General features: G+C 72.6%; 54 protein-coding genes, 1 pseudogene and 1 riboswitch (1 of these 56 only partly in view). Of the genes and pseudogenes, 27 read left to right on the top strand and 28 right to left on the bottom strand.

The annotated features are described in order from the left end of the window. Positions 1-197: the 5' end (the start) of an FHA domain-containing protein gene (locus ACFXKG_RS12795; protein ID WP_384836489.1), read on the bottom strand. The gene continues 2,404 nt to the left of window position 1, outside the view; only the first 197 of its 2,601 coding nucleotides appear in the window; its start codon is at positions 195-197; the stop codon falls past the left edge of the window. A gap of 513 nt (positions 198-710) precedes the next feature. Here ACFXKG_RS12795 and serB point away from each other — a divergent pair. Then, the gene (gene serB, locus ACFXKG_RS12790; RefSeq protein WP_384836486.1) at positions 711-1,985 is read left to right on the top strand and encodes a phosphoserine phosphatase SerB; all 1,275 of its coding nucleotides are present in this window, start codon (positions 711-713) and stop codon (positions 1,983-1,985) included. Between the two features lie 236 nt (positions 1,986-2,221). On the opposite strand, the gene ACFXKG_RS12785 is transcribed toward serB, so the two are convergent. The 4 genes from ACFXKG_RS12785 to ACFXKG_RS12770 form a co-directional block, all read right to left on the bottom strand. Continuing rightward, the gene (locus ACFXKG_RS12785; RefSeq protein ID WP_384836483.1) at positions 2,222-2,740 is read right to left on the bottom strand and encodes a SixA phosphatase family protein; all 519 of its coding nucleotides are present in this window, start codon (positions 2,738-2,740) and stop codon (positions 2,222-2,224) included. A 93-nt stretch (positions 2,741-2,833) separates the two neighbouring features. Beyond that, entirely contained in the window at positions 2,834-3,043 is a 210-nt protein-coding gene (locus tag ACFXKG_RS12780; RefSeq protein WP_384836480.1) for a hypothetical protein, read from the bottom strand. A 198-nt stretch (positions 3,044-3,241) separates the two neighbouring features. Beyond that, positions 3,242-3,358, bottom strand: a complete 117-nt coding sequence (locus ACFXKG_RS12775; RefSeq protein ID WP_267899034.1) for an SGM_5486 family transporter-associated protein — start codon at positions 3,356-3,358, stop codon at positions 3,242-3,244. Between the two features lie 4 nt (positions 3,359-3,362). Continuing rightward, positions 3,363-4,685 carry a CynX/NimT family MFS transporter gene (locus tag ACFXKG_RS12770; RefSeq protein WP_384836477.1) on the bottom strand — a complete coding sequence of 441 codons (1,323 nt, stop codon included), beginning with the start codon at positions 4,683-4,685 and terminating at the stop codon, positions 3,363-3,365. Between the two features lie 111 nt (positions 4,686-4,796). Here ACFXKG_RS12770 and ACFXKG_RS12765 point away from each other — a divergent pair, with 111 nt between their 5' ends. After that, on the top strand, positions 4,797-5,477 hold the full coding sequence (locus ACFXKG_RS12765; protein ID WP_384836474.1) for a FadR/GntR family transcriptional regulator: 681 nt from the start codon (positions 4,797-4,799) through the stop codon (positions 5,475-5,477). On the opposite strand, the gene ACFXKG_RS12760 is transcribed toward ACFXKG_RS12765, so the two are convergent. The 4 genes from ACFXKG_RS12760 to ACFXKG_RS12745 form a co-directional block, all read right to left on the bottom strand. Next, positions 5,458-5,826 carry a hypothetical protein gene (locus tag ACFXKG_RS12760; protein ID WP_384836471.1) on the bottom strand — a complete coding sequence of 123 codons (369 nt, stop codon included), beginning with the start codon at positions 5,824-5,826 and terminating at the stop codon, positions 5,458-5,460. The genes ACFXKG_RS12765 and ACFXKG_RS12760 overlap by 20 nt on opposite strands. Before the next feature lie 166 nt (positions 5,827-5,992). Next, positions 5,993-6,763: an enoyl-ACP reductase FabI gene (gene fabI, locus ACFXKG_RS12755; RefSeq protein WP_384836468.1), complete on the bottom strand. Its 771-nt coding sequence runs from the start codon at positions 6,761-6,763 to the stop codon at positions 5,993-5,995. Between the two features lie 4 nt (positions 6,764-6,767). After that, entirely contained in the window at positions 6,768-7,487 is a 720-nt protein-coding gene (fabG, locus tag ACFXKG_RS12750; protein WP_365818582.1) for a 3-oxoacyl-[acyl-carrier-protein] reductase, read from the bottom strand. A gap of 155 nt (positions 7,488-7,642) precedes the next feature. After that, the gene (locus ACFXKG_RS12745) at positions 7,643-7,921 is read right to left on the bottom strand and encodes a hypothetical protein (protein WP_384836465.1); all 279 of its coding nucleotides are present in this window, start codon (positions 7,919-7,921) and stop codon (positions 7,643-7,645) included. Between the two features lie 387 nt (positions 7,922-8,308). Between ACFXKG_RS12745 and ACFXKG_RS12740 the strand changes: the two genes are divergently transcribed. The 3 genes from ACFXKG_RS12740 to tyrS all read left to right on the top strand — a co-directional run bounded on the left by ACFXKG_RS12740 (position 8,309) and on the right by tyrS (position 12,779). Next, positions 8,309-9,832, top strand: coding sequence for a TldD/PmbA family protein (locus ACFXKG_RS12740; RefSeq protein ID WP_384836462.1), 1,524 nt, complete (start codon positions 8,309-8,311; stop codon positions 9,830-9,832). Positions 9,833-10,031: 199 nt separating this feature from the next. Beyond that, positions 10,032-11,435 (top strand): metallopeptidase TldD-related protein, encoded by a 1,404-nt coding sequence (locus ACFXKG_RS12735; protein WP_384836459.1) that lies wholly within the window; start codon positions 10,032-10,034, stop codon positions 11,433-11,435. Between the two features lie 75 nt (positions 11,436-11,510). Next, complete coding sequence (tyrS, locus tag ACFXKG_RS12730) at positions 11,511-12,779, top strand: tyrosine--tRNA ligase (protein ID WP_384836456.1); 1,269 nt, start codon at positions 11,511-11,513, stop codon at positions 12,777-12,779. A gap of 184 nt (positions 12,780-12,963) precedes the next feature. Here tyrS and ACFXKG_RS12725 read toward each other — a convergent pair whose 3' ends face one another. Beyond that, positions 12,964-13,263, bottom strand: coding sequence for a GlsB/YeaQ/YmgE family stress response membrane protein (locus ACFXKG_RS12725; protein WP_384836453.1), 300 nt, complete (start codon positions 13,261-13,263; stop codon positions 12,964-12,966). A 235-nt stretch (positions 13,264-13,498) separates the two neighbouring features. Between ACFXKG_RS12725 and ACFXKG_RS12720 the strand changes: the two genes are divergently transcribed. Both ACFXKG_RS12720 and ACFXKG_RS12715 read left to right on the top strand, forming a co-directional pair. Next, a complete protein-coding gene (locus tag ACFXKG_RS12720) occupies positions 13,499-13,885 on the top strand; it encodes a DUF3099 domain-containing protein (protein WP_384836450.1) in 387 nt (128 codons plus the stop codon). A gap of 257 nt (positions 13,886-14,142) precedes the next feature. Next, entirely contained in the window at positions 14,143-14,415 is a 273-nt protein-coding gene (locus ACFXKG_RS12715) for a hypothetical protein (protein ID WP_384836447.1), read from the top strand. Here the strand turns inward: ACFXKG_RS12715 and moaA are convergent. The 3 genes from moaA to ACFXKG_RS12700 form a co-directional block, all read right to left on the bottom strand. After that, positions 14,398-15,387, bottom strand: a complete 990-nt coding sequence (gene moaA / locus ACFXKG_RS12710) for a GTP 3',8-cyclase MoaA (protein WP_384836444.1) — start codon at positions 15,385-15,387, stop codon at positions 14,398-14,400. The genes ACFXKG_RS12715 and moaA overlap by 18 nt on opposite strands. A 195-nt stretch (positions 15,388-15,582) precedes the next feature. Then, the gene (locus ACFXKG_RS12705; RefSeq protein ID WP_384836441.1) at positions 15,583-17,235 is read right to left on the bottom strand and encodes a cation acetate symporter; all 1,653 of its coding nucleotides are present in this window, start codon (positions 17,233-17,235) and stop codon (positions 15,583-15,585) included. Next, positions 17,232-17,675, bottom strand: coding sequence for a DUF485 domain-containing protein (locus ACFXKG_RS12700; protein WP_384836438.1), 444 nt, complete (start codon positions 17,673-17,675; stop codon positions 17,232-17,234). Before ACFXKG_RS12700 ends, ACFXKG_RS12705 begins: the two co-directional genes overlap by 4 nt. A 264-nt stretch (positions 17,676-17,939) precedes the next feature. Between ACFXKG_RS12700 and ACFXKG_RS12695 the strand changes: the two genes are divergently transcribed. Both ACFXKG_RS12695 and ACFXKG_RS12690 read left to right on the top strand, forming a co-directional pair. Next, complete coding sequence (locus ACFXKG_RS12695; RefSeq protein WP_384836435.1) at positions 17,940-19,520, top strand: S8 family serine peptidase; 1,581 nt, start codon at positions 17,940-17,942, stop codon at positions 19,518-19,520. A gap of 89 nt (positions 19,521-19,609) precedes the next feature. Beyond that, positions 19,610-22,669, top strand: coding sequence for an NACHT domain-containing protein (locus ACFXKG_RS12690; protein WP_384836432.1), 3,060 nt, complete (start codon positions 19,610-19,612; stop codon positions 22,667-22,669). 10 nt (positions 22,670-22,679) lie between these two features. On the opposite strand, the gene ACFXKG_RS12685 is transcribed toward ACFXKG_RS12690, so the two are convergent. Then, complete coding sequence (locus ACFXKG_RS12685) at positions 22,680-23,429, bottom strand: VIT family protein (RefSeq protein ID WP_384836429.1); 750 nt, start codon at positions 23,427-23,429, stop codon at positions 22,680-22,682. A 117-nt stretch (positions 23,430-23,546) separates the two neighbouring features. Here ACFXKG_RS12685 and ACFXKG_RS12680 point away from each other — a divergent pair, with 117 nt between their 5' ends. From ACFXKG_RS12680 to ACFXKG_RS12660, 5 genes are all read left to right on the top strand, one after another. Beyond that, entirely contained in the window at positions 23,547-24,662 is a 1,116-nt protein-coding gene (locus ACFXKG_RS12680; protein ID WP_384836426.1) for a DEDDh family exonuclease, read from the top strand. 76 nt (positions 24,663-24,738) lie between these two features. Then, entirely contained in the window at positions 24,739-24,972 is a 234-nt protein-coding gene (locus ACFXKG_RS12675; protein WP_384836423.1) for a hypothetical protein, read from the top strand. Between the two features lie 113 nt (positions 24,973-25,085). Beyond that, positions 25,086-25,895 (top strand): SURF1 family protein, encoded by an 810-nt coding sequence (locus ACFXKG_RS12670; protein WP_384836421.1) that lies wholly within the window; start codon positions 25,086-25,088, stop codon positions 25,893-25,895. Positions 25,896-25,958: 63 nt separating this feature from the next. Next, positions 25,959-27,824 carry a glycoside hydrolase family 15 protein gene (locus ACFXKG_RS12665; protein ID WP_384836418.1) on the top strand — a complete coding sequence of 622 codons (1,866 nt, stop codon included), beginning with the start codon at positions 25,959-25,961 and terminating at the stop codon, positions 27,822-27,824. A gap of 5 nt (positions 27,825-27,829) precedes the next feature. Continuing rightward, complete coding sequence (locus ACFXKG_RS12660; RefSeq protein ID WP_384836415.1) at positions 27,830-28,585, top strand: SDR family oxidoreductase; 756 nt, start codon at positions 27,830-27,832, stop codon at positions 28,583-28,585. 101 nt (positions 28,586-28,686) lie between these two features. Here the strand turns inward: ACFXKG_RS12660 and amaP are convergent, their stop codons facing one another. From amaP to ACFXKG_RS12635, 5 genes are read right to left on the bottom strand one after another with little or no spacing between them, the layout of a single operon-like run. Beyond that, positions 28,687-29,265: an alkaline shock response membrane anchor protein AmaP gene (amaP, locus tag ACFXKG_RS12655; RefSeq protein WP_384836412.1), complete on the bottom strand. Its 579-nt coding sequence runs from the start codon at positions 29,263-29,265 to the stop codon at positions 28,687-28,689. 4 nt (positions 29,266-29,269) lie between these two features. After that, positions 29,270-30,052 (bottom strand): DUF6286 domain-containing protein, encoded by a 783-nt coding sequence (locus ACFXKG_RS12650; protein WP_384836410.1) that lies wholly within the window; start codon positions 30,050-30,052, stop codon positions 29,270-29,272. Next, complete coding sequence (locus tag ACFXKG_RS12645) at positions 30,049-30,396, bottom strand: hypothetical protein (protein ID WP_384836407.1); 348 nt, start codon at positions 30,394-30,396, stop codon at positions 30,049-30,051. Before ACFXKG_RS12645 ends, ACFXKG_RS12650 begins: the two co-directional genes overlap by 4 nt. 21 nt (positions 30,397-30,417) lie before the next feature. Further along, on the bottom strand, positions 30,418-30,609 hold the full coding sequence (locus ACFXKG_RS12640; RefSeq protein ID WP_382889502.1) for a hypothetical protein: 192 nt from the start codon (positions 30,607-30,609) through the stop codon (positions 30,418-30,420). A 35-nt stretch (positions 30,610-30,644) separates the two neighbouring features. After that, positions 30,645-31,112, bottom strand: a complete 468-nt coding sequence (locus ACFXKG_RS12635) for an Asp23/Gls24 family envelope stress response protein (protein WP_382889500.1) — start codon at positions 31,110-31,112, stop codon at positions 30,645-30,647. Between the two features lie 93 nt (positions 31,113-31,205). On the opposite strand from ACFXKG_RS12635, the gene ACFXKG_RS12630 reads away from it, so the two are divergent. Further along, positions 31,206-31,991, top strand: coding sequence for a nucleopolyhedrovirus P10 family protein (locus tag ACFXKG_RS12630; RefSeq protein ID WP_384836402.1), 786 nt, complete (start codon positions 31,206-31,208; stop codon positions 31,989-31,991). Between the two features lie 8 nt (positions 31,992-31,999). Here the strand turns inward: ACFXKG_RS12630 and ACFXKG_RS12625 are convergent, their stop codons facing one another. The 3 genes from ACFXKG_RS12625 to ACFXKG_RS12615 all read right to left on the bottom strand — a co-directional run bounded on the left by ACFXKG_RS12625 (position 32,000) and on the right by ACFXKG_RS12615 (position 35,133). After that, positions 32,000-32,791, bottom strand: coding sequence for an enoyl-CoA hydratase/isomerase family protein (locus ACFXKG_RS12625; protein WP_384836399.1), 792 nt, complete (start codon positions 32,789-32,791; stop codon positions 32,000-32,002). 131 nt (positions 32,792-32,922) lie between these two features. Further along, a complete protein-coding gene (locus ACFXKG_RS12620; RefSeq protein ID WP_006123601.1) occupies positions 32,923-33,144 on the bottom strand; it encodes a helix-turn-helix domain-containing protein in 222 nt (73 codons plus the stop codon). Between the two features lie 390 nt (positions 33,145-33,534). Then, complete coding sequence (locus ACFXKG_RS12615; RefSeq protein ID WP_384836397.1) at positions 33,535-35,133, bottom strand: ABC-F family ATP-binding cassette domain-containing protein; 1,599 nt, start codon at positions 35,131-35,133, stop codon at positions 33,535-33,537. Positions 35,134-35,379: 246 nt separating this feature from the next. On the opposite strand from ACFXKG_RS12615, the gene ACFXKG_RS12610 reads away from it, so the two are divergent. Next, complete coding sequence (locus tag ACFXKG_RS12610) at positions 35,380-36,291, top strand: neutral zinc metallopeptidase (protein ID WP_384836394.1); 912 nt, start codon at positions 35,380-35,382, stop codon at positions 36,289-36,291. 90 nt (positions 36,292-36,381) lie between these two features. Here ACFXKG_RS12610 and ACFXKG_RS12605 read toward each other — a convergent pair whose 3' ends face one another. The 3 genes from ACFXKG_RS12605 to ACFXKG_RS12595 all read right to left on the bottom strand — a co-directional run bounded on the left by ACFXKG_RS12605 (position 36,382) and on the right by ACFXKG_RS12595 (position 40,111). Continuing rightward, positions 36,382-37,791 carry a hypothetical protein gene (locus tag ACFXKG_RS12605; protein WP_384836391.1) on the bottom strand — a complete coding sequence of 470 codons (1,410 nt, stop codon included), beginning with the start codon at positions 37,789-37,791 and terminating at the stop codon, positions 36,382-36,384. A gap of 376 nt (positions 37,792-38,167) precedes the next feature. Beyond that, positions 38,168-39,295 carry an alpha/beta hydrolase gene (locus ACFXKG_RS12600; RefSeq protein ID WP_384836388.1) on the bottom strand — a complete coding sequence of 376 codons (1,128 nt, stop codon included), beginning with the start codon at positions 39,293-39,295 and terminating at the stop codon, positions 38,168-38,170. A 114-nt stretch (positions 39,296-39,409) separates the two neighbouring features. Continuing rightward, a complete protein-coding gene (locus ACFXKG_RS12595; RefSeq protein ID WP_384836549.1) occupies positions 39,410-40,111 on the bottom strand; it encodes a class II aldolase/adducin family protein in 702 nt (233 codons plus the stop codon). A gap of 194 nt (positions 40,112-40,305) precedes the next feature. Between ACFXKG_RS12595 and ACFXKG_RS12590 the strand changes: the two genes are divergently transcribed. The 7 genes from ACFXKG_RS12590 to ACFXKG_RS12560 all read left to right on the top strand — a co-directional run bounded on the left by ACFXKG_RS12590 (position 40,306) and on the right by ACFXKG_RS12560 (position 49,073). Then, on the top strand, positions 40,306-41,613 hold the full coding sequence (locus ACFXKG_RS12590) for an anion permease (protein ID WP_384836385.1): 1,308 nt from the start codon (positions 40,306-40,308) through the stop codon (positions 41,611-41,613). Positions 41,614-41,707: 94 nt separating this feature from the next. After that, the gene (locus ACFXKG_RS12585) at positions 41,708-41,971 is read left to right on the top strand and encodes a hypothetical protein (protein WP_384836382.1); all 264 of its coding nucleotides are present in this window, start codon (positions 41,708-41,710) and stop codon (positions 41,969-41,971) included. 137 nt (positions 41,972-42,108) lie between these two features. Next, a riboswitch (cobalamin riboswitch) is annotated at positions 42,109-42,229 on the top strand. 36 nt (positions 42,230-42,265) lie between these two features. Next, the gene (locus ACFXKG_RS12580; RefSeq protein WP_384836379.1) at positions 42,266-43,279 is read left to right on the top strand and encodes a cobalamin biosynthesis protein; all 1,014 of its coding nucleotides are present in this window, start codon (positions 42,266-42,268) and stop codon (positions 43,277-43,279) included. Then, the gene (locus tag ACFXKG_RS12575; protein ID WP_384836376.1) at positions 43,276-44,832 is read left to right on the top strand and encodes a cobyric acid synthase; all 1,557 of its coding nucleotides are present in this window, start codon (positions 43,276-43,278) and stop codon (positions 44,830-44,832) included. Before ACFXKG_RS12580 ends, ACFXKG_RS12575 begins: the two co-directional genes overlap by 4 nt. Before the next feature lie 100 nt (positions 44,833-44,932). After that, a complete protein-coding gene (locus ACFXKG_RS12570; RefSeq protein ID WP_384836373.1) occupies positions 44,933-47,059 on the top strand; it encodes a putative cobaltochelatase in 2,127 nt (708 codons plus the stop codon). Further along, positions 47,059-47,658, top strand: a complete 600-nt coding sequence (cobO, locus tag ACFXKG_RS12565; protein WP_382889479.1) for a cob(I)yrinic acid a,c-diamide adenosyltransferase — start codon at positions 47,059-47,061, stop codon at positions 47,656-47,658. Before ACFXKG_RS12570 ends, cobO begins: the two co-directional genes overlap by 1 nt. Then, entirely contained in the window at positions 47,652-49,073 is a 1,422-nt protein-coding gene (locus tag ACFXKG_RS12560; protein ID WP_384836368.1) for a cobyrinate a,c-diamide synthase, read from the top strand. The genes cobO and ACFXKG_RS12560 overlap by 7 nt, the downstream gene beginning before the upstream one ends. Before the next feature lie 59 nt (positions 49,074-49,132). Here the strand turns inward: ACFXKG_RS12560 and ACFXKG_RS12555 are convergent, their stop codons facing one another. Then, on the bottom strand, positions 49,133-49,957 hold the full coding sequence (locus ACFXKG_RS12555; protein ID WP_384836365.1) for a ZIP family metal transporter: 825 nt from the start codon (positions 49,955-49,957) through the stop codon (positions 49,133-49,135). Between the two features lie 69 nt (positions 49,958-50,026). On the opposite strand from ACFXKG_RS12555, the gene ACFXKG_RS12550 reads away from it, so the two are divergent. Both ACFXKG_RS12550 and cobC read left to right on the top strand, forming a co-directional pair. Further along, positions 50,027-50,422 (top strand): cobalamin biosynthesis protein, encoded by a 396-nt coding sequence (locus ACFXKG_RS12550; protein WP_384836363.1) that lies wholly within the window; start codon positions 50,027-50,029, stop codon positions 50,420-50,422. A 236-nt stretch (positions 50,423-50,658) separates the two neighbouring features. Continuing rightward, a complete protein-coding gene (cobC, locus tag ACFXKG_RS12545; protein WP_384836360.1) occupies positions 50,659-51,720 on the top strand; it encodes an Rv2231c family pyridoxal phosphate-dependent protein CobC in 1,062 nt (353 codons plus the stop codon). A 52-nt stretch (positions 51,721-51,772) separates the two neighbouring features. Here cobC and ACFXKG_RS12540 read toward each other — a convergent pair whose 3' ends face one another. Together ACFXKG_RS12540 and ACFXKG_RS12535 are read right to left on the bottom strand one after the other, a co-directional pair. Beyond that, positions 51,773-53,050 carry an MDR family MFS transporter gene (locus tag ACFXKG_RS12540; protein WP_384836357.1) on the bottom strand — a complete coding sequence of 426 codons (1,278 nt, stop codon included), beginning with the start codon at positions 53,048-53,050 and terminating at the stop codon, positions 51,773-51,775. A 309-nt stretch (positions 53,051-53,359) separates the two neighbouring features. After that, the gene (locus tag ACFXKG_RS12535; protein ID WP_384836354.1) at positions 53,360-53,935 is read right to left on the bottom strand and encodes a TetR/AcrR family transcriptional regulator; all 576 of its coding nucleotides are present in this window, start codon (positions 53,933-53,935) and stop codon (positions 53,360-53,362) included. 6 nt (positions 53,936-53,941) lie between these two features. On the opposite strand from ACFXKG_RS12535, the pseudogene ACFXKG_RS12530 reads away from it, so the two are divergent. Both ACFXKG_RS12530 and ACFXKG_RS12525 read left to right on the top strand, forming a co-directional pair. Continuing rightward, positions 53,942-54,070, top strand: a pseudogene (locus ACFXKG_RS12530) (SDR family oxidoreductase); the annotation flags it as partial. A 265-nt stretch (positions 54,071-54,335) separates the two neighbouring features. Beyond that, positions 54,336-55,232 carry a GNAT family N-acetyltransferase gene (locus ACFXKG_RS12525; protein ID WP_384836351.1) on the top strand — a complete coding sequence of 299 codons (897 nt, stop codon included), beginning with the start codon at positions 54,336-54,338 and terminating at the stop codon, positions 55,230-55,232. Positions 55,233-55,459 lie beyond the last annotated feature (227 nt).

Genomic DNA, 55,459 nt, shown 5'->3' with positions numbered 1-55,459 from the left:
CCGTTGGTGCTGCCGTGGTCCTCAATGACCCAGCCACGGCCTCCCCAGCTGATGGTGGCGTGACGCCACGAGACCCTGGCGTCGTCGATCACGACGTCGCCCTGTGGATCGCGGCCGAGGGTGTACGACCTGGATGGATCGAGCGTCCAGGTCCTTCCGTTCAATTCCAGTACGAGTTCCGGCACTCCATGCCCCACTTGTTGTCCCCCGAGTTTCCCCCATCGCAGGGAGTCTAGGGATGGCGAACATCGGGGGGAACTATTTCAGGCTCGCTCCTGACTTTGAAAGTCGGGCCGTGTGCAATACCGGCACAAGCGTGTAACAGGCCCACAAGGGAGGCCTGTCGGCGGAGAACAAAGACCTATGGAAAGCAACAAGGCCGACAAACCACGGCTCCGGCCGGGGAGCCGGGAGGGATGTCCGGGGCCGCCCCGGAGCGCACCGGACGGCATCGGACCGGTTGGGGACGATATAAACCATCGCTTTCTCGCCAATCGGTGAACGGCCCGGGGGCCGTAGCGGAGTCAGGTAATCCGGTACGTCGGGTACTTCCCGCGTACCGGAGGGTGCGCGGGAGGCGCCAGGGAGTGACCCGGAGGCCAGGGGCGCACCGTATCCGCTGGTCATCCCCGCCCTCGCCGGATGATCGCTGTCCGGTACGCGGGACGGTTGGCCGGTTTCCGCGCCCCGCCCGATACGGTGGAACCACCATGAGCGCAACTCAGTCCCGTCTGAACTCCGACGTCCCGACCCTCCTCGTCAAGATCTTCGGAAAAGACCGCCCGGGGATCACCGCCGGGCTCTTCGACACCCTCGCCGCCTTCTCCGTCGACGTGATCGACATCGAGCAGGTCGTCACCCGTGGCCGTATCGTCCTGTGCGCACTCGTCACCGCGCCGACCGCGGCCGGTGCCGGCGAGGGCGAGCTGCGGGCCACCGTGCACAGTTGGACCGAATCCCTCAAACTACAGGCCGAGATCATCTCCGGTACGGGCGACAACCGCCCGCGCGGCAGCGGCCGTTCGCATGTCACCGTCCTCGGCAACCCGCTGACCGCCGAGTCGACGGCGGCCATAGCCGCCAGCATCACCGCGACCGGCGGCAACATCGACCGGATCTTCCGGCTCGCGAAGTACCCGGTCACGGCGGTCGAGTTCGCCGTGTCCGGGGTGGAGACCGAACCGCTGCGGACCGCGCTCGCCACCGAGGCGGCCGGGATCGGGGTGGATGTCGCCGTCGTCTCGGCCGGGCTGCACCGCCGGGCCCAGCGGCTGGTGGTGATGGATGTGGACTCGACCCTGATCCAGGACGAGGTCATCGAGCTGTTCGCGGCGCACGCAGGCTGCGAGGCCGAGGTCGCCGCGGTGACCGCGAGGGCCATGCTCGGGGAGCTGGACTTCGAGGAGTCCCTGCACGCCCGGGTCGCCCTGCTCGCCGGGCTGGACGCGTCGGTGGTGGAGAAGGTACGGGCCGAGGTACGGCTCACCCCCGGCGCCCGCACCCTGGTCCGTACGCTCAAGCGGCTCGGCTACCAGGTGGGGGTGGTCTCCGGCGGATTCACCCAGGTCACCGACGCTCTCCAGGGACAGCTCGGGCTGGATTTCGCCGCCGCCAACACTCTGGAGATCGTGGACGGGAAGCTCACGGGACGGGTCGTGGGGGAGATCGTCGACCGGGAGGGCAAGGCCCGGCTGCTGCGCAGGTTCGCGTCCGAGGCCGGGGTGCCGCTGGCACAGACGGTCGCCATCGGGGACGGCGCGAACGACCTGGACATGCTGAACGCGGCAGGACTGGGCGTGGCCTTCAACGCCAAGCCGGTGGTCCGCGAGGCCGCGCACACGGCGGTGAACGTACCGTTCCTGGACACCGTGCTGTATCTGCTCGGCATCACCCGTGAGGAGGTCGAGATCGCGGACTGCGAGGACGGCCTCGACGAACCGGCCATACCCGTCGAGCCCGGTCCGCGGAACGGCCGGACCGACTGAGCCGACGGCCGCACGAGGCCGGACAAGGTGAAGCCGGACAAGGTGAAGGGGGAGGGCCCCGGCGCGGAGTCGGCGTACGCGCCGACCGCCGTACCGGGCCCTCCCCCTTCACCGCGTACAGCCCGGCCCGCGTACGGCCTGGCCGGCTTACGGCCTGGCCGCGCACGGCCCGCTCCGGCCCGCGTACGCCCGCCCCCGCGCCGTACGGCCGGATTCGGTCGCGCATCAGTCACGCATCAGTCGCGCGGCGTCCAGAACTCGGTGAGCGTCGCCACGCCGTGCTCGACCGACTTCCAGGTGCCGTCGAAGGTGAGGACCGCGAAGGCCGCGGTGGGGAACGCGCTCCTGTTCATCCGGGTGAGCGCGTCGCCCTCCGTCCGGCCCGCGAGCGCGTCGGCGAGGGCGTGCGTGCCGGGGTTGTGCCCGACGAGGAGGAGGTCGCGCACCTCGTCGGGGGTTTCGTTGACCACTGCGATCAACTCACCGAGGGCGGCGTCGTACAGCCGGTCCTCGTAGACGGTCCTGGGGCGCTGCGGCAGCTCCGCCACGGCGAGCTTCCAGGTCTCTCGCGTTCTGGCCGCGGTCGAGCAGAGGGCCAGATCGAAGGCGATACCCGTCGCGGCCAGCCTGCGGCCGGCGATGGGCGCATCCGCACGGCCCCGGTCGGCGAGCGGCCTTTCGTGGTCGGCCACGTCCGGCCAGTCGGCCTTCGCGTGCCGGAGGAGGACGATCCTGCGGGGTGTTTCGACGCTCATGCTTCCCAGCTTCGCATGAAATGAGCCAGCGGGCGCAGGGTGTTGACGTGCTCACCCGGCACGGGTGAACACCGCCGTCACCGCTGACCGGTACTACCGGGCCAGCGTCAGATGCAGCTGTTCCAGGATCCGGCCGACCGTGGGGTCGGCGGGCACGGCGTGCGCCTGGCCTGGATCCGCCACCAGCAGGAACAGGACCACGAAGGCTATGGAGGGCAGGGCAACCGACCACCACGGCAGCCGGGTTTCGACGTCGCCGGAGGGAAGCGGGGAGTGGGACCGGGAGTGAGTACGGGCCGGCATGGCCGCCTCCGGAAGTCGGTGATTCGGGTCGGTGATCCGTGATGCCTCCACGCTACGGATCGGCGGGCCCGGCTCCCATCCGGTGACCCACCCACTTGACCCTGACCCACGCCCCCTAGGGGATGGGGGGACAACCCCACCCCGGCCGGCCCACGAGCACGGCCCACGAGCAAGGGGCAAGGGCGGACGGGGCGGCTGTCAGGGGCTGGCGATGGTCGCAACGATGCTGATGATCACCATGATGCCGATGATCGTGCCGAAGACGAGCAGCAGTTTCCGCTGCCCGTTCTGGGGGTTCGGGTCAAGGACTGGCATGCGCTCAGTCTCGCATCCGCGTCTCGTCCTCGATCGTCCGGTCCCGCCCCGCGATGACGCCCATCACCATCTGCGGCACGAGGAACCCCGCCATCAGCGCGATCGGCAGCCCCCAGCCACCGGAGTGCTGGTACAGGACGCCCACCAGTACGGGGCCCGGGATGGAGATCAGATAGCCGGTGCTCTGGGCGAAGGCCGAGAGGCGCGCGACACCGGCGCCCGTCCTGGACCGCAGGCCGATCATGGTGAGGGCCAGCGGGAAGGAGCAGTTCGAGATGCCCAGCAGCACGGCCCACAGCCACGCTCCCCCGGCCGGCGCGAAATACAGCCCGGCGAAGGCGGTCAGCCCGCAGAGCCCCAGGGCCACGACGATCGGCCCCTGGCTGCTCATCCGGGTCGCCACCCGCGGGATCACGAAGGCCAGCGGCACGCCCATCGCCATGATCACGGCGAGCAGCAGCCCCGCCGTGCCCGCCGGAACCCCGGCGTCCCGGAAGACCTGCGGCATCCACCCCATGGTGATGTACGCGCCGGTGGCCTGGAGGCCGAAGAACCAGGCCATGGCCCAGGCCGTACGGCTGCGCCCGAGCCGGAGACCGGACACGCCACCGCCGCCGCCCGGAGCCACCGGGGCGGTGCCGGCCGGAGCCGCGTCCCCGCCCGGGGCGCGGTCGCGCGCCAGGACGGTCCACGGCAGAACGGCCGCGGCGGCGAGCACCGCCCAGACGCCCAGTCCCGTACGCCAACTGCCGCCCAGCGCCTCGGTCATCGGGACCGTCACGGCGGTCGCCGTCCCGGCGCCGAGCGCCAGCGCCATGGAGTACAGGCCGGTCATGGTGCCGACGCGGTCCGGGAAGTGGCGCTTGACGAGCACCGGCATCAGCACATTGCTGACGGCGATCCCCATGAGCGCGAAGGCGCTGGCGGCGAGGAAGCCGGCCGTACCGCCGGCGAACGGCCGGAGCGCCACTCCGGCCGTGACCGCCGCCATCCCCACGAGCACGACGGCGCCGGGGCCGAAGCGGCGCGCCAGCCGGGGCGCCGCGAAGCCGAAGGCGGCGAAGCAGAGCGGCGGTACGGAGGTGAGGACCCCCGCGAGGGTGCCGCTCATGTGCAGCCCGTCCCGCACCTCTTCCAGGAGGGCGCCGAGGCTGGTGATGGCGGGGCGGAGGTTGAGGGCGGCGAGGACGAGCCCGGCCACGAGAAGCCGCGTGCGCCATTTCGAGGGCCCGACCGGGAGCGGCGGCGCGGTCATGGTCACGCCTGCGGCTGCTGCCGGTATGCGCTCGGTCTGCGGACGGAGAGAGGTGTGCGACTCGTCAGGCATGAGCCCATCATAGAATCATGGGATGATTGACTGTCCACTCGCGGGACGCCGCTCGTCTGCGGGAGACTGCCCGCCTGCGGGACGCTGTCCCTCTTCGAGACCAGGAGCACCATGGCACTGACCTCTCCCCGGCGCTCCGCGCTCTCCGATCAGGTGATCGCCGAGCTGCGGAATCAGATCACGTCGGGCGCGTGGCCGGTGGGCTCACGCATCCCCACCGAGCCCGAGCTGGTCGAGCAGCTCGGCGTGGCGCGCAACACCGTCCGCGAGGCGGTCCGCGCCCTCGCGCACAACGGGCTGCTGGACATCCGGCAGGGCTCGGGCACGTATGTCGTCGCGACCAGCGAGCTGGCCGGGGTGATGCACCGCCGGTTCGCCGACGCGGATCCCCTGCACGTCGCGGAGCTGCGCTCCACGCTGGAGTCCTCGGCCGCGCGGCTGGCCGCCCGGCGCCGTACCGAACGCGATCTGGGGCAGCTCGACGCGCTCCTCGCGCGGCGCGAGGAGGCGTGGGCCGCGGGAGACGCGGAGCGGTTCGTGGCGGCGGACGCGACCCTGCACCTCGCGGTCGTCGCGGCCTCGCACAACGAGGTGCTGACGGCGCTCTACGCGGATCTGGGTCATCTCCTGCGCGACTGGCTCCGCGACGGCGTGGGCCGGGAGCTGCGCCCCGAGAACCACATGGACCACGCGCGGCTGGTGGCGGCGATCCGCGCCGGCGACGCGGAGACGGCGGCGGCCGAGGCGGCGAGCTACACCGAGCACTGCGTGGTCACGGGCGTTCGTGGCTGACCCGTACGGAACGGATCTCCTTCCAGCACCGGTCGGCGAGCCGGACGTATCCGGCGGCCCCGATGTCCACGGGCGCGCCGACGGCGTCGATGTCCCACCAGCGCGCGCAGTCCACGTGCAGCCGGACCCGGTCCGTCTCGGGGTACGGGTTGTGGCAGTACGCGAGGGCGTGGGAGCCCTGGATCTCCGTACGGCAGGTGGCGTGGAACCGGTCGGCGCCCGGGCGGTCCTGCCCCGGGCGCCCGGCGGCCACCGTGAACGCCGAGGCGACCAGCACGGCTGCTGAGAGAACGGCCGCCCGGCGACGGTGACGGGAGAGGCGGGCGGCAGGGGAACGGCAGGGACGCATACGGGCACCTCCTCCCCCACCGCACGGCGCGTTGCGCCCAGTGTGCGGCGAAGCGGCGCTCTTTTCGACTCGGGGAGCCGGGGAGAAGCGCGGAAGCCGCGTGCCGTCCCCGGGACGGGACGGAACACGCGGCTCCCCAGTACTGCCGAGACGTATCAGCCCCTGGTCAGGCACCCATCATGTGCACGCCGCCGTCGACGTGGACGATCTCGCCGGTGGTCTTCGGGAAGAAGTCCGACAGCAGGCCGACGATGCCACGCCCGGCCGGCTCCGGGTCCGAGAGGTCCCAGCCGATCGGGGCCCGGTGGTTCCAGACGTCCGCGAGCGATTCGAAGCCCGGGATCGACTTGGCCGCCATCGACTTGAGGGGACCGGCCGAGATCAGGTTGCAGCGGATGTTCTGTGCGCCCAGGTCACGCGCGAGGTAGCGGTTGGTGGACTCCAGGGCCGCCTTGGCGACGCCCATCCAGTCGTACTTGGGCCAGGCGACCTGCGCGTCGAAGGTGAGGCCGACGACCGAGCCGCCGCGCCCCATCAGCGGCAGGCAGGCCGTCGTCAGCGACTTCAGGGAGTACGCCGAGACGTGCACCGCCGTGGAGACGTCCTCCCAGCTTCCCTCCAGGAAGTTGAAGGCGCCCTGCGGGCCGAAGGCGATCGAGTGCACGACACCGTCGAGCCCGGCCCCCTCGCCCTGGTGCTCACGGATCTTGTCGGCCAGCCCGTCCAGGTGCTCCTGGTTGGTGACGTCCAGCTCGATGACCGGGGCGGGCTTGGGCAGCCGCTTGGCGATGCGCTCGACGAGCGAGAGCCGGCCGAAGCCGGTGAGGATGACGTCCGCGCCCTCCTCCTGCGCCACCTTGGCGGCCTGGAAGGCGATGGAGGACTCCGTGAGGACCCCCGTCACGAGAATGCGCTTGCCGGCGAGGATTCCACTCATGTGATCAGTGACCCATGCCCAATCCGCCGTCAACGGGAATGACGGCTCCAGTGATGTACGAGGCGTCGTCGGAGGCGAGGAACCGCACCGTCGCGGCGATCTCCTCCGGCTGCGCGTAACGGCCGAGCGGCACCTGCGAGACGATGCCCGCGCGCTGCTCGTCGGTGAGTACCTGCGTCATGTCGGTGTCGACGAAGCCGGGTGCGACGACATTGAAGGTGATGTTCCGCGAGCCCAGCTCACGGGCGAGGGAACGGGCGAACCCGACCAGACCGGCCTTGGACGCGGCGTAGTTCGCCTGCCCCGCCGAACCGAGCAGCCCGACCACGGACGAGATCAGCACGACCCGGCCCTTCTTGGCCCGCAGCATCGCGCGGTTGGCGCGCTTGACGACGCGGAAGGTGCCGGTGAGGTTGGTGTCGAGCACGGACGCGAAGTCCTCCTCGGACATCCGCATCAGCAACTGGTCCTTGGTGATACCGGCGTTGGCCACCAGCACCTCCACGGGGCCGTGCTTCTCCTCGATCTCCTTGTATGCCTGCTCCACCTGCTCGCTGTCGGTGATGTCGCAGCGGACCGCCAGGCAGCCCAGCTCCGTGAGGACCTGCGGCGGCTCGCCGGAGCGGTAGGTGATGGCGACCTTGTCGCCGTTGTCGGCGAAGGCACGGGCGATGGCGAGGCCGATGCCCCGGTTTCCTCCGGTGACGAGAACCGAGCGGCTCAACGGATCAGCCTTTCCTCAGGGGGTCTGCTACCCCTGAAAACCTATAGGTCCCACCCGTTCCACGAGGACTCGGCCCCTGACAGCGCCTCGGGGTACTCCCTGTCGGATCCCTACAGAAACGCGCGGACCGATCGCCGCAGGGCCCCGCCGCGGGCTCACTCCCCGCCGTACAGCCGGTCAAGATCCACGAGCACGGCCTCTCCACGCTTCTCGGCGGCCCGCAGCTCGGGGGTGAACCCCGCTCCGCCGGAGCAGACGATCCGGACCTGGGACACATCCGTGCCGCGCCCGGCCAGCAGATCCCGGATCCCACGCAGCCGTTCGAGATGCCCCACTTCCATGACCTGGCCCCACTTGCATTCGCCGAGTGCCAGCAGCACCCCGTTGTCCTGACCGACGGCGCCCCGGACCACGACATCGACTTCGTACGACACTCGGTTCGCCGGATCCGGGACAGTGCCGTACGACACGTCGATCGGCAGCCCTCCGAACGTCTCGGGCGCCGCGAAATGCGCGGCCCAGTCCCGGCAGAGCTGCTCAGCTCATGCCGCTGGACTGCACGGCGCATCCCGGTGTCCAAGATCCTTACCCTTCCGCGACCGAGTCCGCCCGCCTCCGCGTCGGCCCAGGCTGCGGGCCACGCCACGCGCACTCACCATGCCCACCATCCGGTTGGCGGTGCCCCTTCGGCACGTACCACACCCCGAGCCACAAGCGGCCGAGGTGCCGTAATGGGCCTTCGGACCGGCTGCCGCGCATGATTCACTGCGGACGCATGGAAGGTGCGACAACCAGAGCGTGATCAGAAGGGAAGGCAGCACGTGCCCCACGAGGTAGATCAGTCGTTCCTGGCGCTGCCGCTGCGGGCGCTCGCCGACGCCGCGCTCGCGCGGGCGCGGGCGCTCGGCGCGCAGCACGCGGATTTCCGGTTCGAGCGGGTGCGCGGCGCGGCCTGGCGGTTGCGGGACGGGAAGCCCGCCGGGTCCTCCGACACCACCGATCTCGGGTACGCGGTCCGGGTGGTGCACGGCGGGGCCTGGGGCTTCGCGTCCGGGGTGGATCTGACGATGGACGCGGCGGCGCGGGTCGCCGGGCAGGCCGTGGCGATGGCCAAGCTGTCGGCGAAGGTGATCGCCGCCGCGGGGTCCGACGAGCGGGTGGAGCTGGCCGAGGAGCCGGTGCACGCCGAGAAGACCTGGGTGTCGGCGTACGAGATCGATCCGTTCACCGTCCCCGACGAGGAGAAGAGCGGGCTGCTCACCGAGTGGAGCGAGCGGCTGCTGCGGGCGGAGGGCGTGGCGCATGTGGACGCCTCGCTGCTCACGGTCCACGAGAACAAGTTCTACGCGGACACGGCGGGCACCGTCACCACCCAGCAGCGGGTACGGCTGCATCCGCAGCTCACGGCGGTCGCGGTCGACGGCAAGAGCGGCGAGTTCGACTCGATGCGCACGATCGCGCCGCCCGTCGGCCGGGGCTGGGAGTACCTGACCGGGACCGGCTGGGACTGGGACGCGGAGCTGGAGCGCATCCCGGAGCTGCTCGCGGAGAAGATGCGGGCGCCGAGCGTCGAGGCCGGAACGTACGACCTGGTCGTCGACCCGTCCAACCTGTGGCTGACGATCCACGAGTCGATCGGCCACGCCACCGAGCTGGACCGGGCGCTGGGGTACGAGGCGGCGTACGCGGGGACGTCGTTCGCCACGTTCGACCAGCTCGGGACGTTGGCGTACGGCTCCTCGGTGATGAATGTGACGGGCGACCGCACCGCCGAGCACGGGCTCGCCACGATCGGGTACGACGACGAGGGCGTCGAGGCGCAGTCGTGGGACCTGGTCAAGGAGGGCACGCTCGTCGGCTACCAGCTCGACCGCCGGATCGCGCAGCTCACCGGCCTCGGCCGGTCGAACGGCTGCGCGTACGCGGACTCGCCGGGGCATGTGCCCGTGCAGCGCATGGCGAACGTGTCGCTGCGGCCGGATCCGGGCGGGCTCGCCACGGAGGATCTGATCGGCGGGGTGGAGCGCGGGATCTATGTGGTCGGCGACCGGTCGTGGTCGATCGACATGCAGCGCTACAACTTCCAGTTCACGGGGCAGCGGTTCTTCCGGATCGAGAACGGCAAACTGGCGGGCCAGCTCCGCGATGTCGCCTACCAGGCGACCACCACGGACTTCTGGGGCTCGATGGAAGCGGTCGGCGGACCGCAGACCTATGTCCTGGGCGGCGCCTTCAACTGCGGCAAGGCACAGCCCGGCCAGGTGGCGGCGGTCTCCCACGGCTGCCCGTCGGCGCTCTTCCGCGGCGTCAACATCCTCAACACGACGCAGGAGGCGGGGAGGTGACCGCGGCGATCACCCGGCCGGGGGTCCGGGGGTCGTCCCCCGGGACAGCACAGTCTCAACACGACGCAGGAGGCGGGCCGATGACCACAACGACCGCGACGACCCCGATCGGCCGGGGGTCCGGCCCGCGGCGGAGCCGCCTGCAAGCACAGTGTCCCCCGGGACAGCACAGTCTCAACACGACGCAGGAGGCGGGCCGATGACTTCCCCGACCAGCCGTATCAGCGCGCCGCACGAGATCGTCGAGCGCGCCCTCGAACTGTCCACCGCCGACGGCTGTGTGGTCATCGCCGACGAGCAGTCCTCCGCCAACCTCCGCTGGGCGGGCAACGCGCTGACGACCAACGGGGTCACCCGGGGCCGTACGCTCACCGTCATCGCGACCGTGGACGGGGCGCGGGGCACCGCCTCCGGGGTCGTGTCGCGCTCCGCCGTCACCGCCGACGACCTGGAGCCGCTGGTGCGGGCCGCCGAGGCCGCCGCGCGGGGGGCCGGGCCCGCCGAGGACGCGCAGCCGCTGGTGGGGGCGGAGCAGGTGTCGGGGGACTTCACGGACGCGCCCGCCGAGACGACCTCCGCCGTCTTCGCGGAGTTCGCGCCCGCGCTCGGCGAGTCCTTCGCCCGGGCCCGGGCCGGCGGCCGGGAACTGTACGGTTTCGCCAACCACGAGCTGACCTCCACGTATCTCGGTACGTCGACGGGCGTACGGCTGCGCCACGACCAGCCGAGCGGCACGCTGGAGCTGAACGCGAAGTCGCCCGACCGCTCGCGCTCCGCCTGGGCCGGGCGGGCCACCCGCGACTTCACGGACGTGGATCCCGCCGCCCTCGACGCCGAACTGGCGCGGCGCCTCGCCTGGGCCGAGCGCAAGGTGGAGCTGCCCGCCGGGCGGTACGAGACGCTGCTGCCTCCGACCGCCGTGGCCGATCTGCTGATCTACCAGCTCTGGTCGTCGGCGGCCCGGGACGCGGCGGAGGGCCGTACGGTCTTCTCCCGGCCCGGCGGCGGCACCCGCGTCGGGGAGAAGCTGTCGGAGCTGCCGCTCACGCTGCGCAGCGACCCGGGCGAGCCCGGTCTGGAGTCCGCGCCGTTCGTGATCGCGCACGCCTCCGGCGACGACGCCTCCGTCTTCGACAACGGGCTGCCCCTCGCCCCCACGGAGTGGGTACGCGGCGGCACCCTGGACCGTCTCGTCACCACCCGGCACAGCGCCGCCCTGACCGGGCTCCCGGTCGCGCCCGGCATCGGCAATCTGATCCTGGACGGCGGGGGCGCGCGCTCGCTGGACGAGATGGTGGCGAACACCTCGCGCGGGCTGCTGCTGACCTGCCTCTGGTACATCCGCGAGGTCGATCCGGCGACCCTGCTGCTCACGGGTCTGACCAGGGACGGCGTCTATCTGGTCGAGAACGGTGAGGTCGTCGGCGAGGTGAACAACTTCCGCTTCAACGAGTCGCCCGTCGACCTGCTGTCCCGGGCCTCGGAGGCCGGCCGTACGGAGAAGACGCTGCCGCGCGAGTGGGGCGACTGGTTCACCCGTGCCGCGATGCCCGCCCTTCGCGTCCCCGATTTCAACATGAGCTCGGTCAGCCAGGGTGTATGACCGCCATAGACTGGTGATTCGGCGCGGCATCATCCGCGCTGTCCGAGTGTGCACCATCCGAGGAGAGAAACGACCGTGACGGACATCGTCGACGACCTGAAGTGGCGCGGGCTCTTCGCCCAGTCCACCGACGAGGACGCCTTGCGCAAGGCGCTCGCGGACGGTCCGGTCACGTTCTATTGCGGCTTCGACCCCACCGCGCCCAGCCTGCACGTGGGTCATCTCGTGCAGGTGCTGACCGTACGCAGGCTCCAGCGGGCCGGGCACCGGCCGCTGGCGCTGGTGGGCGGGGCCACCGGGCAGATCGGGGACCCGCGGCCGACCGCCGAGCGCACGCTGAACGACCCGGAGACGGTGGCGGGCTGGGTGGAGCGGCTGCGGTCGCAGATCGAGCCGTTCCTCTCCTTCGAGGGCCCGAACGCGGCGACCATGGTCAACAATCTGGACTGGACCGCGGGCCTGTCCGCGATCGAGTTCCTGCGGGACATCGGGAAGCACTTCCGCGTCAACAGGATGCTGACGAAGGACTCGATCGCGCGGCGGCTGGAGTCCGACGAGGGCATCAGCTACACCGAGTTCAGCTACCAGCTGCTCCAGTCCATGGACTTCCTGGAGCTGTACCGCCGGTACGGCTGCGTCCTTCAGCAGGGCGGCAGCGACCAGTGGGGCAATCTCACGGCCGGCCTGGACCTGATCCACCGCCTGGAGCCGGGCGCCGAGGTGCACGCGCTGGCGACGCCGCTGATGACGAAGGCGGACGGCACCAAGTTCGGCAAGACGGAGGGCGGCGCGGTCTGGCTCGACCCGGAGATGACGACGCCGTACGCGTTCTACCAGTTCTGGCTGAACGTGGACGACCGCGACGTCTCCGCGTACAGCCGCATCCTCAGCTTCCGCGACCGCGCGGAGCTGGAGGAGCTGGAGCGGGCCACGGCGGAGCGTCCGCAGGCGCGCGCCGCGCAGCGGGCGCTGGCGGAGGAGCTGACGACGCTGGTGCACGGCGCGGAGCAGTGCGCGGCGGTCATCTCGGCCTCCCGGGCGCTCTTCGGCCAGGGCGAGCTGACGGAGCTGGACGAGGCGACGCTGGGCGCGGCGCTCTCCGAGGTGCCGCGCGCCGAGGTCACGGAGCTGGCGTCGGTGGTGGACCTGCTCGCCGCAGTGGGTCTGGCGCCGAGCAAGTCGGCGGCGCGGCGGACCGTCAAGGAGGGTGGGGCGTACGTGAACAACGTGAAGGTCGCGGACGGTGAGGCGGTCCCGGACCGCACGGAACTGCTGCACGGCCGGTGGCTGGTGCTCCGCCGCGGGAAGAAGAACCTGGCCGCGATCGAGGTCACGGCGGGCTGAGCCGAACCGGCGCGCGTCACGACAGCGCCGGAGTACGACACAGCACCGCGGCCGGGGGAGGCGGGCCACCGCCTTCGCCCCCGGCCGCGGTGCTGTCGTACTCCCTGCCCGGGTGGGTCCTGCTCCGGGACGGGTGTCGTTCCGGGGCGGGTCCTGCTCCGGGGTGGGTGCCGTTCCGGGGCCGTCAGATTCGCTCCCGGGTGCCGGTGGCGCCCGTGCCCTTGCTGCCGCGGATCGCCTGCCAGAGCTTGGTGACCAGTGCGACCACGATGACGGCCCCGATGAGCTGGAGCACGTGCCGGGTCCAGTCGACGCCCTTGGTGTCGGCCACCCCGAGCCAGCCGGCGACGGCGTTGCCGAGCACGCTGCCCAGGATCCCGCAGAGGATCGTCAGCCACAGCGGGATGTTCTGCTTGCCCGGGATGATCGCCTTGGCGATCAGGCCGAGCACCAGGCCCACGACGATGACCCACAACCAACTCATGGTCGCCTCCTCACGCGGCGCGATGTGCGCATGAGGGCCAGTCTGTGGCGATCGCCCATACGACGCATGTCGGACGCGGCCGTACGGGACGTGACGAGCGGCGTCGGCCGGACCGACGAGGGGCGTCGGTCACGCTGAAGGGTGACCCCCTCTCGTAGCCGCCGGGCGCCGGGCGTACCGTGAGGGGTACTCCGGTCCGGGGAGTCCGGCGGCGGGAATCGGGTGGTGGTACGTGATGCGGAAGCAGAGCGGCACGGAGGTCTTCCAGATCACCGGGGCCCGTACGGGACTGGCCGAGGATGTACGTGGCCGGCAGCGCCGGTATGTGATCTCGATGTCGGTACGGACGCTCTCGGTGATCGCCACGGTGGCCCTGTGGAACGTGCAAAGGCCTGTCGCGATCGTGACGCTCGCCCTGGGGGTGCTGCTGCCCTATGTGGCGGTGGTGATCGCCAACGCGGGCCGGGAGAACTCCCCCGCGCTGCCCGCCACGTTCGTGGGCACGCCGACCCTGCCCCCGATGATCGCGGCGCCGCCCGCGTCCGGCACGGCGCAAGCGGGGGCCGGGAGCACCGGCCGGGAGTACCGTGAGGGGCCGTCACCGACACGTGAACCGACGTGACGAGAGGCGGCGGACACCGGCGGGAGCGGACTCACCACGTCCGCCTGAGGCAGGCGCAGCCTCAAGAAAAGCTCAGATCAATCGTGAAGTTCCGGTGCACGGCACCCCATTGCGCGTGACATACTTTGCAGGCGCTCCGCATCCCCCGTCGGAGCGACGGACCGACGCCGGGCAGCTCCCCCCGTGGCTGCTCGGCGTCGCCTTTTCCAGGGTCGATCACGACCGGGGGCATGACCGCGACGCCCTAGGGTGGGTGGGTGAACTTCCCCCTCTTCCCCGCTCCTGACTCCCCTGACGACAGTGCGGCTCCGGTCTGCTCCGCGAAGGGCTGCCGGGACGCCGCCGTCTGGGTCCTCGCCTGGAACAACCCCAAGCTGCACACGCCGGAGCGCCGCAAGACGTGGCTGGCGTGCGACGCGCACCGGGAACACCTTTCGTCGTTCCTGGGGGTGCGCGGATTCCTCAAGGAGGTCGTGACCCTGGAGGAGTGGGAAAATCGCGGGGAGCACGATTCAGCCTCCGATGGCTGACATGGGCCGGTCCGGCTGGAGAAACGCGGGATCGTCCAGACCGGAACCGGCCTTCTTTCCCCACATCGCCAGCTTCCAGAGCGTCGCGATCTCCTCGTCGGGGGCGCCCGAGCGCAGCGCGGCCCGCAGGTCGGTCTCCTCCCGGGCGAACAGGCACGTACGCACCTGGCCGTCGGCCGTCAGCCGGGTGCGGTCGCAGGCGCGGCAGAAGGGACGGGTGACGGAGGCGATCACCCCCACGCGGTGCGGGCCGCCGTCCACGAGCCAGCGCTCGGCGGGCGCCGAGCCCCGGGTGCTCCCGCTCTCCTCGGTCAGCGTGAAGCGGGTCCGCAGCGAGGCCAGGATGTCACCGGCCGTGACCATGCTGTCGCGCTTCCAGCCGTGCTGCGCGTCGAGGGGCATCTGCTCGATGAACCGCAGCTCGTAGCCGTGTTCGACCGCCCAGGCCAGCAGGTCGGGGGCCTCGTCCTCGTTGACCCCCGGCATCAGGACCGTGTTGACCTTGACGGGGGTCAGCCCCGCGTCACGGGCCGCGCGCAGTCCGTCGAGGACGTCCCGGTGCCGGTCACGGCGGGTGAGGGCCTTGAAGGCGTCGGGCCGCAGGGTGTCGAGGGAGACGTTGACGCGGTCCAGCCCGGCGGCCTTGAGCGCGGCCGCCGTACGCGATAGCCCGATGCCGTTGGTGGTCAGCGACATCCTGGGGCGCGGCTCCAGCGCCGCGCACCGCTCCACGATGCCGACGAGCCCCGGCCTGAGCAGCGGCTCACCGCCGGTGAAGCGGATCTCCTCGATGCCCAGACGTGTCACGGCCAGCCCGATCAGCCGGACGATCTCGTCATCGGTCAGCAGCTCGGATTTCGTGAGCCACTGGAGACCCTCCTCCGGCATGCAGTAGGTGCACCGCAGATTGCACTTGTCCGTGAGCGAGACACGAAGATCCGTGGCAACCCGGCCGTAGGTGTCGATGAGCACGCTGGCCCCTCCCGGTGACGTCTGGTGGTGGGTGTGGCTCCCCGGTGACCGGCCAGTGACCGGCCGGTGATCGGATCCGGCTCCTTCGAGCCTACGTCAGACCTCCAACAGGGTTGTCAGGGCTGACAGCAGCGGGGCCGCGTCGCGGGATTCCACGACGCGGCCCCGGAGAAGGACTCGTTCACCCGCCCAAGGTCAGTGCGCCGCCGTACCGGTGAGGGACTTGACCTCCAGTTCGGCGTACTTGCCGCTGTCCGGCTCCTCCTTGGAGAGTACGGTGCCCAGCCAGCCCAGCAGGAAGCCCAGCGGGATGGAGATCAGCCCCGGGTTCTCCAGCGGGAAGAAGTGGAAGTCGACGTCCGGGAACATCGACGTGGGCTTGCCCGAGACGACCGGCGAGAAGAGCACCAGCAGGACGGACGAGGACAGACCGCCGTAGATGGACCACAGGGCGCCCTGGGTGGTGAACCTCTTCCAGAACAGGCTGTACAGGATCGTCGGCAGGTTGGCCGAGGCGGCGACGGCGAAGGCGAGCGCGACCAGTCCGGCCACGTTCAGATCGCGGGCCATGGCACCGAGTCCGATGGAGACGACACCGATGGCGACGGTCGCCCAGCGGGCCGCGCGGACCTCCTCCTGCTCGGTCGCCTCACCCTTGCGGATCACATTGGCGTAGATGTCGTGGGCGAACGACGAGGACGAGGCGAGCGTCAGCCCGGCGACCACCGCGAGGATGGTGGCGAAGGCGACCGCCGAGATCACGGCCAGCAGGATCGCGCCGCCCGTCGACCCGGCGCCGCCGCCGATCTCCAGGGCCGCCAGGGGAGCCGCCGTGTTGCCCGCCTTGTTGGAGGCGATGATGTCGTCCGGCTTGAGGAGCGCGGCGGCGCCGAAGCCGAGGACGATCGTCATCAGGTAGAAGGCGCCGATGATGCCGATGGCCCAGATGACCGACTTGCGGGCCGCCTGCGCGGTCGGCACGGTGTAGAAGCGGATCAGGATGTGCGGCAGCCCCGCCGTACCGAGGACCAGGGCGATCCCCAGCGAGATGAAGTCCAGCTTCGAGGTGGCCGTCGCACCGTACTTGAGACCGGGCTCCAGGAAGGCCGCGCCCTTTCCGCTGTTGCTCGCCGCCGTGCCCAGCAGGTCGGAGAGGTTGAAGTGGAACTTCCACAGGATCAGGAGCGTGATCAGCAGGGTTCCCGCGATGAGCAGGACGGCCTTGACCATCTGCACCCAGGTGGTACCCTTCATGCCGCCGATCGTGACGTACACGATCATCAGCAGGCCGACCAGCGCGACGATGGCGATCTTCCCCGCGTCGCTGGTGATGCCGAGCAGCAGGGAGACCAGCACGCCCGCGCCGGCCATCTGCGCCAGCAGGTAGAAGATCGACACGACGATGGTGGAGGTGCCCGCGGCGGTACGGACCGGGCGCTGGCGCATGCGGTACGCGAGGACGTCGCCCATCGTGTACCGGCCGGAGTTGCGCAGCGGTTCGGCGACGAGCAGCAGCGCGACCAGCCAGGCGACGAGGAAGCCGATGGAGTAGAGGAAGCCGTCGTACCCGAAGAGCGCGATGGCCCCGGCGATCCCGAGGAACGACGCGGCGGACATGTAGTCACCGGAGACGGCGAGGCCGTTCTGGAAGCCGGTGAACTGCCGCCCGCCCGCGTAGAAGTCCGAGGCGTCCTTGGTCTGGCGGCCGGCCCAGACGGTGATGATCAGGGTCGCCACGACGAAGAGCCCGAAGAGCGTGATGATCAGCGGCCGGTGCTCGCTGGCGTCGCCGGCGGCGGCGAGCTGCACCGGGGCCGACTGGCCGAGGAGAGTGACGGGGTGGCTCATGCGTCCGCCTCCATGCGGGACTTGATGGCCTCGGCCTGCGGGTCGAGCTTCCGCGCCGCGTGCCGCGAGTAGACCCAGGCGATGAGGAAGGTGGTGGCGAACTGCGCGAGGCCGAGGACCAGCGCGACGTTGATGTTGCCGAAGACCTTGGTGCCCATGAAGCCGCCCGCGTAATTGGACAGCAGGACGTACAGCAGGTACCAGGCGATGAAGGCGACGGTCAGCGGGAAGGCGAAGGAGCGGTACGTACGGCGCAGTTCGCCGAACTCCTCGCTCTGCTGCACCGCGACGTACTGGGCCGTCGTGGGCTGGGCCGTCGTGGACCCGTCCGCCGGGATCCGGTCCTGCGGAGCCCCGTCCTTCGGGGCCCCCTCGGGTGTGGGCGGGGCGGTGCTGGTGTCCGTACCGCCCTCGGGCGGCGGCGGTGTGTCGGAAGCCACGGACTCTCCTCGTGACGCGGGTGCGGTGGGGTGGTTCATGGGGACGGGAGACCTCACAGGGAACGCGTAGGTACTGGTCCCCCTGACAACGGCACGGGAGGCGCGGCGAAGCGGTTCAACACCGGCCTTTTTCTTCCGGTTCTTCCGGAAAGGATTCGGGAAGTGATTGATGAGCGCGGCTGGTCAGCGATAACTTCACTGGTCATGTACCCGTCCAGGCGTAGCCCGCGCCCGGACGGCTCTCACGGATGATGTGGAGAACCCATGGCTCATCTGGGATCCAGACGGCGGCGCGTCCTCGCGCTGCCCGCAGGTCTGGCCCTCACCGTCACGCTCGGCTTCCTGCCGGCGGGTACGGCCACGGCCGCGGTCACGGCCCCGGAAGGCGGCCCGTCCGCCCCGGTCGTGACGGACGGGCCGAAGCTCTCGTACGTGGTCAACACCCGCGGCGGGCGCTCCACGGCCCGGTCGGTCGAGAAGGCGATCGGCAAGGCCGGCGGCACGGTGGTGACGACCTACGACCGCATCGGGGTCATCGTCGCCACCTCGCAGAACCCCGACTTCGCCCGGACCGTCCGCAAGGTCAGGGGCGTCGACTCGGCCGGCGCGACGCGTACCTCGCCGCTGCCCTCGCAGTCCACGACGGACCTCGGGGCGCCCCGGGCGGTGACGGCCGAGGAGATCGCGGCGGCGACCGCCAAGGCCGAGCGCGCCAACAAGCAGGCGGGCGGGGCGTCGGGCCGGGCACTGGCCCAGGACCCGCTGGAGCCCTTGCAGTGGGACCTGCCCGCCATCAAGGCGGACAAGGCCCACGAGAAGACCCTCGGCAGCAAAAACGTCACTGTGGCGGTCATCGACACGGGTGTGGACGACACGCACCCGGACATAGCCCCGAACTTCGACCGCGCCGCCTCGGTCAACTGCGTGAGCGGCAAGCCCGACACGACGGACGGCGCCTGGCGGCCGACCGCCGAGGAGAGCCCGCACGGCACCCATGTGGCGGGGGAGATAGCCGGGGCGAAGAACGGCGTCGGGATCACCGGTGTCGCGCCGGGCGTGAAGGTCGCCGGCATCAAGGCGTCCACCCCGGCCGGGTACTTCTTCACCGAGGCCGTCGTGTGCAGCTTCGTCTGGGCCGCCGAGCACGGCGTGGACGTGACGAACAACAGCTACTACACCGACCCGTGGTACTTCAACTGCACGAGCGACCCGGACCAGAAGGCCCTGGTCGACTCGATCACCCGGGCCACCCGGTACGCGGAGAGCAAGGGCACGGTCAACGTGGCCGCGGCGGGCAACGAGAACTACGACCTCGCGGCCGACTCGATCACCGACCCGAGCAGCCCGAACGACTCGACGCCGGGCGAGCGGGTCATCGACCCGTCCGAGTGCTTCGACATACCGACCCAGCTGCCCGGCGTGGTGACGGTCGCGTCCACCGGCGCCAAGAACCTGAAGTCCTCGTTCTCCAACCACGGTCTGGGCGTCATCGACGTCGCGGCCCCGGGCGGCGACTCCACCCGCTACCAGACCCCGGCCCCGCCGGCCACCAGCGGTCTGATCCTCGGCCCGCTGCCGGGCGGCGGCTGGGGCTACATGGCCGGTACGTCGATGGCCTCCCCGCACGCCGCGGGCGTGGCGGCCCTGCTGAAGTCGACGCACCCGCACGCCCCCGCGTGGGCGATCAAGGCGCTGCTGAAGGCGCAGGCGGACGACGTCGCCTGCCCGGAGGCGTACGACATCGACGGTGACGGCCGGATCGACGCCGTCTGCGAGGGCGGCAAGCGCTACAACAGCTTCTACGGGGCGGGCCTGGTAGACGCCCTGGCCGCCGTCAGCAAGTAGCGGCGCACAGCACCGGGCGCGGGCGAACGCGCCCCCGGCCTCCCCCGACGACCGTACGATCATGCGTACCGGCGTCGGGGGAGGCTGCTGTGTCAGGTCCGGAAGTGCTACTGATCCGTCTCGCGGGTACGGTCGCGGGCGCGATCGCCAAGTCCCTGCTGACCCCACGGCCGGGCGCGGCCCTGGTCGGCGACCCGGTCCGCCCGCTCCCTCGTCCGATGGGCCAGGACGCCCCGCGCCGGCTGGCAAGAGTCCTGGCCGGACGCCTCTCCGACGCGTACGCCGCCCTCCCCGAGCACGAGCGGCGAGCGGCGGCCGACTCCGTACAGGACACCTTCGCGGCGGCGGGCGCCCTCGACGCGGAGCTGCTCTTCTCGCTGGACCTGGACCCGGCCCGGCTGACCACCCGGCTGCGGGCCCCGGCGGCGGGTCTGAGCGAGCGAGCACTCGGGCTGTACGACGAACTGCTCGGGCTGTGCTGTGCGCATGTGGTGGAGCAGCTCACGGCGCACCCCTCGTTCCCGGCCCGGGCGGCGGTGGAACAGACCCGGGCGGCGGGGCGCACACGGGAGCTGGTGGAGGACGTACGGGACCGGCTGGGCCCGCGCCCCGGAACGGCCGCGCTGGAGTTCGAGAGGCGGTACGCGGAGTACGTGGCGGCCACTCAGAGCCGGCTGGAGCTGTACGGGCTGACGCTGGGCAGGTCGGCGAGGGAATGGCCGCTGGACACGGCGTACATCAGCCTCGCGGTGACCGCCGAGGACCGCACCTACAACCGAACCGCGTTCCGGGCGGACGACTTCAACGTGGTGGCGGCCGTCGACCGGGGCCCGGTCAAGGCCGAGCAAGCGCTCAAGGGCGCGCAGCGGGTGGTGCTGCGTGGCCCGGCCGGCTCCGGCAAGAGCACGCTGGTCCAGTGGCTGGCGCTCAACGCGGCCCGGCGCACCTTCCCTGTCGAGCTCGCCGCCTGGAATGTGTGCGTGCCCTTCGTGCTGCGGCTGCGCGCGTTCACGACCTCCGACGAACTGCCGCTGCCCGCACGCTTTCTGCGGGCGACCGGGGTGCCGTTGTACGGCTCGGAACCGGCCGGGTGGACAGAGGACCTGCTGACGAGCGGCCGGGCGCTGGTGCTGGTGGACGGGGTGGACGAGGTGCCGATGCGGCTGCGCGCCCGTACGGAGACCTGGCTGAAGTCCCTGATAGTGGCTTTCCCTCAGGCCCGGTACGTGGTGACGACCCGGCCGTCCGCCGTCCCGGAGGACTGGCTCACGGGCCACGGCTTCACGGCACACTCGCTCTTGCCGATGGAGCGCAGCGACATTCGCGCGTTCGTCGCGCACTGGCATGAAGCGGCCCGTCAGGGGCGCCCGCCGGATGCGGCGATGCTCGACACGTACGAACATTCCCTGCTCCAGTCGGTGGCAGGGCGGCGCGACTTGGGCCGGCTGGCGACGAACCCGCTGATGTGCGCGCTGCTCTGTGCCCTGAACCGCGACCGCAGGATGCGTCTGCCGCGGGCGAGGAAGGAGCTGTACGACGCGGCCTTGGACCTGCTGCTCGTACGCCGGGACACGGAGCGCGAGGTGGTCGGCGTCGAAGGCGTGGACCTCACGCGCGACGAGCAGACGGCGCTGCTCCAGCGGCTGGCCTACTGGCTGATCCGCAACGGGCAGGTGGAGGCGGCCCGCGAGGAGGCCGTGGAGATGGTGGGCGAGTGGCTGGCCGCGATGCCGCAGGTGGAGGGCGCCCCGGAGCAGGTCTTCGCGCATCTGCTGATCCGCAGCGGCCTCCTTCGGGCACCCGTCCCGGGCACTGTCGACTTTGTCCACCGGACGTTCCAGGACTACCTGGGGGCCAAGGCGGCGGTCGAGGCACGCGACTTCGGCGTGTTGGTACGCAACGCACACGACGACCAGTGGGACGACGTCGTCCGGATGGCGGTCGGCCACGCGCGGGCCGATGAACGGGTAAGGCTGCTGCGGCAGTTGCTGCGCCGCGCGGACAGGGTCCAGCGGCACAGGAACCGGCTGGTGCTCCTGGCGGCGGCGTCCCTGGAGCACGCGCCGGAGCTGGATCCGGCGATGCGGACGGAGATCGAGGAGCGAACGGCACTGCTGATTCCGCCGCGTGGTCTTGATGAGGCGGAGGAATTGGCGAAGGCCGGAGAGCTGGTGCTGGAGCTGCTGCCGGGGCCGGAGGGGCTGGATGAATGGAGCGCTGCGGGAGTGACCAGAACCGCCGGGCTGGTGGGGGGTGATGCGGCGCTGGAGGTGATCTCCCGGTTCCAGGAGGACGACCGTCGCGAGGTGAGTATCCAGGTGTCAACGGCCTGGGGTGCTTTCGAGGCGGAGTGGTATGCCCGAGAGGTGCTGGCACATCGCGACTGGACACGAGTGGCCCTCCATGTACGGACCGAGGGTCAACTCCGTGCGCTGCGGCTGCTTCCTGACGTCCGCAGCCTTTCCCTCCTCGGCCCTTTTGCCGATGTGTCTCCCCTGCGTGTGCTGTCCGTGGCGGAAAGCCTGTATCTCGGAAGCAACCCGTCACTGACCGACCTGTCCCCCTTGACGGAACTCCGGTCCCTGCGACGGCTCAGCCTGGTGGATTGCACAGCGCTCCGGGATCTCTCTCCGCTTCGGCAGATGCGCCGGCTCACGGACATCTCTCTCGACACCCCCGTGGCGGCGACGAGCGTCGGTGAACTCCATCTCGGCCCGCACCTCACCCACCTGAGCCTGCGCCGTGGTGTCGGCCACGTGACGCTGAACGGCATCGATTCCTTGACGGCGCTTCGTTACCTGCATGTCTCCGGCGACCGGAACGCGGACGAGCTGAGCGGCCTTCCGTCCCCCATCCCCCTGGCCTCCCTCCAGTTGGAGGATCAGGACGACCTGCGCCTGGACTGGCTCGCCGACTGGCACTCACTCACGGTCGTCGCTCTGGTGAACTGCCACCTCGCCGATGGGCTGGAGCCTCTGGCGCGGCTTCCCCGGCTCCGGACTCTCGACCTGGTCCATTGCGCACGCCACGCCGGAGGAATCGACCTGTCCCCGTTGGCCGCACTGGACAACCTGACGATCGTGCTGGGCGGGGGCACCTCCGTACGCGGCAGGTACGCCTTCCCACCCGGCCGGATCGTGGAGATGTAGCCCCGCCCCCTCACACCCCCGCCGCCCCCAGCAACGTCCCCGCCCCGTACGTCACCCCCATCGCCACCGCTCCCCCGGCGACGTTGCGCAGCAGCGCGGGGCCCACCGCCGCCGAGCCGAGGCGGGCGCTGACCCAGCCCGTCAGGGCCAGGGCCGCCAGGACAGACAGGACCGTGATCCAGAGGCGCAGGGACGCCGGCGGGAGCACCATCGCCAGGAGGGGGAGCAGGGCGCCCACCGTGAAGGCGAGGAAGCTGGCGCCCGCCGCGTGCCAGGGGTTGGTGAGGGCGTCGGGGTCGATGCCCAGTTCCACGCTCGCGTGGGCGCGCAGGGCGTCGCGGTGGGTGAGTTGTTCCGCGGCTTCCCTCGCCACGTCCTGCGAGAGCCCGCGGGCCGCGAGCATCTCCGTCAGCTCGTCCAGTTCGGCCTGCGGCTGCTCGCGCAGTTCCCGCTTCTCCGTCTCCAGCGCCGCCTTCTCCGAGTCGCGCTGGGTGGAGACGGACACGTACTCCCCCGCCGCCATCGACATCGATCCGGCCAGCAGCCCGGCCAGCCCCGCCGTGAGCAGGGTGGAGCGGGCCTGGGTGGCGCCCGCGACCCCGACGACGATGCCCGCCGTGGAGACGATGCCGTCGTTCGCGCCGAGGACGGCCGCGCGCAGCCAGTTGAGGCGGGGGCCGAGGGAGTCACCGTGGGGTTCGTCGTGGGGTTCGTGAGGGGATTCGCCGGACGGTTCGTCCTGCTTCGTGGAGTCGGTCATCCCGCCAAGGTCTCACCCCGGGGCCTCGTGGCGCGCGTACCGACCCGCCCGTCAAGGCCGTTGACGGGGCAACGGCTGACCGGGCAACAGCACTGTCGGTCCCGGCCCGTATTCTCTGTGACCATGCTTGACGACCAGACGCAGACGACTTCAGCGGCATGGCCGACCGCCTATCCACAGGGGTACGCGGTGGTCGACGTCGAGACCACGGGTCTCGCCCGCGACGACCGGATAATCTCCGCCGCCGTCTACCGTCTGGACGCCCTCGGCAATGTCGAGGACCACTGGTACACCCTCGTCAACCCGGAGCGCGATCCGGGGCCCGTGTGGATCCACGGTCTGACGAGTGAGGTGCTGGCGAGCGCGCCGCTCTTCCCCGAGGTGGCCGAGGAGCTGGCCGAGCGGCTGGACGGGCGGGTGCTCGTGGCGCACAACGCGATCTTCGACTGGTCGATGATCGCCCGGGAGTACGCGCGCGCGAAGCGCACCGCCCCCACCCGGCAGCGGCTGTGCACCATCGCGCTCTCCAAGGAGCTGGGCCTGCCCCTGCCCAACCACAAACTGGAGTCGCTCGCCGCGCACTTCGGTGTCGTACAGCGGCGCGCGCACCACGCGCTGGACGACGCCCGGGTGCTGGCCGAGGCGTTCCGGCCGAGCCTGCACGCCGCGGCGCGGGGCGGCGTACGGCTGCCGCTGCTGGAGTGCCGGCCGCTGACCGAGTGGTCCGACGCCCCGTCGCGGCCCCGGGTGGGGTATCAGCCGTCGTACCGTCAGACGAGCTGGCGGCCGTCGCGCAAGCGGCCCTCCTGTCCCTATCCGAACCCGGGGCGGTACGTGCCGGGCGGGACGCTGAAGCAGGGGATGCGGGTGGCGTTCTCGGGGGACACGTCCGTCGACCGGGAGCTGCTGGAGGACCGGGCGGTGGAGGCGGGGCTGCATGTCGCGACGAGCGTGTCCCGGCTGACGAGCCTGCTGGTGACGAACGATCCGGGGGCCTCGACGTCGAAGACGGTCAAGGCGGCGTCGTTCGGGACCCCGGTCGTCGACGAGGCGGCCTTCACTCAGCTCCTGCGGGATGTGACGCCCGCGGGCGGCCCCGCGCCCGCCGCGGACCGCCCCGTACCGGAGGGCCGCCCCGTACCGGAGGCCCGTCCCGTACCCGAGGGCCGTCCCGTACCGGCGCAGGAGTCGGCTCCCGGGCTGTTCCCCATGGACGGATCGGCGGACGGGTGAGCAGACGGGTGAATTGACCCGCGACTCGCCACCGGCCCGCTCGCTCCCCGGCCCCCGGCGCTCCACTCTGTGGCGCATGGCACGTTGTGAGGTCTGCGGAAACGATTACGGCATGTCCTTCGAGGTGCACGCGCAGGGCGCGGTGCACGTCTTCGACTGCTTCGCCTGCGCCATCCACCGGATGGCGCCGATCTGCGAGCACTGCCGGGTCCAGGTCATCGGGCAGGGCGTCGAGGTGGACGGGCACTGGTTCTGCGGCGGCCACTGCGCCCGCGCCGACGGCAGGGTGGGGATCGTCGACCGCGTCTGAGGCCCCGGCCGCGCCGGTCCGGCCCCGATCCGGCGCACGACCGTGCGGCCCGGCGGCGGCCGAGGCCGACCCCCCGCTCCGGGCGCCGGGACCCGCCGGGTACCGTCGATGGCGTGTACCGCTTCCTGTTGTCCCGGCAATGGGTGATCCTCACCCTCCTTGCCCTCGCGCTCATCCCCGCGATGATCGAGCTGGGCTTCTGGCAGTTGCACCGCCATGAACGCAAGGTCGCCCAGAACTCGCTGATCTCGGCCAACCTCGCGGCGAAGCCCGTACCGGTCACCGAGCTGACCTCCCCCGGGCACTCCGTCCCGCGCGCCGACTACTGGCGCGGCGTCACCGTCACCGGCACGTTCGACACCGAGCACGAGGTCGTCGTACGCCGCAGGACCTCCAACGACGACCGGGTCGGCTACCACGTCCTGATCCCGCTGATCATGAAGGACGGCCGGGCGGTCATCGTCAACCGGGGCTGGATCCCGGCCAATGGCGACCAGCACACCTTCCCGAGCATCCCCGCCCCTCCCCAGGGCGAGGTCACCATCGCGGGCCGGCTGAAGGCCGACGAGACCTCCGAGGTCACCGGCATCCGGGACGTGGGGGACCTGCCGCCCCGCCAGGTCATGCTGATCAACAGCCGGCAGCAGCAGGAGGAGCTGGGCCGTACCGTCCTCGGCGGCTATGTCGAGCTGACCTCCCCGGTGCCGGCGGACGGCAGCCCCCAGCCGATCCGGAACCCGGACGACGGCTCGATCGGCCCGCACATGGCGTACGCCGTCCAGTGGTGGCTGTTCGTGGCCGCCGTGCCGGTCGGCTGGTGGATCCTCGTACGCAACGAGAAGCGCGACCGCGCCGCGGCCGCCGCCGCGAAGAGCGCCGAGGAGACGGACGCGGGGGCCGAGCCCGAGCCGGCGAACGCCTGACGCCTGCCTTCCCGGCCGGGCTCCCGCTGCTTAGCGCCCCCGCCGTACGGGAACAGCCCTGGCGTGAACCAGCAACGCATCGAGGATTACGCACTCATCGGCGATCTCCAGACCGCCGCCCTGGTCGGCAGGAACGGCTCCATCGACTGGCTGTGCCTTCCTCGCTTCGACTCGGCCGCCTGCTTCGCCGCGCTGCTCGGCGACGAGGAGAACGGTCACTGGCGGGTCGCTCCCGCCGGGGCCGAGGTGTGCACGCGGCGCGGCTATCTGGGTGACTCGCTGGTGCTGGAATCGGTGTGGGAGACGAGGACCGGCACCGTCAGGGTCATCGACTTCATGCCGCAGCGCGAGCGGGCCCCGGACATCGTGCGGATCGTCGAGGGCGTCAGCGGATCGGTGGAGATGTCCGCCACCCTGCGGCTGCGCTTCGACTACGGTTCCGTGGTCCCGTGGGTGCGCCGCTCGGAATACCACCGGGTCGCCGTCGCGGGACCCGACTCCGTCTGGCTGCGCAGCCAGCCTCCGGTGAAGACGTGGGGGCAGCATTTCAGCACCTGTTCGTCGTTCACGGTCGGGCCGGGCGAGTCGGTCGCGTTCGTCCTCACCTGGCACCCCTCGCACGAGCCGCGCCCGGAGCGCGTCGATCCGTTCGACGCGCTGACGCACAGCCTGGAGGACTGGGAGACCTGGGCGGCGCGCTGCCGCTACCGGGGCCAGCACCGCGCGGCCGTCGTGCGCTCGCTCATCACGCTCAAGGCACTCACCTACGGCCCGACGGGCGGCATCGTCGCCGCGCTCACCACCTCGCTGCCGGAGGTGCTGGGCGGCGTACGCAACTGGGACTACCGCTACTGCTGGCTGCGCGACTCCACCCTGGTGCTGGGGGCGCTGGTCTCCGTCGGCTATCTGGAGGAGGCGGCGGCCTGGCGCGACTGGCTGCTGCGCGCAGTGGCCGGCGATCCGGCCGATCTTCAGATCATGTACGGGCTGGGCGGCGAACGCCGGCTCCCGGAGAGCGAGCTGCCGTGGCTGCGCGGCCACGCGGACTCGGCCCCGGTGCGTACCGGCAACGGCGCCGTCGACCAGCTCCAGCTCGATGTGTACGGGGAGGTCATGGACTCCATGGACGTGGCGCGTACGGCCGGGCTCGCCCCCCAGCCTCACGCCTGGAACATCCAGCTCAGCCTGCTGGGCTTCCTGGAGTCGAAGTGGCGGGAGCCGGACGAGGGACTGTGGGAGGTGCGGGGACCGCGCCGCCACTTCGTGCACTCCAAGGTGATGGCCTGGGTCGCGGCCGACCGTGCCGTACGCGCTCTGGAGGACGACCCCACGCTCCGCGGCGACGTGCGCCGGTGGCGGGCGATGCGCGACGAGGTGCACCGGGAGGTGTGCGAGAAGGGGTACGACCCGGAGCGGAACACCTTCACCCAGTCGTACGGCTCGGCGGAGCTGGACGCGGCGACCCTGCTCATCCCGCGCGTCGGCTTCCTGCCGCCGGACGACCCCCGGGTGATCGGCACGGTCGACGCGGTACGGGCGGAGCTGGGGCAGGGCGGTCTGCTGCGCCGGTACAGCACGGCCGGACCGGCGGTGGACGGGCTGCCCGGCGAAGAGGGAACGTTTCTGGTGTGCTCGTTCTGGCTGGCCGACGCGCTGCACCTCACCGGGCGCGCGGCGGAGGCCGAGGAACTGTTCGAGCAGCTGCTCGCGCTGCGCAACGACGTCGGGCTGCTCGCGGAGGAGTACGACCCGGTGGCGCGGCGGCAGCTCGGCAACTACCCGCAGGCGTTCAGCCACATCGGCCTGGTGGTGACGGCGCTGACGCTGGCGGGGGTGGCGGCGGGGAAGGAGCCGGACATCACGGCGCTGGAGACCGGCGGACGGGACGGGCCCGGGGACGACAGTACGGGGGCCGGCACGGCAGGATAGGGGCCATGGATCTTGGACTGAAGGACCGCGTCTACGTCGTCACCGGTGGCTCACGAGGGCTGGGCCGCGCCGCCGCCGGAGCCCTCGCGGCGGACGGCGCGAAAGTCGTCATCGCGGGGCGTGACGAGAAGAGCGTCGCCGCCGCGGCGGCGGAGATAGGGCCCGGCGCGCACGGAGTGGCCGCGGACAACGCGGACCCGGCGGTGGCCGAACAGCTCATCGCGACCGCCAAGGAGCGGTTCGGCCGCTTCGACGGCATCCTGATCAGCGTCGGCGGTCCGGCTCCCGGCTCGGCCGCGGACAACACGGACGAGCAGTGGCGTACGGCGTTCGAGTCGGTCTTCCTCGGCGCGGTACGGCTGGCCCGCACGGCGGTGGCGGAGCTGACCGAGGGCGGGGTCGTCGGCCTCGTGCTCTCCGGCTCGGTCCATGAGCCGATCCCGGGCCTGACCATCTCGAACGGGCTGCGCCCCGGTCTCGCGGGGTTCGCGAAGTCCCTGGCGAACGAGGTCGGGCCGCGCGGAATCCGGGTGCTCGGCCTGCTGCCGGCCCGGATCGACACGGACCGGGTCCGCGAACTGGACGCGCTGTCGGGCGACGCGGAGGCGGCGCGGGCGGCGAACGAGTCCCGGATCCCGCTGCGGCGGTACGGGACGCCGGAGGAGTTCGGCAGGACGGCGGCGTTCCTGCTGTCGCCCGCCGCGTCGTATCTGACGGGCGTGATGCTCCCGGTGGACGGCGGCTCGCGCCACGGCTTCTAGTCCCGCGAGGGGCACTGGGCCCTGGCGTACCGTCGGGCGCTCGCGCCCGACGGTTCCCGCTCACGCGTCTCTCCGCTCGGCTGCCTTCGTGCGCGGCCCTCTCAGCTCACCCGTTCCGCCCGGTGCTTCGCCGTCCGGAGCCTGACCTTCGCCGGCAGGGACCCCAGGCCGGCCGAGCTCCGGGCGTGCTCCAGGGACTCGTGGGTGAGGCGGCGCAGTGTCGCGGCCGGGGGCGCGTGCGGTTCCAGGAGGAGGCGGATCCGGGCCGAGGGGCTGGTGCGGCGGCCGGTCAGCCGGACGTCCGCGCGGGCCACGCCGTCCAGGGACTCGGCGTCGCCGGCGAGCACATCCTCCAGCGCCCGGCCGCGCACCACCGCGCCCTCGCCGTCGCCGCTGCCGATCAGCACCTCCGGCAGCCGGGCGCGGCGCAGTTGGGCCAGCAGCCACCACAGGGCCAGCACGACCAGGATCGCGAGGGCGGCGATGACCGCGGGCCACCACCATCCCTCCTCGCGGTAGCGGATCCGGTCCGCGCGGCTCAGCAGGACGCCGCGCGGTCCGGCGTACGGCCACCAGGACGGCACCGGCCACGCCGCCCCGGCCGCGAGGACCGCCCCGCCCCCGCACACCAGGGCCAGACCGATGAGAGCGAGCAGCACCCGGTTGACCAGGCGGATCATCCCGTCACCTCTTCTTCGCGGGCCGGTGGACCCGTACGGTCAGCCCCGGCCGCCGCTCCAGGCCCAGTTCACCGATGCCGTCGCCGAGCTCCCGCTCCAGGTCCGCCCGTACGTCGTCGAGTGCGCGGAAGTGCGCTGCGGCGCTCACCCTGGCCCGCGAGCGCCGCAGCCGTACCTGTGCCGACCGGACGCCGGAGACCTCCATGGCCCGGTCGCGCAGCGCCAGTTCGGCGGCATCGCGGTCGAGCCCGGCCCGTACCGACGCGGACTCCCGCCGCATCGGCAGCAGCCGGCGCAGTCCCGGGGTGAGGGCGAGGGCGAGCAGCCACAGGCCGAGGAGCGTGGCGACGCCGGCGGCCACCAGGATCCACAGCTCGTCCAGAGGCCGGCGCGCGAGTTGGGCGGCAAGCGCGCGGCGCCAGTACATGGCCGGGTGACCGGCGCGTACCGCCGCGATGTCGTAGAGCAGCAGCCCCGTCGCGCCGAGCAGGATCAGCGCGGTCAGCGCGGCGGGAACGCGTCGGAAGGACCAGAAGCGTCCGGCGCGGGCCACGCCGGCGCCGGGCGCTTCCGGCCGGACGTCGTCGTCACCGTGCTCGTCGTCGTCGCCGTCGCCGTCGAGGGTGGGCCTGCGTCCCTGGCCGAACGCCTCGTCCGCGCCGTCCAGTTCGAGTACGCCGCCCCGGTCCGCGCCCCTGGCCGCATCGCCCGTCGCGCCCGCGTCCGTGTCCCCGTTCCTGTCCTGGTTCGTGTCCCGGCGTCCCCCGGGCGCGGGCTCCTCGCTCATCCGGTCCTCCCCTGTGCCGCGACGCGCGACCGTTCGGAGTGCAGTCGCTCGACCCGTACGTCCACCTCCGGCACCGCCATTCCCACCAGCGTTCTGACCCGGTGGACGACCTGCCGGCGTACCGCGCCGCACTGAGCCCCGAGGTCGGAGGGGTACTCCAGCTCGACCCCGACCCGTACCCGCGCGCTGTCGTGGCGCACCGTCACGGAGGCGTGCGGCGGCGCGCCGCCCTCCGGTACGCCGTCGAGCGCCTCCCTGGCCGCCTGTGCGGCGATCTTCGCGACGACCCGGTCGGCGATGGTGGTCGCTCCGCGTCCGGCCGCCGCCATCCGGTCACCCGTCATCCGCTCCCCGGCCACCCGGGGTCACCGCCGCCGGTCGTCGCGCTCGCGGGGGCGGAAGAAGTCGCCGGGTTCCAGATCGCCGTCGATGAACTTCCCCGCCAGAAAACCGACCGCGCCCAGCACGGCCACCACCACAAAGGCTCCGAAACCGCCGAAGTATCCGGCGAATCCGAGTACCATCCCGGCCACCAGGCCCACCGCCGCCATGCTCATCGTGCGCTCCTCTTCCGCCGCGCCCCTGCCGGCCGCTACTGGAGCCGTGACTCCGGCTCTTCGTCGTCCTCCTCGTCGGGGAGCTTCACATCGCTCACCGCGATGTTGACCTCGACGACTTCGAGGCCGGTCATCCGCTCGACGGCGGCGACGACGTTCTCCCTGACGGCGCCGGCGACCTCGGTGATCGAGACGCCGTAGTCGACGACGATCTCCAGATCGAGTGCCGTCTGGACCTCTCCGACCTCGGCCTTCACCCCCCGGCTGACGGACTTGCCGCCGCCGGGGACCCGGTCGCGTACGGCGCCGAAGGTACGGGACATCCCGCTGCCGAGGGCGTGCACGCCGAGGACGTCCCTGGCCGCGAGACCGGCGATCTTCTCCACCACGCCGTCGGCGATGGTCGTACGGCCGCGCGAGGCCGGGGCTCCGCCGCCGCGCTTGGTGACCGGCGTGGCTCCCCCCTTCTCGTCGGACCGACTGCGGGGTGCGGTGTCTGACATCGCCGTTCATCCCTTCCGCGCGGTGATTGACTCCTTTGCCCACATTAGGTGCGCTTGCCCCGTCTCGCGCCGTGGATGGGGCAGGGTGGCGGAATGACGACCGGACAACGGAGCGGGGCATGGACCGCCGCTGTACGGCATCGGCTCGCCCTGGGCAGACTGCTCGCGCTGGGCGACGCGGCCGACGGAGCGTGGCTGGCCGAACGGGCGGCGACGGCGGAGCTGCGGCGGGCCGCGGCGGGCGTCGCGGGGGCCGCGCTCGACGCGGTACGGATCACCCTGGCCGACCCCGAGGGGGCCGGGTCCCCGGCCGTGGTCCCGCCGCCCGGCGCGCAGCCGCCGGGGCCGCTGCGGATCGACGCGGAGTTCGCGGCGGGCCCGGGAGAGCCGCTGCCGGCGCTGGCGGAGCGGTTGCGCGGGGCGCTGTTCAGATGCGCGGTGGAGGGGCTGGGGCTGCGGGTGACCGCCGTCGATCTCCGGGTGACGGCGCTGCTGGACTCCGCGACGCGGCCCCCGGCACCCGCCGGTCCGGTCGGGCGGGACGCCGCCGAGCCGGAAGGGGGGACGGGACGGGCCGTCGCGGCGGTGCCCGGGGTCGCGTATCTGACCGGAACCCTCGGCAGGGCGGCGGTGTGCGAGACGGCGGCGGCCGACGGCGGCGGGGCGCGGGTACGGGTCGAACTGGCGACGGCGGCGGGGCACCGCCCGCTGGATGTGGCCCGGGCGGTGCGCGCGCGGCTGGCCGGGTCTCCGGGGGCGCCGTCGGTGACCGTAGTGGTGACGGCGGTGGAGGCCCCGGCCGAACGCACGACGCCCCGCGCTTCCCGTACGGGGCGTCCGGGCAGCGCGGGGCGTCCGGGAAGCGCGGGGAAGAGCTGACGGGCGGATCAGTCCCCCAGGCCCGCCAGGTCGCGCAGCCGGCGTGCCTGCGCGGCCCGCTCGGCGGTGCGCTGGGCCTCGAAGGAGCAGTCCGACGCGCCCTGGAGCAGCGCCTTGGTCTCGATCAGCGCGTCCCTGGGCGCGGCGAGCAGCGCCGCCGCCAGGTCCTTGGCCGCGGCGTCGAGTTCGCCGGGGGGCACCACGAGGTTGGCGAGCCCGGTCCGTTCCGCCTCCTCGGCGTGGACGAAGCGGCCCGTGGCGCAGATCTCCAGCGCGCGGGCGTACCCGACGAGGCCCACCAGCGGATGGGTGCCGGTGAGGTCGGGGACGAGGCCGAGGCTGGTCTCGCGCATGGCGAACTGCGCGTCCGACGCGACGACCCGCAGGTCGCAGGCGAGGGCGAGCTGGAAGCCCGCCCCGATCGCATGCCCCTGGACCGCCGCGATCGACACGATGTCGCTGCGGCGCAGCCAGACGAAACCGTCCTGGTACGTGGCGATCGCCGCGTCGAGGTCCGCGTCGGATCCCCGGGCGAGATCGATGAAGGACGGCTCGCCGTCGAACCCCTCGGGGGTGAACGCCTGCCGGTCGAGCCCCGCGGAGAAGGACTGCCCCTCACCGCGCACCACCACGACCCGGACGCTGCCCGGCAGTGACCTTCCGGCTTCTGTCAACGCCCGCCACAGAGCGGGAGACTGGGCGTTGCGCTTGGCCGGAAGGGTCAGTGTGACCGTGGCAACCGCGTCCTCGACGGTGAGCCGTACACCGTCCTTGTCGAGCACTGGTGCGAGTGAAGTCATGGGGCGCCTCCGGTTCGGGCAGTCGGACTCACCTAACTAAGTGACTGCACAGTAACCACCCGGCCGATCGTCCGATCGACCCGGGTGGCCACCCTCCGAACCGGTGGCCCAGCAGGAGCCGCGTTCGGCCGTCAGGCCGACGCGGCCTTCTTGCCTCGCGTAGCCCCACCGCGTCCCCGCAGTGTGACTCCGGACTCGCTGAGCATCCGGTGGACGAATCCATAGGAACGGCCGGTTTCCTCGGCCAGTGCCCGGATACTCGCACCACTGTCGTACTTCTTCTTCAGGTCTGCCGCGAGCTTGTCGCGCGCGGCGCCGGTCACCCGGCTGCCCTTCTTCAGAGTCTCGGCCACCCGTGCCTCCTCATGGGAAGTGCGCTCTGGACTTCTCATGATCACCCCTCACGGGCGTCCTGGCCACCCATTCAGCAAGGTCCGTACGACAAGCTTCGGCGTACTTCAACCTTCGAGCACGAACGGAATGTCGGATTCCAGAGCCGCCCGGATCCGGCCCTGACCAGCATGGGACGAGAAGTGCCAGGTCAGGGCCGTGCGGCCGGAGAGGGTGCGGATGATGTACGCGGGGGTGGGTTCCGTCGCGTACCACGCCGAGGGTACGAGACACAGTCACTCAGATGATGGATCACTGCTGAGCCGAATGAGCCGAGTGATCCAGAGGAAGTGGATCACACCGGACGATCACCCTGTCGGCGCGTCCTCGGGCGGGGCCCGGGCACGGCGCGGTCAGGCGAGCGCGACCAGGTCGGCGTAGTCCGCGCCCCACAGGTCCTCGACGCCGTCCGGCAGCAGAATGATCCGCTCCGGCTCCAGGGCGTGTACGGCGCCCTCGTCGTGGGTGACGAGGATGACCGCGCCCTTGTACGTACGCAGCGCCCCGAGGATTTCCTCACGGCTGGCCGGGTCGAGGTTGTTCGTCGGCTCGTCCAGCAGCAGCACGTTGGCGGAGGAGACGACCAGGGTGGCGAGGGCCAGCCGGGTCTTCTCCCCGCCGGAGAGCACCCCGGCGGGCTTGTCGACGTCGTCGCCGGAGAAGAGGAAGGACCCGAGCGTCTTGCGGACGTCGACCAGGTCGAGGTCGGGGGCCGAGGAGCGCATGTTCTCCAGGACGGAGCGCTCCGGGTCGAGGGTCTCGTGCTCCTGGGCGTAGTAGCCCAGCTTGAGGCCGTGGCCGGGGGTCACCTGGCCGGTGTCCGGCTTCTCGACCCCCGCCAGCAGCCGCAGCAGGGTGGTCTTGCCGGCGCCGTTGAGGCCGAGGATGACGACGCGGGAGCCCTTGTCGATGGCGAGATCCACGTCCGTGAAGATCTCCAGCGACCCGTACGACTTGGACAGGCCCTCGGCGGTGAGCGGGGTCTTGCCGCAGGGGGCGGGCTCCGGGAAGCGCAGCTTGGCGACCTTGTCGGCCTGGCGCACCTGCTCCAGGCCGGAGAGCAGCCGCTCGGCGCGGCGGGCCATGTTCTGCGCGGCGACGGTCTTGGTGGCCTTGGCGCGCATCTTGTCGGCCTGCGAGTTGAGCGTCGCGGCCTTCTTCTCGGCGTTGGCACGCTCGCGCTTGCGGCGCCGCTCGTCCGCCTCGCGCTGCTGCTGGTAGAGCTTCCAGCCCATGTTGTAGACGTCGATGTGCGCGCGGTTGGCGTCCAGGTAGAAGACCTTGTTGACGACCGTCTCGACCAGTTCGACGTCGTGGGAGATCACGATGAAGCCGCCGCGGTACGTCTTGAGGTAGTCGCGCAGCCAGACGATGGAATCCGCGTCGAGGTGGTTGGTGGGCTCGTCGAGGAGGAGGGTGTCGGCGTCCGAGAAGAGGATGCGGGCCAGCTCGACGCGGCGGCGCTGACCGCCGGAGAGGGTGTGGAGGGGCTGGCCGAGCACCCGGTCGGGCAGGCCGAGCGCGGCGGCGATGGTGGCGGCCTCGGCCTCGGCGGCGTAACCGCCCTTGGTGAGGAACTCGGTCTCCAGGCGCTCGTACCGCTTCATCGCCTTCTCGCGGGTGGCGCCCGTTCCGTTCGCCATCCGGTCCTCGTTCTCGCGCATCTTCTTCAGTACGGAGTCGAGGTCGCGGGCGGAGAGGATGCGGTCGCGGGCGAGCACGTCGAGGTCGCCGGTGCGCGGGTCCTGCGGGAGATAGCCGACCTCACCGGAGCGGGTGATGGTGCCTGCGGCGGGGATGCCCTCACCCGCGAGGCACTTGGTGAGGGTGGTCTTGCCGGCCCCGTTGCGCCCGACGAGACCGATGCGGTCCCCCTTGGCGATGCGGAACGAGGCGGACTCGATGAGGACGCGGGCGCCGGCGCGCAGCTCTACGCCGGTTGCGGTGATCACGGAAAGACTCCAGGGCGGTATGGACGGCGGAAGAGGGCAGGCGGAGGGATTCTTCGACGCCGGCTAATGCACAAGGAGAAATGCCATACGGGTCAGTCTAGCGGGGCGGCGCAACTGCTTTGTCTGGGCGGGCCCCGGGTCTGTCCGGGCGGGCCCCGGGCGCCGGGCCCCCTGTCCCGGGGCCGGGCGTCGGTATCCTCCGTCCCGCGCCGGACCTCGCCGGCGCGGGACGGAGAGTGGTGGGGCATGCAGTTCGACGACGACGCGCGGCTGGACACGTCGGAGGTCCAGGACGAGCGCGGCAGCCGGATCCCCGGGGGCGGACTCGCCGTGGGCGGCGGGGCGGCCGGGATCGTCGTCCTGCTGATCGCCCTCTTCCTCGGGGTCGGCCCCGAGCAGCTCGGCCTGTCGTCGGACGGCTCGGCCGGCTCGGGCGGCTCCCCGGCCCCCGGCGCGGCTGCCTCCTCCGCGGCGCAGGTGGACGCGGAGTGCCGGACGGGGCGGGACGCCAACACGCGGGAGGACTGCCGGATCGTCGCGGTGGTCAACAGCGTGCAGGACTTCTGGGAGGCGGAGTACGAGCGCGGCGGTGAGCGCTACACCAAGGCGCGCACGCGGCTGTTCACGGGGCGTACGGACACGGCGTGCGGGTCCGCGACCTCCGCGGTCGGCCCGTTCTACTGCCCGGCCGATCAGCAGGCGTACATGGATCTCGGATTCTTCGAGGAGCTGCGGACGAAGTTCGGCGCGAGCGGCGGGCCGTTCGCGCAGGCGTACGTGGTGGCGCACGAGTACGGCCACCACGTGCAGCACCTGAAGGGCACGCTGGCCAGGTCCCAGGACGGCCGGCAGGGCCCGGACAGCAACGCGGTGAAGGTGGAGCTCCAGGCGGACTGCTACGCGGGGGTGTGGGCGCACCACGCGACGACCACGCCCGCCGGGTCCTCCGGGCGTCCGCTGCTCGCGAAGCTGACGGACGAGGACATCACGGACGGGCTCGACGCGGCGGCGGCCGTCGGCGACGACCGGATCCAGGAGAGGTTCCAGGGCCGGGTCACCCCGGAGTCCTGGACGCACGGCTCGGCGGCGCAGCGGCAGGAGTGGTTCCGTACGGGGTACTCGGCGGGGGACGTGGCGCGCTGCGACACGTTCCGCTGAGGCCGTCGAGGCCGCTGAGGCCCGGTCCCGGCACCCCTGGGTCTCCGGCCGTCCGGCGCCCCTGGGTCTCCGCAGGGGCGCCGGGGCCGGTCAGGAGCCTCCGGTGTGCACCTGGAAGGCGGCTCTGCGGACGGCCTTGGCCAGCGCCGGGTCGGGGTGCGCGGCGGCGAGGGCGACCAGGACCTGGACGGTACGGGGATGGCCCAGGGCCCGGACCTCGGCGAGCAGGGTCGGCACATTGCCCTGGACGGCGGATTCGAGGTGCCGCACCAGCAGATCGCTCTCGCCGTGGTCGGCGACGGCCGCCGCCGTGTCGACCCACAGCCAGGTCGACTCCTCGCGGGTCAGCACCTCGGCGGCGTCCTCGGGGTCGGCTCCCTCGTACTCCGCCAGCCAGAGCAGCGCGTAGGGCCGCAGCGACGTGTCGGTGGCGGCGGCCCGTACATCGGCCTCCGCGGGTGCGCCGACCACGCGGAGCGCCTCGAAGGCGAGCCCGCGCAGCAGGGCGTCCTCGCCCCGCGCGACGGTGAGGAGTTCGGTGACGGCGCTGCCGACGGTACGGGCGGCGAGCCAGGCCCGGTACTCGGCGCGGGCCGGGCCCGGGGTGAGCCGGGCGCAGCCGCGCAGCATGTGCTCCGCGGACTGCTCGATGTTGCCCGCGGGGCTCTGGGCGGCGACGCAGATCTGTTCGAGCTTGACCCAGACCGCCCAGCTGCCGAGCGGGGTGAGGGTGGCCTGGCCCTCGCCCCGGGTGAGGGCGCCCACGGCGGCCAGGCCGTCCAGGGCCCAGTCCAGGAGCGGGGGCAGCAGGGCCTCGTCGACCGGATCGGCGGGCCCCGGCTCGGTGGAGGTGGGCGCCGGGGCGGGCTGCGGGCCGTAGGGGACCTCGCAGCGTTCCTCGTGCAGCTCCGCGACCCGCTGCTGGAGCAGGTCGAGCAGGGTCGGTTCGAGCACGGGCCCGGCCGAGAGCTGGAGGAGGGAGAGCACCTGGGGGACGGCCTCGATGACCTCGGCGACCGTCGCCGGGGCGATGTCGGCGGGGCCGGGGTGGACCAGCGACCAGGCGTCGAAGAGGGCGACCCAGCCGCGCTGGACGGCGCTGTCGTCGCGGTCCCACGCCTGGAGGCGCCAGCCGGGGCGCACGGTGCCGTCGTGCAGCTCGACGAGGCCGGCCAGCCGGGCCCTGTCCCAGGCCGCGCTCACCTGGTCCGGGGTCAACTCCAGGGCAGCCGCGGCCCGTTCGCGCGCCCCCGCGGTGAGCGGGCCCGCGCCGGGGTCCCGGTCGACGGCGGCCCAGCGGGCCAGCCGGACCGCGTCGGCGAGCACGGCCCTCGCCTGCCGGGCCAGCTCCGCCTGGGGCGGAGTGCCCTGGGGCGGCCGCGGGGCCGGCCGGCCGCGCCCCTCGGTCACAGCCCGTCGGGCCGTGGTCAACGGCCGCGCGGGGACGAGTCGGAGTCTGGAGTTGCGCGCCAATTGCTCATCAGGCTTTCGGGACGTCACGGGGGCAGTCTTCCCGGTGACTGCCCGAAAGCCCAAACGGAACCCCTTTCAGCGGTACCGGAACGACGGAAGTGGCCCCTCGTGCGGAGGCGTCCGCTCGGTACGCGGAGGGTCGCGCGGGCCTGTTCGGGGAGGTGGGGGAAGGGGACGGCGCATGGCGGACCGGCGGGGCGGCTCGGTCCGCGCGGGGGCGCGAAGGCGGCGCAAGGAGTCCAAGCGGAGGCGCCGGAGGCGAGCCCTGCGGCGGGCCTGGCGGCAGGCCCGGCGGAGAGCCCGGCGGCGGGGCGTCCGGCCCGTGGCGGGCGTGGGGCTCCGTGACCGGGGTCGTGGCGCCGTACGAGCGGGGTCATGGCGCCGCAGGAGCGGGGCCCTGGCGCTACATGAGCGGGGTGAGGAAGCGGCGGAGCGTCTCCTCGTACCCGTCGGGATCCGCGTTCCACATCGCCGCGTGCGGGGCGTGCGGGACGGTGTGGAGGCTGACCAGATCCGACCGGTGGGCGGCGAGTTCGCGCGAGGGGTTCCAGGGGGCGATCGTGTCGTCGGGGCCGTGGAAGATCAGCGTCGGTACGTGCAGATTGCGCGGGTCCGCCGCTTCCAGCAGCCGGTCGCCGTGCAGCCCCGTCCGCCCCTGGGCGGCCCGCACCGCGAGCGGCAGCAGGGGCGCGGGGATCCGGCGGGCGGAGGCCAGCGCCCGCAGGGTGGCCTCCCAGTCCAGCACCGGTGAGTCGAGCACGAGTCCGGAGATCCGCTCGCTGAGCGCGGAGTTCGCGGCGGCGTGCAGGGCCATCGAGGCGCCGGTGGACCAGCCGTGCACGACCACGCGCTCGGCGCCGAAGCGGACGGCGTAGCGGATCGCCGCGTCGAGGTCGCGCCATTCGGAGTCGCCGAGGTGGCCGAGGCCGTCCGGCGAGCGGGGTGCGCCGGGATCGCCCCGGTAGGCGATGTCGAGGACGGGCAGCCGCTGGGCCGCGAGGAACTCCATGACGTTCAGCGGATGTTCCCGGGTGGTGCCGAGACCGTGCACCGTGATCACCCAGGTGTCGCGCGGCCCCGGTACGAACCACGCGGGCAGGGAGCCGAGTTCGCCCGGGATCCACACGTTCTTGTGGGTGAGGCCGAGGGCGGTGCCGGGGTCCCCCTCGTACAGCCTGGGGGTGAACCGTACGCGGCTCCCGGGCACGAGGGTGCCGCGGCCGACCCGCTCCAGCCGGCGCACCACGGTGTCGGCCGGGTGCGGGACGCCGTCCAGGACCGGTCCGACGACGGCGTGCGCGCCCGTCCCCTCGATCCCGTACGTTCCGGGGCGCAGCGAGGCGAGCGAACGGGTCAGGGTGACCTGGCCGGCGGCCACGGCGTGCACGGTGATCTTCGGGTCGCTGGGCAGGGGTCGCCCCGGCGGTGCCTTCAGCGCGGCATCGCTGGCGTACCGGCCGGCCGCGACCGCAGCCGCGCCGACCCCGAGCACTGTGGTGACGGCCGCTGCCGTCGCTGTAGCCGGGCGCACGCTCCCAGTGTCACCACCCGTGCGCGCCCCGGCCAGCGGGCGGGGGCCGTCGGAGGCGGGGCGGGGCGGAGGCGGCGCCGTGGCCCGGGCCGGGGCCCAGGACCAGGGGCAGGATCAGGTCCGCCGGCCGTAGCCCTTGAGCTTCTCCGCCACCTCCCGCACCTGTTCCTCCGACAGCAGCGAGGGCCGGTGTCCCGGCACCGCACCGGCCGTGAGCCAGAGGCGGCACATCCATTCGAGCTGGGCGGTGCGGTCGTACGCCTGGGCGAGGGTGTCGCCGTACGCCACCGTGCCGTGGTTCTGGAGCAGGCAGGCCGTACGGTCCACCAGCGCCTCCCGCATACCGCGGGCCAGCGCCTCCGAGCCGTACAGCGCGTACGGGGCGACCCGGACGGCGCCGCCGAGGGCCGCCGCCATGTAGTGGATCAAGGGGAGTTCGGTGACGAGCGTGGAGACGGCGGTGGCGTGCACGGCGTGGGTGTGCACGACGGCCGACGCCGATGTGTCGCGGTAAACGGAGAGATGCAGTGGAAGTTCGCTCGTTGGGGTGAGAGCGCCGAGAACCTGCCGTCCGGCGAGGTCCACGGCGACCGCGTCGCCCGGCGCGAGCCGGTCGTACGGCACTCCACTGGGGGTGACCAGGACAAGCTCGCCGACGCGCACGGAGACGTTGCCCGAGGTGCCGACGACCAGGCCCTCCGCGGCCGTTCTCCGGGCGGTGTCGACGAGCTCCGCCCAGGCCCGTTCCAGAGCCCCCTGACCGGCCCCCCGACCGGCCTCCGTCCCGCCTTCCGCCACGCCCCGCGCGTCCGCCATCTCGCCTCGCTCGTCCGCCAGTTCGCCGTGTTCGCCGGTCCCGTCATCCGTCATACGGCGATCCTGCCAGGCGCCGCCGTCAACCTCACGAGCCGAGTCACCGCGAAGACCCACCTAGTTCATCTTCCGTTCACCCTGACTCCCTACGTTCACCGAGGCCACCGACGTCGAACGATTGCCTGGGTCCTGGGTCAATGGAACACATCACACTGCTGCTCGCGATCGTGATCGTGACAGCGCTCGTGTTCGATTTCACGAACGGTTTCCACGACACCGCCAACGCGATGGCGACGACCATCTCGACCGGCGCTCTGAAGCCCAAGGTCGCGGTGGGCATGTCCGCGGTCCTGAATCTCGTCGGCGCGTTCCTGTCCGTGGAGGTCGCCAAGACGATCTCCGGCGGGCTCATCAACGAACAGGGCATCAGAACAGAAGTGATCTTCGCGGCGCTCGTCGGCGCCATCCTGTGGAATCTCTTCACCTGGCTGCTCGGACTCCCGTCCAGCTCCTCCCACGCACTCTTCGGCGGCCTGATCGGCGCGACCCTGATGTCCGTCGGCACCTCCGGCGTCAACGGCGGGGTCGTCATCACCAAGGTCCTGATCCCCGCGCTCGCCGCCCCCGTCGTCGCCGGGCTCGCCGCCCTCCTCGCGACGCGGCTGACGTACCGGATCGGCCAGGCCGTCAACGACGGCGACGACCGGGTCACCGCCAAGGGTTACCGGGCCGGGCAGATCGCCTCCGCCGGGCTCGTCTCCCTCGCCCACGGCACCAACGACGCGCAGAAGACCATGGGCGTCATCACGCTCGCGCTGGTCACCGGCGGCGTTCTCGCCCCCGGCTCCAACCCGCCCCTGTGGGTCATCGTCTCCGCGGGGATCGCGATCGCGCTCGGCACGTACCTGGGCGGCTGGCGCATCATCCGCACCATGGGCACCGGCCTCACCGACCTCCAGCCGCAGCAGGGCTTCGCCGCCCAGACCAGCGCCGCGACGGTCATCCTGGCCTCCTCGCACCTGGGCTTCTCGCTCTCCACCACGCAGTCCTGCTCCGGCGCCGTGATGGGCGCGGGGCTCGGCCGCAAGGGCGGGGTGGTGCGCTGGTCCACCGCCACGCGGATGTTCGTCGCCTGGGGGCTGACGCTCCCGGCCGCGGGTCTGGTCGCCGCCGGCGCCGAATTCCTGACCGGCCAGGGCACCTGGGGCATCGCCGTCGTCGCGGTCCTGCTGATCGCGGGCTCCGCCGGGATCTGGCTCGCCTCGCGCCGTAAGCCCGTCGATCACACCAACGTCAACGCCGGGGCGGCCACCGGCGAAGCCGCCACCGGCGTCGCCACCGACGGCGGCTCGGGCCGGGCCGGTGAGCCGGCCGGTGTGGTGACCGCCGCCGTCGCGGCCGTCACCCCGCCTCCCCCGGCGGGCGCCGGGGGCCAGGACCTCTCGGCCACCATCCCCGCCCCCGCGGACCAGAACGGCGAGCCCGCCCGCCGCGCCACGGTGTAATCCGCGCCGCCTCTTAGCTCCGCTTCTCCGCGCTGCCTCTTAGCGCCACATCTCCGCCCCGCGTCATCCGCGCCACCTCTCAGGAAGCGACCTCATGGACATCGACTGGGCAGCACTCGGCTCCGTCTTCGGCGTCAGCCTCGTGGCGACCGTCGCCCTCGTGGGCCTCTTCAGCCTGGGCGTCGTGGGCCTCGCCAAGCGGGGATCCGCGCCCGCGCAGGGCCAGGCCGGGACCTCGGCCGCCGCCTCCACCCCCGCCGCCGGACCGGCGCCCCTCACCGCCCGCGCCGGCGCCTACCTGTGCTTCGCGCTCTGCGCCGGAGCCGTCGCCTACGGGATCAGCCTCATCGTGGCCTGACCGTCACGCACGCCACACACGCCACGCACGTCCCCGCGGGAGCCCCGCATCGGCCGACCGGTCCGATGTGGGGCTCCGCACACTGTCCCGTCGCAGGTCAAGGATGAGTTGACGGGTCCTGCGCGGCGTGGTGGACTTCCGGGGCCATTGACGACGGCAGCAGAGGAAGCCGGTGCGAATCCGGCGCGGTCCCGCCACTGTCACTGTGAGCCTCGCCTCCAGGAGCCAGGAACTCTCGCCGTCGCATCACGTACGTCGAACCGGGGCGCGGACCCTGAGTGAGGACACTTCGCCATGCCTGGCTGCGGTTCTGCCGCCGCGCGCGGCGGCGGCCGGGCCGCCCCTGCCGCCGCGCGGGTCTTCGCGTACGGCGCCACCCTCGGACTCCTGGCCGACCGGCTGTTCGGCGATCCGCGCCGGGGACATCCGGTGGCCGCCTTCGGCCGGGCCGCGGGGGCTGTCGAGCGCGCGCTGTGGCGCGACCACCGCGGCCGGGGCGCGCTGCACACCACGCTCTGCGCCGGAGCCGCTGCCGGAGCCGCGGCACTGGCCGCGGCGACCGTACGCGAACGGCCCGCCGCCGCCGTGACGCTGACCGCCGCCGCCACCTGGGCCGTGGTGGGGGGCACCTCGCTGGGCCGGGAGGCACGGGCCGTCGGTGCGGCGCTCGCCGCCGGGGACCTCGAAGGGGCCCGCGGGCGGCTGCCGCACCTGTGCGGGCGTGACCCGTACTCCCTGGACGAGGGCCAGATCGCGCGCGCCGTCGTGGAGTCCGTCGCCGAGAACACCTCCGACGCCGTCGTCGGCGCGCTGGTGTGGGGCGCGCTCGCCGGGACGCCGGGGCTCGTGGGGTTCCGCGCCGTGAACACCCTGGACGCGATGGTGGGTCACAAGAGCGCCCGTTACCGCCGGTTCGGCTGGGCCTCGGCCCGCCTCGACGACGTCGTGGGGTGGCCAGGAGCCCGGCTGACCGCCGCGCTGGCCGTCGCCGCGGGCCCGGACCGGCGCGGCGCGCTGCGGGCCCTGCGGCAGGACGCGCACCGCCATCCGAGCCCCAACGCGGGCCCGGTGGAGGCGTCGTTCGCCGGGGCGCTGGGCGTACGGCTCGGCGGGACCCTGGCGTACGGCGGGCGGGTGGAGCACCGGCCTGTCCTGAACGGTACGGGGCGCCCGGTCGGGGTCCCGGACATCGAGCGCGCCGTACGGCTGGCCGGCCGGGTCAACGTGCTCGCGCTCGCGGCCTGTGTCACCGGCCGGGTCGTATACGGCGCGGTGCGCGCGGCAGCGCGCGGTGGGAGGCGTACATGAGCGGGAACGGTGGGGGCGCGGGGCTCGGCGGAGGGCTGCTGATCGCCGGGACGACCTCCGACGCGGGCAAGAGCGTCGTCACGGCGGGGATCTGCCGCTGGCTGGTGCGCCAAGGCGTGAAGGTCGCGCCGTTCAAGGGCCAGAACATGTCGCTGAACTCGTTCGTGACCCGCGAGGGGGCGGAGATCGGGCGCGCCCAGGCGATGCAGGCGCAGGCCGCGCGGGTGGAGCCGACCGCGCTGATGAACCCCGTCCTGCTGAAGCCGGGCGGCGACCGCAGCAGCCAGGTGGTGCTGATGGGGAAGCCGGTCGGGGAGCTCAGTGCCCGCGGCTACCACGGAGGCCGGCAGGAGGCGCTGCTCGGGCCCGTACTGGAGTGCCTGGCGGAGCTGCGGTCCACGTACGACGCCGTGATCTGCGAGGGCGCCGGCAGCCCGGCGGAGATCAATCTGCGCCGTACGGACATCGTGAACATGGGCATCGCGCGGGCCGCCCGGCTGCCGGTGGTCGTGGTCGGGGACATCGACCGGGGCGGGGTGTTCGCCTCCTTCTTCGGGACGACCGCGCTGCTGAGCCCCGAGGACCAGGCGCTGGTCGCGGGGTATCTCGTCAACAAGTTCCGGGGCGACGTGTCGCTGCTGGAGCCGGGGCTCGACATGCTCCGCGGGCTGACCGGGCGGGCGACGCTCGGGGTGCTGCCCTTCCGGCACGGCCTGGGGATCGACGAGGAGGACGGGCTGCGGGTCTCGCTGCGCGGTGGCGCCCGCGAGTCGGTGGTGGCTCCCCCGTACGGCGAGGACGTGCTGCGGATCGCGGTCTGCGCCGTACCCCTCATGTCGAACTTCACCGATGTGGACGCGCTGGCGGCGGAGCCCGGGGTCGTGGTGCGGTTCGTGGACCGTCCCGAGGAACTGTCCGATGCCGACCTGGTGATCGTGCCGGGCACGCGCGGCACGGTGCGGGCGCTGGCCTGGCTGCGGGAGCGCGGGCTCGCCGACGCGCTGGTCCTGCGGGCCGCCGAGGGCCGTCCCGTGCTGGGGATCTGCGGCGGCTACCAGATCCTCGGCGAGCGGATCGACGACGAGGTGGAGTCCCGGGCGGGGTCGGTGGCCGGGCTCGGACTGCTGCCCGTACGGGTCAGGTTCGACCGGGAGAAGACCCTCGCGCGGCCGGTCGGGGTGGCCCTCGGCGAGCGCGTCGAGGGGTACGAGATCCATCACGGCGTGGCGGACGTGCGCGGCGGCGACGCCTTCGTCTCGGACCCGCAGGGGCGGGCGCTGGACGGCTGCCGGGCCGGGGCCGTCCAGGGCACGCACTGGCACGGGGCGCTGGAGAGCGACGCGTTCCGGCGGCGGTTCCTGACGGAGGTGGCGCGGGCGGCAGGCCGGCGGTTCGTGCCCGCGCCCGGCACGAGCTTCGGCGCGCTGCGCGAGGAACAGCTCGACCTGCTCGCGGACCTCGTCGAGGAGCACGCGGACACGGCGGCGCTGCTGCGGCTGATCGAGGAGGGCGCCCCGGCGGGGCTGCCGTTCATCCCGCCGGGGGCGCCGTGAGCGCCGAAGCCGGAAGCGCCGTGAGCGCCGCGCGCGGCCCCGGAGTCCGTCCGGTCATCGACGAGTCACCCGAACCCGAACCCGAAGGAGCGATCAGCCTATGAGCACCCCCTTTCCGTTCACCGCCGTGGTGGGCATGGACGATCTGCGGCTCGGCCTGCTGCTGAACGCGGTCAGTCCGGCGGTCGGCGGCGTCCTGGTACGGGGTGAGAAGGGCACCGCGAAGTCGACGGCCGTACGGGCGCTGGCCGCGCTGCTCCCCGAGGTGCCGGTGGTGACGGGGTGCCGATTCAGCTGCGACCCGGCCGCGCCGGACCCGCGGTGCCCGGACGGGCCGCACGGGGTGGACGGGCGGGTGCCCGGCGGGGCGCGCGCCGCGCGGATGGTCGAGCTGCCCGTGGGCGCCTCCGAGGACCGGCTCGTGGGGGCCCTGGACATCGAACGGGCCCTGTCCGAGGGCGTGAAGGCGTTCGAGCCGGGGCTGCTGGCGGACGCGCACCGCGGTGTGCTGTACGTGGACGAGGTCAACCTGCTCCACGACCACCTGGTGGATCTACTGCTGGACGCGGCGGCCATGGGCGCCTCGTACGTCGAGCGCGAGGGCGTCTCCGTACGGCACGCCGCGCGCTTCCTGCTGGTCGGGACGATGAACCCGGAGGAGGGCGAGCTGCGGCCGCAGTTGCTGGACCGCTTCGGGCTGACCGTCGAGGTCGCGGCGTCCCGCGAGCCCGATCTGCGGGTGGAGGTGGTCAGGCGGCGCCTGGCGTACGACGACGACCCGGCCGGGTTCGCGGCGCGCTGGGCCGGTGAGGAGAGCGCGCTGCGGGAACGGATCGTCGCGGCACGGGCCCTGCTGCCGGACGTACGCCTCGGGGACACGGCGCTGCGGCAGATCGCCGCGACCTGCGCCGCGTTCGAGGTGGACGGGATGCGCGCGGACATCGTGATGGCGCGGACGGCGACGGCGCTGGCCGCGTGGGCGGGGCGTACGGACGTCACCGCCGACGACGTCCGGCAGGCCGCGCTGCTGGCGCTACCGCACCGCAGGCGCCGCAACCCCTTCGACGCGCCGGGGCTCGACGAGGAGAAGCTCGACGAGACGCTGGAGGAGTTCAAGGGCGACGAGCGCGACGAGGACCCGGATCCGGACGGGCCGGACGGACCGGATGGCCCCGACGGACCGGACGGGCCCGGGGGCGGCGGCGGGCAGCCGCCGGAGCAGGGCCCCGAGACCCCCGGGGCCCCCGAGCCACCCGCGCAGGACGGACCGGCGCCGGACGACACCCCCGTACCGCGGCAGCCGGAGCCCCAGCCGGAGGGCGAGCCGCAGCGCCGGCACACCGGGGCCGGTGAGCAGTCCCCCGTACGGGCCGCCGAGCCGTTCCGTACGAAGGTGCTGAGCGTGCCGGGGCTGGGCGAGGGGGCGGCCGGGCGCCGCTCGCGGGCCCGTACCGAGCGCGGCAGGACGACCGGGTCGCGGCGGCCCCGGGGCGCGCTGACCAAGCTGCATCTCGCCGCGACCGTGCAGGCGGCGGCGCCGCACCAGCGGGCGCGCGGGCGCAGCGGTCCCGGCCTGGTGATGCGCAGGGACGATCTGCGGCAGGCGACCAAGGAGGGGCGCGAGGGCAATCTCGTGCTGTTCGTGGTCGACGCGTCCGGGTCGATGGCGGCCAGGCGGCGGATGAGCGCCGTGAAGGGCGCGGTGCTGTCGCTGCTGCTCGACGCGTACCAGCGGCGCGACAAGGTCGGTCTGATCACCTTCCGGGGGAAGGACGCGGAGCTGGCGCTGCCCCCGACATCCTCGGTGGACGCGGCGGCGGCCCGGCTGGAGTCCCTGCCGACGGGCGGGCGGACCCCGCTGGCGGCCGGGCTGCTGAAGGCGCACGACGTACTGCGGGTGGAGCGGATGCGGGACCCGGCGCGCCGTCCGCTGCTGCTGGTGGTGACGGACGGGCGGGCGACGGGCGGCCGGGACCCGGTGGCGCTTGCGGCGCGCGCGGCGCGGCTGCACGCGGCGGACGGGACGGCGTCGGTGGTCGTGGACTGCGAGACCGGTCCGGTACGGCTCGGGCTCGCCGCGTCCCTCGCCGGTGAGCTGGCGGGGACGGCGGTCACGCTGGACGAGCTGCGGGCCGACCGCATCGCCGGGCTGGTCAGGGACGTACAGCAGAGGAGTGACGGACACCGCGAGGGTTACGTCACCGCAGACCCCAGGAGGGCCGCGTAATGCCGCAGGGACAGCCGGAGAACGTACCGGACGACGGTCTCACCACCCGTCAGCGCCGCAACCGTCCGCTGGTGCTGGTCCACACGGGCACCGGCAAGGGCAAGTCGACGGCGGCGTTCGGGCTCGCGCTGCGCGCCTGGACGCAGGGGTGGCCGGTCGGCGTCTTCCAGTTCGTGAAGTCCGCGAAGTGGAAGGTCGGCGAGGAGCGGGCGCTCAAGGTGCTCGGGGCGAGCGGCGAGGGCGGCTCCGTCTCCTGGCACAAGATGGGCGAGGGCTGGTCCTGGGTGCAGCGGGACGCGCAGTACTCCAACGAGGAGGCGGCGCGGGAGGGCTGGGAGCAGGTCAAGCGCGATCTGGCGGCCGAGACGCACAAGCTGTACGTGCTGGACGAGTTCGCGTACCCGCTGCACTGGGGGTGGGTGGCGACCGACGAGGTGATCGAGGTGCTGCGGAACCGGCCCGGAACCCAGCATGTGGTGATCACCGGGCGCAACGCGCCGCCCGAGCTGATGGACTTCGCGGACCTGGTCACGGAGATGACGAAGGTCAAGCATCCGATGGACGCGGGACAGAAGGGCCAGAGGGGCATCGAGTGGTGAACGTCCCGCGTCTGGTCATCGCCGCGCCGTCCTCCGGAAACGGGAAGACGACGGTCGCGACGGGCCTGATGGCGGCGTTCTCGGAGCGCGGCCTCGCCGTCTCCCCGCACAAGGTCGGGCCGGACTACATCGACCCCGGCTACCACACGCTGGCGGTGTCGTCGGGGTCCTCGGCGTCCGCGGGGTCCGGCGGCGGCCGGACGCGTCCCGGCCGGAACCTCGACGCGTACATGTGCGGCCCCGGGCTGATCGGGCCGCTGTTCGCGTACGGCGCGGCGGGGTGCGACCTGGCGATCGTCGAGGGCGTGATGGGGCTGTACGACGGCGCCTCCGACCAGGGCGAACTGGCCTCCACCGCCCAGGTGTCGAAGCTGCTGCGGGCGCCGGTGGTGCTGGTCGTGGACGCCTCGTCGCAGTCGCGTTCGGTGGCGGCACTGGTGCACGGCTTCGCCTCCTGGGACCCGGAGGTGCGGATCGGCGGGGTGATCCTCAACAAGGTCGCCACCGACCGGCACGAGCGGCTGCTGCGGGACGCGCTGGACGGGGCCGGGGTGCCCGTCATGGGGGTGCTGCGCCGTACGGACCAGGTCGCCGCGCCCGCGCGCCACCTCGGTCTGGTGCCGGTGGCCGAGCGGCGCGCGGACGCGCTCGACGCGACGCGGGAGCTGGCCGGGCGGGTCCGGGCCGGATGCGACCTGGAGGCGCTGCTGGCGCTGGCGCGCAGCGCGCCCGAGCTGGCCGCGGAGGCGTGGGAGCCGGGCGTGGCGCCGGTGGTGGGCCCGGGGCGCGAGCGGCCGGTGATCGCGGTGGCCGGCGGGCCGGCGTTCACGTTCTCGTACGCGGAACACACCGAGCTGCTGACGGCGGCCGGCGCCGAGGTCGTCCCCTTCGACCCGCTGCGGGACGAGGCGCTGCCCGCGGCGACGCGCGGGGTGGTGATCGGCGGCGGCTTCCCCGAGGTGTACGCGCCGGAGCTGTCCGCCAACGAGCCGTTGCGCAAGGCGGTGGCGGAACTGGCGTACGCGGGCGCGCCGGTGGCCGCCGAGTGCGCCGGGCTGCTCTATCTGGCGCGCTCCCTGGACGGGAAGCCGATGTGCGGGGTGCTGCCCGCCGACGCGCGGATGTCGGGGCGGCTGACGCTGGGCTACCGGGAGGCGGTGGCGATCGGCGACAGCGCGCTGGCGGCTGCCGGGACCCGGGTACGGGGCCACGAGTTCCACCGTACGGTGCTGGAGCCGGGGGCCGGGGCGGAGCCCGCGTGGGGGGTGGTACATCCCGAGCGCCGGGTGGAGGGGTTCGTCAGCGGGGGCGTGCACGCGAGCTATCTGCACACGCACTGGGCGGCGGCGCCGGAGATGGCACGGCGGTTCGTGGCCCGGGCGGTAGGCGCGTCCGGGGGCGTGGAAGGGCGGTGACCGTCCGCGTCCCGAACACCTTCCCGAGCGCGCTCCCCCACACCCTTCTGCCCGAGGAGTCACCCGGCGATCCCCACCACCAGCCAGATGAAGCCCACGCCCAGGACGGTGCACAGGAGCGTGGAGCGGGCCGGGTGGTCGTGGTGCGCCTCGGGCAGGATCTCGGCGGCGGCGAGATAGAGCAGGACGCCGCCGAAGAACCCGAGGTAGCTGCCGAGCACCTCCTCCGGGAGCGTGAAGAGCAGCGTGGACGCGGCACCGACGACCGGCGCGAGCGCGTCCGCGACGAGCATGGTGATCGCCCGGCGGCGGTCGTTCCCGTACAGGCTGGTGATCGTGTACGTGTTGAAGCCGTCGGCGAAGTCATGGGCGATGACGGCGAGGGCGACGGCCGTGCCCATGCCGCCGCCGACCTGGAAGGCCGCGCCGAGGGCGATGCCGTCCATCAGGCTGTGTCCCACCATGGCCGCGGCGGCGGTCAGCCCCAGCTGGGGGACGCGCCCGTCCGCGCCGGAGGCGGGCCCGTGGTGGGGATGCGCGTGGCCGGAGGTGGGGGCGTGACCGGAGGTGGGGGCGTGACCGGGGGCGTGGGCGTGGCCGCCGTGCGGGGCGCCGCCGTGGGAGGCCTGCCGGACGGCGAGCAGCCGCTCGACCAGATGGGCGACGAGGAAGCCGCCGACGAAGAGCAGCAGCGCCCGCGGCACCCCCAGGAACTCCTCGCCGGCGGCGTGCAGCGCCTCGGGCAGCAGGTCGAGGCCGACCACCCCGAGCATCAGCCCACCGGCCAGTCCGAGGACGAGATGGCGCCGGTCGGTGACGCGCTGCGCCGTCCAGCCGCCGAACAGCGTCATGAGGAACGCGCCGAGCGCGACGAAGACCGCCATGCGCCCCTGCATAGCCGATCGGAGCGGTCCCCCGCACCTCAGGAACCGCGTGACGGACTGGTGGTGGGGGTGGGCGCGCGCGCCGGGGCCTGTGCCGCGGAGGTGCTCGGGCTGATCGAGGAGACGCTGCGGGAGGCGGGGCTTCCGCCGTCCCGCGTGGTCGAGTTGGCGACGCTCGACGCGAAGGCCGGGGCCGCGGGGATCGCCGGGGCGGCGGCGCGGCTCGGTGTACCCGTACGGGGGTATCCGGCCGAGCTGCTGGCCGGGATCGCCGTACCGCGTCCGTCGGCCGCGCCGCTGGCGGCCGTGGGCACCGGGTCCGTCGCGGAGGCCGCGGCGCTCGCGGGCGGCGGGCGTCTGCTCGTACCGAAACGGAAATCGAACCCCGCCGCCGGGCCCGCGCGGGCGACCTGCGCGGTGGCGTGCAGGGGCCAGTCGGAGTGGAACCGGCACGGAGGGAAATGATGTCGGTGTCGTCAGTGCCCGCCCCGGCGGCCCCGGGCGGCCCGCCCCGAGCCGCCCGGCCCTTCCCGGCCGTCCGGAACCATCCCGTCCATCGAGAGCAGAGTGAACAGTGAGCATGGCACTCCACCAGCGCGGACCGAGCCCCCGGTACCTACCGGGTTCCTGCCCCCGGCCGCCGTGGGCCCGGTCCGGCCGATCCGCCGCGATATCCGATGACCACCTCAGCGGCGGCCGCCATGTCTACGCGCGCTGACCGCTACGACCTGCGCCATCACGGCGACGCGGAGGTCCGGGACTGCGCGGAGGGCCTGGTCGACCTCGCCGTCAACGTCCGTACGGGCACGCCCCCGGTCTGGCTGCGCGAGCGGATCGCCGACTCGCTGACCGGGCTCGCGGCCTACCCCGACGGCCGCGCGGCGCGCGCGGCGGTCGCGGCGCGGCACGGGCTGCCGGTGGAGCGGGTGCTGCTGACTGCGGGGGCGGCGGAGGCGTTCGTCCTGCTCGCGCGGGCGCTGCCGGCCCGCGCGCCCGTGGTCGTGCATCCGCAGTTCACGGAGCCGGAGGCGGCGCTGCGGGACGCGGGACACGAGGTGCGCCGGGTGCTGCTGCGGGCGGGCGAGGGCTTCCGGCTCGATCCCGCGGAGGTGCCCGAGGAGGCCGATCTGGTGGTGATCGGCAACCCGACCAACCCGACGTCCGTGCTCCACCCGGCCGAGGCGATCGCGAAACTGGCCCGGCCGGGCCGGACGCTCGTGGTGGACGAGGCGTTCATGGACGCGGTACCGGGCGAGCCGGAGGCGCTGGCGGCGCGCACGGACCTACCGGGCCTGGTGGTGCTGCGCAGCCTGACCAAGACCTGGGGGCTGGCCGGACTGCGCATCGGGTACGTGCTGGCCGAGCCGGACACCGTGGCGGCGCTGGAGCGCGTCCAACCGCTGTGGCCGGTCTCGACACCCGCGCTGGCGGCGGCGCGGGCGTGCATGGAGCCCGCCGCGCTCGCGGAGGCGGAGCGGGCGGCGCGCGGGATGGCGGTGGAGCGCGCGCATCTGCTGGCGGGGCTGGCGGAGTTCGAGGAGGTACAGGTGGTGGCCGCCGCGGCGGGCCCGTTCGTCCTGATCGCGATGGACCGCGCGGACGCGGTACGGGCCCGGTTGCGCACCCTGGGCTTCGCGGCCCGACGCGGCGACACCTTCCCTGGCCTGGGCCCCCGCTGGCTCCGCCTGGCGGTCCGGGACCGCACCACGACGAACCGTTTCCTCCAGGCCCTCGACCAGGCGCTGACGGCGGTCGGAAGCTGAGCGGGCCCGTTCCGGCGCCCCTCGCCTCCTCCAGGGCACGGGGCCCGGGGCGTCAGGGTGGCGCAGAAAGCGTCCCTGGTCGGCGGCCTGGGTCGCCTTCGAGTTCGGGCTCTCTTCCGGGCTGTGATCCGGCCGGTGCGGTAGGGGGGATCACCTTGCCCAGTGGTTTGGCCAGTGCCCCGTAGCCCAGAGCGGCCGCCATGCCGATGACGGCGCATCCCGCCCACAGGGTGTCGGATCCGAACCGGTCGATGACGACACCGCCGAGCAACGGGCCCGCGAAGGTCCCTCCCGACAACGCCAGTGCGTAGATGCCCTGGTAGCGGCCTCGGGCATGGGCCGGCGAGAGTGCCGCTGCCATGGACATGCTGGTCGGGTTGTGCATGATCTCGCCGATGGTCCAGACGCAGACCGTCAGGATGTAGAAGGGCACGGAGTGAGCGAGGGCCGTGAGTCCGAAGCCGAAGCCCGAGAGCAGGGAGGCGATGATCAGGACGGTGGAAGGCCTGACGCCCCTGAGGGCTCTTGTGACGGGAATCTGGGCGAGGACGACCACCAGTCCGTTCATGCTGATGACGATGCCGTAGTCCGCGCTGGAGAAGCCCTCCTTCCCCATGCTGACCGGCAGTGAGGTGGTGTACTGCATGAGCACGAGGGAGACCAGGAAGGACAGGAGGACCACGCCCATGAAGCGGCCGTCGCGCAGTACCGCGCCCAGACCCGTCACGGGCCGCGCGGACACGTCGGCGGTGTCGGCGGCGGCCGGGCCGTCCTGGGGCCTGGTCTCGGGCACCTTGAGGAAGATGACGACCGCGCAGAGCAGGACGGACGCCGAGTTGCCGAGGAACAGCAGCAGGTATCCGTGCTCGGCGATCAGGCCGGCGGCGGCCGACGCCACGCCGAAACCGATGTTCACGGCCCAGTAGTTGAGCGAGAAGGCCCGGACGCGGTCTTTGTCCGGCACCAGGTCGGCGATGATCGCCTGGATGCATGGCCGCGCGGCATTGGCGGTCACCCCCAGGACGGTCACGACCACCGCGATCAACGCCGGGTCCCGGCTGAATCCGAGGACCGCCATGGCGGCGGCGGTGGTCAGCTGGGAGACCAGGAGCGTGGGGCGGCGGCCCACACGGTCCGCCAGTACCCCCGCCACGATGGAGGCGACGGCGCCGCCCCCTCCGTACAGCGCGGCCACCATGCCCGCGAAGCTGGCCGACAGGCCCCGTTCCGTCGTCAGGTAGAGCGCGAGGAACGTCGTCACGAAGCCGCCGAGCCGGTTGATCAGCGTGCTCGCCCACAACCACCAGAACTGGGACGGCAATCCGCCCATGGCTTCCTTGACGGCACGCGCCATGGGTGCCGGACGTGGCAGGCCTGACACGAGACCCCCTGGGGCATGAGAGCGGAAAGGCGGCGAGCGGACATTACCCACCTCGCGGTCCGACGCGACGCCGAAAGGCACGGCCGAACGACATTTGGCCGGAAGCGCGACATCGGTCTCAGCCGGCCACCGGGCAGCCTTCGGGCGAAGTGCGTGCACTCGCTCCACCGGGTCACCGATACCGAGGCACTGTCGCCGTGCCGGGCATTGGCCGCCGAAGAAGGGATCCCGCTCGGTGAGTCCGGCGGGGCGGCCGTCTCAGGTAACTCGTGGGGCGCCGAAGCGCAGACCGTCGAAGAGCAGGGTGGTGATCTGCCGGGCTTCGTCCTGCCAGCCTTCGGTGGCGCGCAGGTGACAGATGCCGCCCAGGGCGCGTAGCAGGGTGGGGCCGGTGACGCCGCCGCGGACGGTGCCGGCCGTGGTGCCCGCGTCGAGCAGTTCGGTGAGGGCGTTGGCCATCTGGGTGCGGGCGTTGTCGAAGACCGGTGAGTCCGTTGCCATGATGCTCTCCAGGGCGACGGCCATTCCTTTGCCCACGGCCGCGTGGTCCACCAGCATCAGCAGGAAGCGCCGCAGTGCCTCGTGCGGGGCGTGTTGGCCCAAAAGCTGTGCGGGAGCGGCGCACAGTTCGTCGACTTCCTTGCGATAGACCTCCTCGACGAGGGTTTCGCGTGTCTCGAAGTGGCGGTAGAGCGTTCCGACGGCCACCCCGGCCCTGCGGGCGATCTCCTCGACGTGGGCGTCGGCGTCGCCGCCGAGGAACGCATCCCGCGCCGAGGTGAGGAGCGCCTCGCGGTTGCGGCGCGCGTCGGCGCGCAGTGGACGTGATGGCATCAGCGGAATCTCCAGGTGCCGATGGGCCGCCCGGGCGATCCCGAGGACGTCGCCGAGCTGATCGCCTTCCTCGCATCCGGGCGCGCGAAGTGGCTCGCAGGAGCACAGTTCCGCGTCGACGGCGGCATCATCCCGGCGCATCTCTCGACCGCCGACGGGACGGCGAGGGAAGCCGGTGCCAGTCGCCTGCAACCCACTGGCGACGTCCATCCAGAGCCTCAGAGGGGCAGCCGGGTCTACTCCAGCCCGGCCGGACACCCTTTCTGCCTGCGCTCAGCCTGAGCAACCTCCGCTTTCGCCACGGCGTTCACGATCCCTTCCCGAGTGCCCGAACCCGCACCACGTCGGCCGGCCGAAATCCGGGTGCGGACTGTCGATGCGCTGCGGTGTGATCGAAGGTATGACGATTGCATCAGGCAGGCCGGGAGTCGACGGGCTGAGCAGGGCCGTGGGTGTGCTGCGGGAGTGGCAGAACGACGGGGCACCGATGCAACTGCATCCGGGAGACCTGGGCTGGTTCTGGCGGTCAGGTGCTGAAGTGACCGCCGCTGCGGTCAGGACCTGGAGCCGGGACGGACGGATTCTCGCCGTCGGACTGCTGGACGGCCCCGGGCTGTTGCGACTGGCGATCGCGCCGGACGCCCCGCGCAACGAGGAGTTGGCACGGCGGTTGGTCGAAGACGTCACCGAGCCGGAGCGCGGCGTGCTGCCCCGGGGGACGGTGAGCGTCGAGTCGCCGATGGGCGCGCTGGTCCAGGACCTGCTGTTCGAGGACGGCTGGAACGCCGACGAGCCGTGGACGCCGCTGCGCCGCGACCTTACGGAGCCGGTGAAGGCCCCAGGCGTGCGGATCGGAGTGGTCGGGCCGGAGCAGGCGCACGTGTTCACCGCCGTACACCGGGCAGCGTGGGACGGGTCGAGCTTCACGGACGAGCGCTGGCACGCGATGGCGGCCGGAATGCCGTACGCCGACGCCCGGTGTCTGGTCGCGTACGACGACCGGGGCAACGCGGTGGCGGCGGTGACGGTGTGGTCGGCCGGTCCGGGGAGGCCCGGGTTGCTCGAACCGATGGGCGTACATCGGGAACATCGCCGTCACGGCTACGGCAAGGCGATCAGCGTCGCCGCGGCGGCCGCACTCCAGGAGCTTGGATCGTCGAGCGCGATCGTCTGCACTCCGAGCTCCAATGTCGGTGCCATCGCGACCTACCAGGCAGCCGGCTTCCAGCAACGCCCTGAGGTCCGGGACCAGTACCGTGGTCAGCCCGCCACGGGAGCGGCCGAGTGCTTCGCCTGACGCACCGTCTCCGCCAGGAACGGGCGCAGGCGCATGTGCGCGCGTGTGAACTGATCTTTGCGACAGTTGGACAGACGGCATACGGCGGCGGACATGAACGGGTGTGCCTTGGCGAGACGTTCCGCTCAGGTACGGCGAGTGGGGGACCGCCTCCAGGCCCGGTCGTGGCGCCCGGTCCCGGAGCGGCGGGTCGATTCGCGTTCACCGCGCACAACTCAGGGTCGGGT

Origin of the sequence: Streptomyces sp. NPDC059255, from assembly GCF_042752355.1 — a bacterium.
Classification (GTDB): Bacteria; Actinomycetota; Actinomycetes; order Streptomycetales; family Streptomycetaceae; genus Streptomyces.
The sequence above is the reverse complement of the archived record's forward strand: the minus strand, read 5'-3'. Positions and strand labels throughout refer to the sequence as shown.

What these genes read in the sequence shown, in the direction of transcription:
- serB (WP_384836486.1), top strand. Translation starts at nt 711, where the DNA reads ATGAGCGCAACTCAGTCCCGTCTGAACTCCGACGTCCCGACCCTCCTC.
- ACFXKG_RS12785 (WP_384836483.1), bottom strand. Translation starts at nt 2,740, where the DNA reads ATGAGCGTCGAAACACCCCGCAGGATCGTCCTCCTCCGGCACGCGAAG.
- ACFXKG_RS12780 (WP_384836480.1), bottom strand. Translation starts at nt 3,043, where the DNA reads ATGCCGGCCCGTACTCACTCCCGGTCCCACTCCCCGCTTCCCTCCGGC.
- ACFXKG_RS12775 (WP_267899034.1), bottom strand. Translation starts at nt 3,358, where the DNA reads ATGCCAGTCCTTGACCCGAACCCCCAGAACGGGCAGCGGAAACTGCTG.
- ACFXKG_RS12770 (WP_384836477.1), bottom strand. Translation starts at nt 4,685, where the DNA reads ATGCCTGACGAGTCGCACACCTCTCTCCGTCCGCAGACCGAGCGCATA.
- ACFXKG_RS12765 (WP_384836474.1), top strand. Translation starts at nt 4,797, where the DNA reads ATGGCACTGACCTCTCCCCGGCGCTCCGCGCTCTCCGATCAGGTGATC.
- ACFXKG_RS12760 (WP_384836471.1), bottom strand. Translation starts at nt 5,826, where the DNA reads ATGCGTCCCTGCCGTTCCCCTGCCGCCCGCCTCTCCCGTCACCGTCGC.
- fabI (WP_384836468.1), bottom strand. Translation starts at nt 6,763, where the DNA reads ATGAGTGGAATCCTCGCCGGCAAGCGCATTCTCGTGACGGGGGTCCTC.
- ACFXKG_RS12735 (WP_384836459.1), top strand. Translation starts at nt 10,032, where the DNA reads ATGACTTCCCCGACCAGCCGTATCAGCGCGCCGCACGAGATCGTCGAG.
- ACFXKG_RS12725 (WP_384836453.1), bottom strand. Translation starts at nt 13,263, where the DNA reads ATGAGTTGGTTGTGGGTCATCGTCGTGGGCCTGGTGCTCGGCCTGATC.
- ACFXKG_RS12720 (WP_384836450.1), top strand. Translation starts at nt 13,499, where the DNA reads ATGCGGAAGCAGAGCGGCACGGAGGTCTTCCAGATCACCGGGGCCCGT.
- ACFXKG_RS12705 (WP_384836441.1), bottom strand. Translation starts at nt 17,235, where the DNA reads ATGAGCCACCCCGTCACTCTCCTCGGCCAGTCGGCCCCGGTGCAGCTC.
- ACFXKG_RS12695 (WP_384836435.1), top strand. Translation starts at nt 17,940, where the DNA reads ATGGCTCATCTGGGATCCAGACGGCGGCGCGTCCTCGCGCTGCCCGCA.
- ACFXKG_RS12685 (WP_384836429.1), bottom strand. Translation starts at nt 23,429, where the DNA reads ATGACCGACTCCACGAAGCAGGACGAACCGTCCGGCGAATCCCCTCAC.
- ACFXKG_RS12675 (WP_384836423.1), top strand. Translation starts at nt 24,739, where the DNA reads ATGGCACGTTGTGAGGTCTGCGGAAACGATTACGGCATGTCCTTCGAG.
- ACFXKG_RS12660 (WP_384836415.1), top strand. Translation starts at nt 27,830, where the DNA reads ATGGATCTTGGACTGAAGGACCGCGTCTACGTCGTCACCGGTGGCTCA.
- amaP (WP_384836412.1), bottom strand. Translation starts at nt 29,265, where the DNA reads ATGATCCGCCTGGTCAACCGGGTGCTGCTCGCTCTCATCGGTCTGGCC.
- ACFXKG_RS12650 (WP_384836410.1), bottom strand. Translation starts at nt 30,052, where the DNA reads ATGAGCGAGGAGCCCGCGCCCGGGGGACGCCGGGACACGAACCAGGAC.
- ACFXKG_RS12645 (WP_384836407.1), bottom strand. Translation starts at nt 30,396, where the DNA reads ATGACGGGTGACCGGATGGCGGCGGCCGGACGCGGAGCGACCACCATC.
- ACFXKG_RS12640 (WP_382889502.1), bottom strand. Translation starts at nt 30,609, where the DNA reads ATGAGCATGGCGGCGGTGGGCCTGGTGGCCGGGATGGTACTCGGATTC.
- ACFXKG_RS12635 (WP_382889500.1), bottom strand. Translation starts at nt 31,112, where the DNA reads ATGTCAGACACCGCACCCCGCAGTCGGTCCGACGAGAAGGGGGGAGCC.
- ACFXKG_RS12630 (WP_384836402.1), top strand. Translation starts at nt 31,206, where the DNA reads ATGACGACCGGACAACGGAGCGGGGCATGGACCGCCGCTGTACGGCAT.
- ACFXKG_RS12625 (WP_384836399.1), bottom strand. Translation starts at nt 32,791, where the DNA reads ATGACTTCACTCGCACCAGTGCTCGACAAGGACGGTGTACGGCTCACC.
- ACFXKG_RS12610 (WP_384836394.1), top strand. Translation starts at nt 35,380, where the DNA reads ATGCAGTTCGACGACGACGCGCGGCTGGACACGTCGGAGGTCCAGGAC.
- ACFXKG_RS12595 (WP_384836549.1), bottom strand. Translation starts at nt 40,111, where the DNA reads ATGGCGGACGCGCGGGGCGTGGCGGAAGGCGGGACGGAGGCCGGTCGG.
- ACFXKG_RS12590 (WP_384836385.1), top strand. Translation starts at nt 40,306, where the DNA reads ATGGAACACATCACACTGCTGCTCGCGATCGTGATCGTGACAGCGCTC.
- ACFXKG_RS12585 (WP_384836382.1), top strand. Translation starts at nt 41,708, where the DNA reads ATGGACATCGACTGGGCAGCACTCGGCTCCGTCTTCGGCGTCAGCCTC.
- ACFXKG_RS12580 (WP_384836379.1), top strand. Translation starts at nt 42,266, where the DNA reads ATGCCTGGCTGCGGTTCTGCCGCCGCGCGCGGCGGCGGCCGGGCCGCC.
- ACFXKG_RS12575 (WP_384836376.1), top strand. Translation starts at nt 43,276, where the DNA reads ATGAGCGGGAACGGTGGGGGCGCGGGGCTCGGCGGAGGGCTGCTGATC.
- ACFXKG_RS12570 (WP_384836373.1), top strand. Translation starts at nt 44,933, where the DNA reads ATGAGCACCCCCTTTCCGTTCACCGCCGTGGTGGGCATGGACGATCTG.
- cobO (WP_382889479.1), top strand. Translation starts at nt 47,059, where the DNA reads ATGCCGCAGGGACAGCCGGAGAACGTACCGGACGACGGTCTCACCACC.
- ACFXKG_RS12555 (WP_384836365.1), bottom strand. Translation starts at nt 49,957, where the DNA reads ATGGCGGTCTTCGTCGCGCTCGGCGCGTTCCTCATGACGCTGTTCGGC.
- cobC (WP_384836360.1), top strand. Translation starts at nt 50,659, where the DNA reads ATGTCTACGCGCGCTGACCGCTACGACCTGCGCCATCACGGCGACGCG.
- ACFXKG_RS12540 (WP_384836357.1), bottom strand. Translation starts at nt 53,050, where the DNA reads ATGGGCGGATTGCCGTCCCAGTTCTGGTGGTTGTGGGCGAGCACGCTG.
- ACFXKG_RS12535 (WP_384836354.1), bottom strand. Translation starts at nt 53,935, where the DNA reads ATGCCATCACGTCCACTGCGCGCCGACGCGCGCCGCAACCGCGAGGCG.
- ACFXKG_RS12525 (WP_384836351.1), top strand. Translation starts at nt 54,336, where the DNA reads ATGACGATTGCATCAGGCAGGCCGGGAGTCGACGGGCTGAGCAGGGCC.